General features: G+C 69.5%; 52 protein-coding genes and 2 pseudogenes (1 of these 54 cut by a window edge). 24 read left to right on the top strand and 30 right to left on the bottom strand.

All coding sequences use genetic code 11. The annotated features are described in order from the left end of the window. The 5 genes in view from ACFYE1_RS12165 to ACFYE1_RS12145 are tightly spaced (at most 59 nt apart) and all read left to right on the top strand, a layout consistent with a single transcriptional unit that may run on beyond the window. Nucleotides 1–413, top strand: the 3' portion of a protein-coding gene (locus ACFYE1_RS12165; RefSeq protein ID WP_387743087.1) for a 5-oxoprolinase subunit PxpA. 352 nt of this gene lie to the left of the window's left edge; 413 of the gene's 765 nt are visible here — the last part of the coding sequence; its start codon lies off the left edge, out of view; it ends in the stop codon at nt 411–413. A 59-nt stretch (nt 414–472) separates the two neighbouring features. After that, a complete protein-coding gene (locus tag ACFYE1_RS12160) occupies nt 473–712 on the top strand; it encodes an acetyl-CoA carboxylase (protein WP_387743085.1) in 240 nt (79 codons plus the stop codon). A 3-nt stretch (nt 713–715) separates the two neighbouring features. Next, entirely contained in the window at nt 716–2,092 is a 1,377-nt protein-coding gene (locus tag ACFYE1_RS12155) for an acetyl-CoA carboxylase biotin carboxylase subunit (RefSeq protein ID WP_387743083.1), read from the top strand. Nucleotides 2,093–2,136: 44 nt separating this feature from the next. Next, nucleotides 2,137–3,045 carry a 5-oxoprolinase subunit B family protein gene (locus tag ACFYE1_RS12150; RefSeq protein ID WP_387743082.1) on the top strand — a complete coding sequence of 303 codons (909 nt, stop codon included), beginning with the start codon at nt 2,137–2,139 and terminating at the stop codon, nt 3,043–3,045. Then, nucleotides 3,029–3,994 carry a 5-oxoprolinase subunit C family protein gene (locus tag ACFYE1_RS12145; protein WP_387743080.1) on the top strand — a complete coding sequence of 322 codons (966 nt, stop codon included), beginning with the start codon at nt 3,029–3,031 and terminating at the stop codon, nt 3,992–3,994. The genes ACFYE1_RS12150 and ACFYE1_RS12145 overlap by 17 nt, the downstream gene beginning before the upstream one ends. Before the next feature lie 126 nt (nt 3,995–4,120). Here ACFYE1_RS12145 and ACFYE1_RS12140 read toward each other — a convergent pair whose 3' ends face one another. From ACFYE1_RS12140 to ACFYE1_RS12110, 7 genes are all read right to left on the bottom strand, one after another. Beyond that, nucleotides 4,121–5,221: an oxidoreductase gene (locus ACFYE1_RS12140; RefSeq protein ID WP_387743078.1), complete on the bottom strand. Its 1,101-nt coding sequence runs from the start codon at nt 5,219–5,221 to the stop codon at nt 4,121–4,123. 120 nt (nt 5,222–5,341) lie between these two features. Beyond that, entirely contained in the window at nt 5,342–5,665 is a 324-nt protein-coding gene (locus tag ACFYE1_RS12135; RefSeq protein WP_387743076.1) for a hypothetical protein, read from the bottom strand. Between the two features lie 63 nt (nt 5,666–5,728). After that, nucleotides 5,729–6,481: an SDR family NAD(P)-dependent oxidoreductase gene (locus ACFYE1_RS12130; RefSeq protein WP_387743074.1), complete on the bottom strand. Its 753-nt coding sequence runs from the start codon at nt 6,479–6,481 to the stop codon at nt 5,729–5,731. Between the two features lie 20 nt (nt 6,482–6,501). After that, the gene (locus ACFYE1_RS12125) at nt 6,502–7,281 is read right to left on the bottom strand and encodes an SDR family NAD(P)-dependent oxidoreductase (protein WP_387743072.1); all 780 of its coding nucleotides are present in this window, start codon (nt 7,279–7,281) and stop codon (nt 6,502–6,504) included. Further along, nucleotides 7,278–8,618 (bottom strand): MFS transporter, encoded by a 1,341-nt coding sequence (locus ACFYE1_RS12120; protein ID WP_387743070.1) that lies wholly within the window; start codon nt 8,616–8,618, stop codon nt 7,278–7,280. The genes ACFYE1_RS12125 and ACFYE1_RS12120 overlap by 4 nt, the downstream gene beginning before the upstream one ends. A 27-nt stretch (nt 8,619–8,645) precedes the next feature. Next, on the bottom strand, nt 8,646–9,533 hold the full coding sequence (locus ACFYE1_RS12115) for a polysaccharide deacetylase family protein (RefSeq protein ID WP_387743068.1): 888 nt from the start codon (nt 9,531–9,533) through the stop codon (nt 8,646–8,648). Between the two features lie 29 nt (nt 9,534–9,562). Beyond that, nucleotides 9,563–10,531: an asparaginase gene (locus tag ACFYE1_RS12110; RefSeq protein ID WP_387743066.1), complete on the bottom strand. Its 969-nt coding sequence runs from the start codon at nt 10,529–10,531 to the stop codon at nt 9,563–9,565. 184 nt (nt 10,532–10,715) lie between these two features. Here ACFYE1_RS12110 and ACFYE1_RS12105 point away from each other — a divergent pair, with 184 nt between their 5' ends. Continuing rightward, nucleotides 10,716–11,717, top strand: a complete 1,002-nt coding sequence (locus tag ACFYE1_RS12105; protein WP_387743065.1) for a LacI family DNA-binding transcriptional regulator — start codon at nt 10,716–10,718, stop codon at nt 11,715–11,717. Between the two features lie 195 nt (nt 11,718–11,912). Continuing rightward, nucleotides 11,913–13,232 carry an ATP-binding protein gene (locus tag ACFYE1_RS12100; RefSeq protein ID WP_387743063.1) on the top strand — a complete coding sequence of 440 codons (1,320 nt, stop codon included), beginning with the start codon at nt 11,913–11,915 and terminating at the stop codon, nt 13,230–13,232. A 533-nt stretch (nt 13,233–13,765) separates the two neighbouring features. On the opposite strand, the gene ACFYE1_RS12095 is transcribed toward ACFYE1_RS12100, so the two are convergent. Further along, nucleotides 13,766–15,124 (bottom strand): permease prefix domain 1-containing protein, encoded by a 1,359-nt coding sequence (locus ACFYE1_RS12095; RefSeq protein WP_387743062.1) that lies wholly within the window; start codon nt 15,122–15,124, stop codon nt 13,766–13,768. After that, nucleotides 15,115–15,477 carry a PadR family transcriptional regulator gene (locus ACFYE1_RS12090; RefSeq protein ID WP_387743060.1) on the bottom strand — a complete coding sequence of 121 codons (363 nt, stop codon included), beginning with the start codon at nt 15,475–15,477 and terminating at the stop codon, nt 15,115–15,117. Before ACFYE1_RS12090 ends, ACFYE1_RS12095 begins: the two co-directional genes overlap by 10 nt. A gap of 170 nt (nt 15,478–15,647) precedes the next feature. Here ACFYE1_RS12090 and ACFYE1_RS12085 point away from each other — a divergent pair, with 170 nt between their 5' ends. The 3 genes from ACFYE1_RS12085 (at nt 15,648) to ACFYE1_RS12075 (ending at nt 18,750) form a co-directional block, all read left to right on the top strand. Next, complete coding sequence (locus ACFYE1_RS12085; RefSeq protein WP_387743058.1) at nt 15,648–16,220, top strand: GIY-YIG nuclease family protein; 573 nt, start codon at nt 15,648–15,650, stop codon at nt 16,218–16,220. Nucleotides 16,221–16,568: 348 nt separating this feature from the next. Continuing rightward, nucleotides 16,569–17,798 (top strand): FG-GAP repeat domain-containing protein, encoded by a 1,230-nt coding sequence (locus ACFYE1_RS12080; RefSeq protein WP_387743056.1) that lies wholly within the window; start codon nt 16,569–16,571, stop codon nt 17,796–17,798. Nucleotides 17,799–17,934: 136 nt separating this feature from the next. Next, complete coding sequence (locus tag ACFYE1_RS12075) at nt 17,935–18,750, top strand: hypothetical protein (RefSeq protein ID WP_387743054.1); 816 nt, start codon at nt 17,935–17,937, stop codon at nt 18,748–18,750. 37 nt (nt 18,751–18,787) lie between these two features. Here the strand turns inward: ACFYE1_RS12075 and ACFYE1_RS12070 are convergent, their stop codons facing one another. From ACFYE1_RS12070 to ACFYE1_RS12050, 5 genes are all read right to left on the bottom strand, one after another. Beyond that, on the bottom strand, nt 18,788–19,033 hold the full coding sequence (locus ACFYE1_RS12070) for a hypothetical protein (RefSeq protein ID WP_387743053.1): 246 nt from the start codon (nt 19,031–19,033) through the stop codon (nt 18,788–18,790). Nucleotides 19,034–19,073: 40 nt separating this feature from the next. Next, nucleotides 19,074–19,673 (bottom strand): excalibur calcium-binding domain-containing protein, encoded by a 600-nt coding sequence (locus ACFYE1_RS12065; protein WP_387743051.1) that lies wholly within the window; start codon nt 19,671–19,673, stop codon nt 19,074–19,076. A gap of 221 nt (nt 19,674–19,894) precedes the next feature. Further along, the gene (locus ACFYE1_RS12060) at nt 19,895–20,989 is read right to left on the bottom strand and encodes an AAA family ATPase (RefSeq protein ID WP_387743049.1); all 1,095 of its coding nucleotides are present in this window, start codon (nt 20,987–20,989) and stop codon (nt 19,895–19,897) included. Nucleotides 20,990–21,075: 86 nt separating this feature from the next. Next, on the bottom strand, nt 21,076–21,714 hold the full coding sequence (locus ACFYE1_RS12055) for an HD domain-containing protein (RefSeq protein ID WP_387743047.1): 639 nt from the start codon (nt 21,712–21,714) through the stop codon (nt 21,076–21,078). A gap of 68 nt (nt 21,715–21,782) precedes the next feature. After that, nucleotides 21,783–22,427: a maleylpyruvate isomerase family mycothiol-dependent enzyme gene (locus ACFYE1_RS12050; protein ID WP_387743046.1), complete on the bottom strand. Its 645-nt coding sequence runs from the start codon at nt 22,425–22,427 to the stop codon at nt 21,783–21,785. A 233-nt stretch (nt 22,428–22,660) separates the two neighbouring features. Here ACFYE1_RS12050 and ACFYE1_RS12045 point away from each other — a divergent pair, with 233 nt between their 5' ends. The 3 genes from ACFYE1_RS12045 (at nt 22,661) to ACFYE1_RS12035 (ending at nt 27,148) form a co-directional block, all read left to right on the top strand. Then, nucleotides 22,661–23,800: a metallophosphoesterase family protein gene (locus ACFYE1_RS12045; RefSeq protein WP_387743044.1), complete on the top strand. Its 1,140-nt coding sequence runs from the start codon at nt 22,661–22,663 to the stop codon at nt 23,798–23,800. Continuing rightward, a complete protein-coding gene (locus ACFYE1_RS12040; protein ID WP_387743042.1) occupies nt 23,797–26,433 on the top strand; it encodes an AAA family ATPase in 2,637 nt (878 codons plus the stop codon). Before ACFYE1_RS12045 ends, ACFYE1_RS12040 begins: the two co-directional genes overlap by 4 nt. 166 nt (nt 26,434–26,599) lie before the next feature. Continuing rightward, nucleotides 26,600–27,148: a hypothetical protein gene (locus ACFYE1_RS12035; RefSeq protein ID WP_387743041.1), complete on the top strand. Its 549-nt coding sequence runs from the start codon at nt 26,600–26,602 to the stop codon at nt 27,146–27,148. A gap of 134 nt (nt 27,149–27,282) precedes the next feature. Here ACFYE1_RS12035 and ACFYE1_RS12030 read toward each other — a convergent pair whose 3' ends face one another. The 3 genes from ACFYE1_RS12030 to ACFYE1_RS12020 all read right to left on the bottom strand — a co-directional run bounded on the left by ACFYE1_RS12030 (nt 27,283) and on the right by ACFYE1_RS12020 (nt 29,647). Beyond that, nucleotides 27,283–27,963, bottom strand: coding sequence for a DNA alkylation repair protein (locus ACFYE1_RS12030; protein ID WP_387743039.1), 681 nt, complete (start codon nt 27,961–27,963; stop codon nt 27,283–27,285). Between the two features lie 296 nt (nt 27,964–28,259). Next, nucleotides 28,260–29,450, bottom strand: a complete 1,191-nt coding sequence (locus tag ACFYE1_RS12025) for a type II toxin-antitoxin system HipA family toxin (protein ID WP_387743037.1) — start codon at nt 29,448–29,450, stop codon at nt 28,260–28,262. Then, entirely contained in the window at nt 29,447–29,647 is a 201-nt protein-coding gene (locus ACFYE1_RS12020; RefSeq protein WP_387743035.1) for a helix-turn-helix transcriptional regulator, read from the bottom strand. The genes ACFYE1_RS12025 and ACFYE1_RS12020 overlap by 4 nt, the downstream gene beginning before the upstream one ends. 552 nt (nt 29,648–30,199) lie before the next feature. Here ACFYE1_RS12020 and ACFYE1_RS12015 point away from each other — a divergent pair. Further along, a complete protein-coding gene (locus tag ACFYE1_RS12015) occupies nt 30,200–31,132 on the top strand; it encodes a CPBP family glutamic-type intramembrane protease (protein WP_387743033.1) in 933 nt (310 codons plus the stop codon). Beyond that, nucleotides 31,129–32,022 carry a CPBP family intramembrane glutamic endopeptidase gene (locus ACFYE1_RS12010; protein WP_387743032.1) on the top strand — a complete coding sequence of 298 codons (894 nt, stop codon included), beginning with the start codon at nt 31,129–31,131 and terminating at the stop codon, nt 32,020–32,022. The genes ACFYE1_RS12015 and ACFYE1_RS12010 overlap by 4 nt, the downstream gene beginning before the upstream one ends. Before the next feature lie 191 nt (nt 32,023–32,213). Here ACFYE1_RS12010 and ACFYE1_RS12005 read toward each other — a convergent pair whose 3' ends face one another. From ACFYE1_RS12005 to ACFYE1_RS11985, 5 genes and pseudogenes are all read right to left on the bottom strand, one after another. After that, entirely contained in the window at nt 32,214–32,783 is a 570-nt protein-coding gene (locus ACFYE1_RS12005) for a dihydrofolate reductase family protein (RefSeq protein WP_387743031.1), read from the bottom strand. Beyond that, entirely contained in the window at nt 32,780–33,712 is a 933-nt protein-coding gene (locus tag ACFYE1_RS12000) for a helix-turn-helix domain-containing protein (protein ID WP_387743029.1), read from the bottom strand. Before ACFYE1_RS12000 ends, ACFYE1_RS12005 begins: the two co-directional genes overlap by 4 nt. 177 nt (nt 33,713–33,889) lie before the next feature. After that, the gene (locus tag ACFYE1_RS11995; protein WP_387743027.1) at nt 33,890–34,975 is read right to left on the bottom strand and encodes a glutamate--cysteine ligase; all 1,086 of its coding nucleotides are present in this window, start codon (nt 34,973–34,975) and stop codon (nt 33,890–33,892) included. Nucleotides 34,976–35,129: 154 nt separating this feature from the next. Then, nucleotides 35,130–35,372, bottom strand: coding sequence for a hypothetical protein (locus ACFYE1_RS11990; RefSeq protein WP_387743026.1), 243 nt, complete (start codon nt 35,370–35,372; stop codon nt 35,130–35,132). A gap of 355 nt (nt 35,373–35,727) precedes the next feature. Further along, nucleotides 35,728–36,915, bottom strand: a pseudogene (locus ACFYE1_RS11985) (DEAD/DEAH box helicase); the annotation flags it as partial. Between the two features lie 403 nt (nt 36,916–37,318). On the opposite strand from ACFYE1_RS11985, the gene ACFYE1_RS11980 reads away from it, so the two are divergent. The 4 genes and pseudogenes from ACFYE1_RS11980 (at nt 37,319) to ACFYE1_RS11965 (ending at nt 42,001) form a co-directional block, all read left to right on the top strand. Beyond that, complete coding sequence (locus tag ACFYE1_RS11980; RefSeq protein ID WP_387743024.1) at nt 37,319–38,404, top strand: ATP-binding protein; 1,086 nt, start codon at nt 37,319–37,321, stop codon at nt 38,402–38,404. A 166-nt stretch (nt 38,405–38,570) separates the two neighbouring features. Beyond that, nucleotides 38,571–39,260 (top strand): maleylpyruvate isomerase family mycothiol-dependent enzyme, encoded by a 690-nt coding sequence (locus ACFYE1_RS11975; protein WP_387743022.1) that lies wholly within the window; start codon nt 38,571–38,573, stop codon nt 39,258–39,260. A gap of 840 nt (nt 39,261–40,100) precedes the next feature. Further along, nucleotides 40,101–40,466 (top strand): annotated as a pseudogene (locus ACFYE1_RS11970) (transposase); the annotation flags it as partial. 260 nt (nt 40,467–40,726) lie between these two features. After that, complete coding sequence (locus ACFYE1_RS11965; RefSeq protein WP_387743020.1) at nt 40,727–42,001, top strand: IS110 family transposase; 1,275 nt, start codon at nt 40,727–40,729, stop codon at nt 41,999–42,001. A gap of 57 nt (nt 42,002–42,058) precedes the next feature. Here the strand turns inward: ACFYE1_RS11965 and ACFYE1_RS11960 are convergent, their stop codons facing one another. From ACFYE1_RS11960 to ACFYE1_RS11925, 8 genes are read right to left on the bottom strand one after another with little or no spacing between them, the layout of a single operon-like run. Beyond that, nucleotides 42,059–42,763, bottom strand: coding sequence for a GntR family transcriptional regulator (locus tag ACFYE1_RS11960; RefSeq protein WP_387743018.1), 705 nt, complete (start codon nt 42,761–42,763; stop codon nt 42,059–42,061). Between the two features lie 5 nt (nt 42,764–42,768). Beyond that, the gene (locus tag ACFYE1_RS11955; RefSeq protein WP_387743016.1) at nt 42,769–44,007 is read right to left on the bottom strand and encodes a fumarylacetoacetate hydrolase family protein; all 1,239 of its coding nucleotides are present in this window, start codon (nt 44,005–44,007) and stop codon (nt 42,769–42,771) included. After that, nucleotides 44,004–45,494: an aldehyde dehydrogenase (NADP(+)) gene (locus ACFYE1_RS11950; RefSeq protein WP_387743014.1), complete on the bottom strand. Its 1,491-nt coding sequence runs from the start codon at nt 45,492–45,494 to the stop codon at nt 44,004–44,006. The genes ACFYE1_RS11955 and ACFYE1_RS11950 overlap by 4 nt, the downstream gene beginning before the upstream one ends. Before the next feature lie 25 nt (nt 45,495–45,519). After that, the gene (locus ACFYE1_RS11945; RefSeq protein ID WP_387743012.1) at nt 45,520–46,824 is read right to left on the bottom strand and encodes an enolase C-terminal domain-like protein; all 1,305 of its coding nucleotides are present in this window, start codon (nt 46,822–46,824) and stop codon (nt 45,520–45,522) included. A gap of 36 nt (nt 46,825–46,860) precedes the next feature. Then, the gene (locus ACFYE1_RS11940) at nt 46,861–48,141 is read right to left on the bottom strand and encodes a TRAP transporter large permease (protein ID WP_387743010.1); all 1,281 of its coding nucleotides are present in this window, start codon (nt 48,139–48,141) and stop codon (nt 46,861–46,863) included. 9 nt (nt 48,142–48,150) lie between these two features. Continuing rightward, nucleotides 48,151–48,765, bottom strand: coding sequence for a TRAP transporter small permease (locus tag ACFYE1_RS11935; RefSeq protein WP_387743009.1), 615 nt, complete (start codon nt 48,763–48,765; stop codon nt 48,151–48,153). Further along, complete coding sequence (locus ACFYE1_RS11930; RefSeq protein WP_387743007.1) at nt 48,762–49,808, bottom strand: DctP family TRAP transporter solute-binding subunit; 1,047 nt, start codon at nt 49,806–49,808, stop codon at nt 48,762–48,764. Before ACFYE1_RS11930 ends, ACFYE1_RS11935 begins: the two co-directional genes overlap by 4 nt. Before the next feature lie 22 nt (nt 49,809–49,830). After that, entirely contained in the window at nt 49,831–50,892 is a 1,062-nt protein-coding gene (locus ACFYE1_RS11925) for an Ldh family oxidoreductase (protein ID WP_387743005.1), read from the bottom strand. 423 nt (nt 50,893–51,315) lie between these two features. Between ACFYE1_RS11925 and ACFYE1_RS11920 the strand changes: the two genes are divergently transcribed. The 5 genes from ACFYE1_RS11920 to ACFYE1_RS11900 all read left to right on the top strand — a co-directional run bounded on the left by ACFYE1_RS11920 (nt 51,316) and on the right by ACFYE1_RS11900 (nt 56,275). Next, complete coding sequence (locus tag ACFYE1_RS11920) at nt 51,316–52,632, top strand: L-fuconate dehydratase (RefSeq protein WP_387743003.1); 1,317 nt, start codon at nt 51,316–51,318, stop codon at nt 52,630–52,632. Between the two features lie 30 nt (nt 52,633–52,662). Next, nucleotides 52,663–53,685 carry a zinc-dependent alcohol dehydrogenase gene (locus ACFYE1_RS11915; RefSeq protein WP_387743001.1) on the top strand — a complete coding sequence of 341 codons (1,023 nt, stop codon included), beginning with the start codon at nt 52,663–52,665 and terminating at the stop codon, nt 53,683–53,685. Then, complete coding sequence (locus ACFYE1_RS11910) at nt 53,685–54,452, top strand: SDR family NAD(P)-dependent oxidoreductase (protein ID WP_387742999.1); 768 nt, start codon at nt 53,685–53,687, stop codon at nt 54,450–54,452. The genes ACFYE1_RS11915 and ACFYE1_RS11910 overlap by 1 nt, the downstream gene beginning before the upstream one ends. A 186-nt stretch (nt 54,453–54,638) precedes the next feature. Beyond that, nucleotides 54,639–55,313: a bifunctional 4-hydroxy-2-oxoglutarate aldolase/2-dehydro-3-deoxy-phosphogluconate aldolase gene (locus ACFYE1_RS11905; protein ID WP_387742997.1), complete on the top strand. Its 675-nt coding sequence runs from the start codon at nt 54,639–54,641 to the stop codon at nt 55,311–55,313. Then, nucleotides 55,310–56,275, top strand: a complete 966-nt coding sequence (locus ACFYE1_RS11900; RefSeq protein WP_387742995.1) for a sugar kinase — start codon at nt 55,310–55,312, stop codon at nt 56,273–56,275. The genes ACFYE1_RS11905 and ACFYE1_RS11900 overlap by 4 nt, the downstream gene beginning before the upstream one ends. Nucleotides 56,276–56,476 lie beyond the last annotated feature (201 nt).

Below are 56,476 nucleotides of genomic sequence, written 5' to 3'. Positions count from 1 at the left end.
ACGGTTCGCTCTACGGGATGGTCGCCAAGGACCCGGCGCTCATGGAGGCGGTGGCGGCGGTGGCCGCCGACCACCGCGTCCCCGTGCTGGGGATGGCCGGCACCGCCCACGAGTCCGTGTGCGCCGAGCGTGGCGTGCCGTTCGTGGCCGAGCTCTACGTGGATCTCGACTACAACCCCGAGGGCGGGCTGATCATCCAGCGCACGCCCCACGCCACCGACCCGCACGCCGCCGCCGAACGGGTGACGCAGGCGCTGGCCGAGGGGGTCGTGCGGGCCGTGGACGGCACGGAGCTGCCGATGCGCTTCGAGTCCGTCTGTGTGCACTCCGACGCCCCGGGGGCGCCCGCGGTGGCCCGCGCCGTCCGCGAGGCGGTCGACGCCCAGGCGGCCGCTGCCGACCGACCTGACTGATTGAATGACGACACGAAGGACCACCGAACAGCCCAGCAGCACCGATGGAAAGGACCGTCATGGCCGAGATCCAGTCCCCGCTCCCCGGCGTCTTCTACCGCCGCCCCTCCCCCGACAAGGACCCCTTCGTGCAGGACGGCGACCGGGTCGAGACCGGCCAGGTCATCGGCCTCGTCGAGGTGATGAAGCAGTTCTCCGAGGTACAGACCGAGACCGCCGGCACCCTCCAGGAGTTCCGGCTGCAGGACGGGGACATGGTCCACCCCGGGGACGTCATCGCCGTCGTCACGGAGAGTTGAGCCGTGCCGGTCTCCGCGCTCCTGGTGGCCAACAGGGGCGAGATCGCGGTCCGGATCCTGCGCTCGGCACGGGAGAGGGGCCTGCGCACGGTTCTGGCCGTGAGCGAAGTGGACCGGGAGTCGATGGCGGCGGAGCTCGCCGACGCCGTGGCCGTGGTGGGGCCCGCCCCGGCCCAGAAGTCCTATCTGAACGCGGAGGCGCTCGTGGCCGCGGCCCTGGAGCACGGATGCGACGCGGTGCACCCCGGCTACGGCTTCCTCTCCGAGAACGCCGCGTTCGCCCGGCGCGTGCAGGAGGCGGGCTTGACGTGGGTGGGGCCCTCCCCCGACGTCATCGACCTCATGGGCCACAAGACCCGGGCGCTGGAGGCCGCGATCGCGGCCGGGGTGCCCGTCCTCGCCGGCTCGAACGGCCCCCTGGAGGGCGACGACGACGCCGTCCTGGCGCTGGCCCGGGAGGTCGGCTACCCGCTCGTGGTCAAGGCCTCGGCCGGTGGCGGCGGGCGCGGAATCCGCCTGGTCCGCGCCGAGGAGGACCTGCTGCGAACCGTCGACACCGCCCGGTCCGAGGCCGGCGCGAGCTTCGGGGACCCCACGGTGTACCTGGAGCGGTTCGTGGAGCGAGCCCGGCACGTGGAGGTCCAGGTCCTGGGCGACGGGCAGACGTTCCTGCACCTGGGAGACCGCGACTGCTCCCTGCAGCGCCGCTCCCAGAAGATCGTGGAGGAGGCCCCCGCCCCGGACCTGCCGGACGAGGTCCGCGAGCGCATCCGGGACTCCGCCGTGAACCTGGCCCGGCTGTGCTCCTACACCGGGGTGGGCACGGTCGAGTACCTCTACGACCCCGTCCGGCACGAGGCGGCGTTCATCGAGATGAACACCCGCCTGCAGGTGGAGCACCCGGTCACGGAGTTCGTCACGGGCGTGGACCTGGTCGCCGAGCAGCTCACGATCGCCTCGACCGGGCGGACGGAGCTGCGGCAGGAGGACATCTCCTTCGACGGGCACTCCGTCGAGTGCCGGATCAACGCCGAGGACCCGGAGCAGAAGTTCATGCCGAGCCCGGGCACCATCAGCCGCCTCGACTGGCCGGAGGGGCCCGAGTACCGCGTGGACACCGGAGTGCGCAGCGGAGACACCGTGGCCCCGTACTACGACTCGCTGCTGGCCAAGCTGATCGTGCACGCCGAGGACCGGCGAACGGCCGTGCAGCGGATGGGCGCGGCCCTGGCCGCCACGCACGTGGAGGGGATCAGGACCACGGTGCCGCTGCTGCGGCGGCTCGTGCTGGACCCGGAGTTCGCGGCCGTGGCGCACCACACCACCTGGATCGAGACCGAGCTGCTGGACGACCGGCCCAGCGACGCACCCGGCGAGTAGGCCAGTGACATTCCCAGTGACATTCCCAGTGAGGGGAGCGCACCATGACCGAGACCCTGTACCTGCCCACCGCCCGGTACACGTGGGGCGGTGACGAGTTCCTGTTCGTGGAGTTCGACGAGGCCATGAACCTCACCGCCAACTACCTGGCCACCACCGTGGCGCAGGGGCTCACCGCACTGGACCTGTCCGGCGTGGTGGACGTCTGCCCGGCCAACGCGTCCCTGCTGGTGCGCTTCGACCCGGACGTCCTCAAGGCCGAGGACCTGAAGCGCCGCACCCAGGAGCTCGAGGGCCAGGCCCGCGAGTCCACGCAGTACACCGCCGAGACCCGGATCATCGAGGTCCCGGTCTGGTACCAGGACCCCTACACCGCCGAGGTCGTGGCCCGCTTCCGCGAGGGCTACCACCAGGACCCCTCCGGCACCGACCTCGACTACGCCGCGAAGGTCAACGGCCTCGCGGACGCCGCCGAGTTCGTCAGGCGCCACCACGAGTCCCCGTGGCTGGTGTCCATGGTCGGCTTCGTGGCCGGGCTGCCGTTCATGTACCAGCTGGTTCCCCGGGAACGGCAGCTGGAGGTGCCCAAGTACCTCAGCCCCCGCACCGACACTCCCCCGCTGACCGTGGGCCACGGCGGGTGCTTCGCCTGCATCTACTCGGTGCGCGGCGCCGGCGGCTACCAGATGTTCGGCATCGCCGCCGCACCGATCTACGACCCTGAGCAGCACCTGCGCGACTTCCGGGACTTCCTGATCCTGTTCCGGCCCGGGGACCTCGTGAAGTTCCGGCCCGTGGACGAGGCCGAGTACCGCTCCATCCAGCAGCAGGTCGGGGACGGCACCTGGCGGTACAAGCAGGCACCCGTGACCCTGGACGTCGAAGCCGCGCTCGCCGATCCCGACACCTACAACCGCACCCTCCTGGAGGCCCTCGATGGCGCTGACGATTGAGCAGCCCGGACTGCTGACCACCGTCCAGGACCAGGGACGGATCGGGTACTACCACGTGGGCATCCCGCAGGGCGGGGCCATGGACCAGGAGTCCGCGCAGGCGGCGAACAAGCTGGTCGGCAACACCACCGCCCAGGCCGTGCTCGAGTGCACCTACACGGGGCCGGCCTTCACCGTGGACGCCCCGACGACGATCGCCGTGGCCGGCGCGAACCTCCCCGTGCTGGTCAACGGCGAGGAGCGCCCGGCGTGGCAGCGGCTCGAGCTGGTCGCGGGGGACGCCGTGAAGTTCGGCGTGCTCCGGGGCGGCGCCCGGTTCTACCTTGCGGTCCGCGGCGGGATCGCCGTGCCGGAGGTCCTCGGCTCGCGCTCCACCTACGCGATCGGGCGGCTGGGCGGACTGGACGGACGGAAGCTGGCGTCCGGGGACGTGGTGCCCGTGGGCGAGCCCACGGGTCTGCTGCCCGCGGTCGAGGAGATCCCCGAGCGTCTCCGTCCCGCCTTCGGGAAGTCGCTGGAGCTGCGCATCATGTGGGGTCTCTACGACCACCTGCTCACCGACGAGGGCCGGCGCCGGCTGGTCGAGGAGGAGTGGAAGCTCACCCCCGTGGCCGACCGCATGGGGCTGCGCTTCGAGGGCCCCGGCGTGGAGTGGATCGAGCGCGAGCAGCCGTTCGGGGCGGGTTCGGACCCCTCCAACATCGTGGACGCCGGCTACGCCGTGGGCTCCGTCCAGGTCCCCGGCGGCACCCAGCCGATCGTGCTGCACCGGGACGCGGTCTCGGGCGGGGGCTACGCCATGGTGGGCACCGTGGTCTCCGCGGACATGGACCTGCTCGCCCGGGCGGCCCCGGGCTCGACCACCCGGTTCCGCGCGGTGTCCATGGAGGAGGCGCTGCAGACGCGCCGGGAGCGGGCCGAGCGGCTGGAGGAGATCTGGGCACTGTGACTGCCTTCCGGTCTCGGACGCCGCGGGTCGGTGCCACGACGGCACCGACCCGCCACAGTGCCGGCCGTCCAGGCTCAGGCCGGGGCCGGGCGGTCCTCACCCGGCCGCGGCCTCCGCAACGCCGTCCTAGGAGAGTTCCAACTCCCAGTCCTTGACGTCGGCCAGGGGCTCGAGCAGGTTGCCGTCTAGTTCGGCCAGCGGTTCACTGCGGCGCACCCGTTGCGGCCAGTCCCGGTTGGCCAGGGCCGCCTTGCCCAGGGCGACGACGTCGGCCGCGCCGTCCTCCAGCATGGACGCGGCCGTCTCAGGGTCGTCCAGGTGACCGTTGGCAATCACCGGCACGCCCGAGTACTGCTTGGCCAGCGCCGCGAGCGACGGCCCCTCGTCGCCGAACGCCGGGGCGGTCGCCCGGTACTCGGTGGTGTGGACGAAATCGATCCCGGTGGCGCCCAGGGCCGTGAAGATTACCTCCGCCTCGCCGGGTCCACCGCTCCACCGGTGGTCGTGGTCGCTGACCTTGGCCTGGGAGATCCGGATGCCCACCGCCATGCCCGGCCCCACTGCGTCGCGCACGGCCCGGCAGATCTCGGCCGCGAACCGCACCCGGTTCTCCGGCGATCCTCCGTACTCGTCGGTCCGAAGATTGAGGTAGTCGGTGAGGAACTGGTCGAGCAGGTATCCGTTGGCACCGTGGATCTCGACGCCGTCGAACCCGGCATCCTGGGCACGCAGCGCGGCATCCACGAAAGCCTGACCGACCTCCGCCATCTGCTCCGTCGTGATCTCCGCAGGCACGGGGTACGGGCCTTCACCGCGGTAGAACCCCAGTTGCTCGCCCTTGGGGGCCACCGCGGAGGGACCGATCGTGGAGTCGACGAAGCGGTTGCCCTGGGCCTGGGACCCCGCGTGCATGAGCTGGGCGAAGATCTTCGCGCCGGCCGCGTGGACGGCTTCGACCACCTCAACCCACGCCTGCGCCTGTTCATCGGTGGCGATCCCGGGCTGGAACAGGTATCCCTGCCCGTGGGCGGCGTCTGGGTAGATCCCCTCGGTGATCAGCAGCCCGAAGCCTCCGCGGGCGAAGGCCTCGTAGTAGTCGACCATGCGCTCGGTGGCGTGGCCCTCCTCCGTGGCGCTGATCCGGGTCATCGGAGCCAGCGCGATGCGGTTCTCCAGTTGGGTGGAACCGATCTGCAGTGGGGACCAGAGCGGGGCGAGATCCGTCATGAGCATCTCCTTCGACAATCGTTCAGGGGCATGGGGGCGGCTCCCGGAGCGGCGCTCTCAGGGAGCCGCTCCGAGGTGGTGGTCGTGGGCCCACACTGTCGGCGAGAGCTCACGACAGGGTCACATGGTGTCGGCACTGATGAGCAACGCCCGCACGAGCGCCACTGCGTCCGTGGGCGGAGCGCCGTGGTGGGTCATGTCCTCCAGAATTCGCTTGTGCTCGGCGCCGCAGTCCTCCGGCGAGGCACTCCGGTCGACGAGGCGCCGGCCGACCAGGGCGCCGACCAATGCCTCGACGTCGGGAAAGACCTGCTGGACTCCCGTCCGGGAGGACAGCGCCCACTGGTCGCCGAGCACGGTGATCCTCGCGCGGCGCCCCACGCGGCGCCGCAGCTCCGCCAGGACGGCCGGCTTCATGCCGTTGAGGTTGATGCAGGCCGTCACTCTGGAGACCGCACGCCCTCCGGGGCATCCTGCACACATCGTGACCGTCTCCTCCCGGGTGGGTTACGGCATCACGTCGCCGCTGTTGGGGCCCAGCGTCTGTCCGGTGTAGAGGTCACCGCCGGGTGAGGAGGCCAGCAGCAGCGCGGTGGGCGCCACCTCGTGGGCCTGACCGAAGCGGCCGATGGGCAGCTCTGCCTGCTTGGCGGCCTTCCAGTCCTCGGACAGTCCCTCGATCAGTGGCGTCACGATGGGTCCGGGCGCAATCGAGTTGACGAGGACGTTGTGCTCGGCGAGCTCCAGCGCCATGGCCTTCGTCATGCCGATCACCCCGGCCTTGGCCGCCACGTAGTGCGTCAGGCCGGTGCCGCCCTTGATGCCCAGCTGCGAGGCGATGTTGATGATCCGCCCGCCGCCGCGCTCCACCATGTGGGGCGCGGCCCAGCGCGCGGCCAGGAAGACGCCCTTGAGATCCACGGCCAGGACTTTGTCGAACGTCGCCTCGGTCATCTCCAGCAACGGCGTCTCGTCGAGGATGCCGGCGGCGCTGACGAGGATGTCGATCCCACCGAGCTCCTCGACGACCCGTCTCATCGCCTTCTGCACCGCCTCGCCGTCGGTGACGTCCACGGCGAGTGCCGTGGTGCGCCCGCCGAAGCTGCCGCTCTCCTCCGCGACGGCCGTCGCGTGCTGACTGTCGCGATCCAGCACGGCGATGTCCGCGCCCTCCCGGGCGAAGAGCACGGCGATCGCCGCTCCGATGCCGCTGCCGCCACCGGTGACGACGGCGACCTTTCCGGTCAGTAGCTGTTTCATGTCTGCCTTTCCTGGAGAGCTCAGCTCGGCCATCGGACGGTGAGCCCGCCGTCGACGATGAGCTGCTGCCCCGTGACGTAGGCCGAGTCGTCGCTGGTGAGGAAGCGGATGGTGCGTGCGGCCTCGTCGACGTTGCCGACTCTCCCCCACGGGATGATCGAGCCCGCGGCGTCGAGGCCCTCGCGACCCAGTGAGTTCACCGGGTCCAGGGACTGCGGGCTCTCGATCAGCCCCGGAATGACGGCGTTGACCCGGATCTTCCGGGGCGCGAGTTCGACGGCCAGCGAGCGGCACAGACCGATGAGCCCGGACTTCGCCGCGGCGTAGTGGCTGTGCTCCTCCCACCCGTAGACGCCACCGGCGATCGACGACGTCGCGACCATGGCTCCGCCGTGGGTCATCCGCGTGCTGCAGGAGCGGAAGACGCGCATCACCCCGGAGAGATCGACGGCCATCATGTCGTCCCACGCCTGGTCGGTCATGTCCGCGAGTGCGGCACGGCGCAGGATGCCAGCCGCAGCCACTGAGATGTCCAGCCGGTCGAACTTGTCGAGCGCGGTCTGCGCCAGCGTCTCGGTGTCCTCGAAGCTGCGCACGTCCATCGGGACGGCCGCACTGCGCCCGCCCGCGGCCTCCACGGCGCGGACGGTGTCCGTCGCATCGTGGGGGTCGGAGGGGAGGTAGCCGATGACGGTGTGGGCTCCGGCCCGGGCGTAGGCGACCGCCAGGGCCCTGCCGATCCCGCTGCCGCCGCCGGAGATGACGGCGACCTTTCCCTCGAGTCCGTCGTCGCGCATCATGCGATCACCGTCGTCTTCTTGCCGGCGTCGTCGATGGTCCGGGTGCCGGCCATGCACAGCGCCGAGACGAGCAGTCCGCCGGTGCCCGAGACGATCGCGGCCCACTGCATATCCACCTCGAGGAAGAGCAGGAGGCTGAGCACTCCGGAGCCCGCGATGCCGCCGAGCGGCGCCATGACGTGGGCGACGTTGGTGCCCATGCCGCGCACGTGGGCGGGGAAGGACTCGCCCATGTAGAACAGCAGGGCCGCGTAGGGACCGGTGAGGAAGAAGAGGGTGAGCGCGTACATGGGGAAGACGAACCAGGGCGTGCCCGGACCCAGCAGCATGGCCAGGCTGACGATGCCGCCCGCCAGCCAGCCCATGACGACGGTGCGCTTGCGCGTGATGCGGTCGCCCAGCCATCCGTGGAAGACGTAGCCGACGAAGCCCACGGCGTTGGCCAGCACGAGGACGATCAGCGCGTTCTCGAACGTCACGCCCTTGGCCTCCACCAGCACAGTGGTGCCCAGCACGGAGAAGACCTGGATGGCGAACCAGTTGAAGAACCATGCCAAAGCCAGGAGGGTGGTGTGCTTGCGCAGTTCCGGCGTGAAGACGTCCTTGAATCCGGTCTTGTGGTGGCTGCCCTCCTCGAGGTCGTGCTCGGCGGCCAGCCGGTGGGCGCCCTCGACGTCCCCGGCCGCCCGGCGCCGCTGCACCTCCTGGATGGCGGCGAAGGTCGGGGACTCGGGCAGACGCGAAGCCATCAGCGCGACGAGCAGGGCCAGCACCGCGGCGACGACGAAGCTCCACCGCCAACCGATGATCGGCAGGAGCAGGGCCGAGAGACCGGCCGAGACCAGTGCTCCCACGGGCCAGCCGCCCTGCACCAGGGAGTACATGAGGCCGCGGTTCTTGGCCTCCTTGTACATCTCATTGAGGTAGACCGCGTTGACGACCTCCTCGGACATCGAGAAGCCGGAGAAGGATCGGATGATGATCAAGCTCACGGCACCCGCAGCGAGGCCGGTGAACCCGGCGGCGGCCGCGCCGCCCAGCATGAGGACCACGAGCGCGTTCTTGCGGCCCATGCGGTCGATGATCGTGCCCACGGCGAGGGCCACGAGGAAGATGCCCACGTGGGCGATGGTGTTGACCGCGGTGGCCTCGGCCGTGGTCCACCCGAAGTCCTCCGCGATGACGGGCAGCAGCGTGCCGAACAGGGTGAAGTCGTAGACGGACACGACCCAGGCGATGAAGCAGACGATGGAGACCTTCCGCACCATCTGTGGCGTGACCTTGACGTTCCAGGGCTCGACGCCGGAGGGCGTCGGGTTCGAGCGCAGAGAGGACATGGCTGTGGATCCTTCGAACGTGCCGGCTCAGCCGGCGGTGCGGGGATTACGGTTCGCGAAATCGCGGGCGACGTCCTCCATGAAGGCGAACTCCACGCCGTCGTGGTCCTGGATGTGGTCGAAGAGCCGCTCGAGCATGAGCAGGTTCTGCGGCCGCCCGCAGACGTCGGGGTGGATGGTGAGCGGGAAGACGGCGTAGTCCATCTCCCGGTGGACCCAGTCGAACTGGTCCTTCCACAGCTGCTCGACGTCCCGCGGGGACACGAAACCGTGGCTGTTGGGGCTGGACTTGATGAACATCATCGGCGGGAGGTCGTCGAGGTACCACGAGGCGGGGATCTCGATGAGATCGGTCTCCTCGCCGCGCACCAGCGGCTTCATCCACTCCTTCGCCGAGGCGGCGTCGTAGTCGATCTTGGTCCAGCTGTCCCCGACCCGGACGTAGTACGGGGTGTGGTCGTCGTGCATGAGCGAGTGGTCGTAGAGGAAGCCGCGCTCGAGCAGGATCTCGTTGGTCACCCCGGAGAACTCCCACCAGGGCGCCACGTAGCCGACCGGCTTCTTGCCGGCGCGCCGTTCGATGAGGTCGGTGCAGTAGTCGAGGATCTCGGTCTCCTGCTCGCGGGTCATCGCGATGGGGTTCTCGTGGCTGTAGCCGTGGACGCCGATCTCGTGACCGGCGGCGACGACCGCGTCGAACTGCTCCGGGAACGTCTCGATGGAGTGGCCGGGCCAGAACCAGGTCACGGGCATCTCGCGGCGCTCGGCGAGCTGCAGGAGTCGCGGCACACCGACCTCACCCGCGAAGAGACCGCGGGAGATGTCCCCCGGGGAGTCCTCGCCGCCGTAGGACCCGAGCCAGCCCCCGACGGCGTCGACGTCGATCCCGACCGATACATAGATCTTCTTGGACATGCTGTCTCCTCTGGTGGCGGATGAGTGTTCTACAGGTGAGCGGTGAATGCCCCGGGGAACTCGGTGGTCGAGGTGCCCAGGGAGATCAGGAGGGCGGCGAGGACGCGCGCCTGGAGCGGGTTGAGGTCCTGGGACGGGACCGCGCCGGCCGCCACGAGGTCGGTGCCCCCGCCGTTGCCGTAGATGGGGACGACCGGTCCCCACGGAGCACGGGTGCTGAGCACCACGGCGCAACCGGTGCCGACCGCCCGGCGCACGGCTTCGGCGAAGCCGGGGCCGGCGTTGCCGACGCCTGATCCGGCGAGGACCACGGCCTGAGCACCGGAGTCCACGGCGAAGTCGAACAGTTCCGGGGTGGCGCCAGTGTGGGCCGTGATGATCTCGACCCGAGTGCTGTCGAAGGCCTCCGGCGGCAGCGGTAGGGCGGGGCGTCGGACCGGCTTGGCCGTCACGACCAACCGGGCCCCCGCCATGTGCGCGACCTCGGCGCCGCCCTGAAAGGGGCTGCTCGCGGTGGTGTGCGCCTTGCGGGCACCACGGGCGGACCGGACCGTCCCGTCGAAGGAGATCAGCACGCCGCTGCCCCGCAGTTCGGGAGACGCCGCGGCGAGCACCGCCTCCTCGACGTTGCGCGGACCGTCCGGGGCCGGGCTGTCGGCCGGTTGCTGGGCACCGGTGAGCACCACGCTCTTCGGGGAGCTGTGCACCAGGTCCAACAGGTACGCCGTCTCCTCCAGGGTGTCGGTCCCGTGGGTGACCACGACGCCGTCGTTGCCGCGGTCGGCCAGCGCGTCCCGGGCAGCCTCGGTGATCGCCCGCAGCTCTCCCAGGGTGAGCCGGTAGCTGCCCGTGGTGAGGACGTCCCGGGCCGAGACGGTGAGCTCGCCGTACTGATTCCGGGACAGGTCGGCCGCCGTGTCCGTGGCCACGGACCCCGTGGATCCGCCGCCGCGGGACGCAATGGTGCCCCCCGTGCCGAGCAGCTGGATGTGCGTCACACGCCGCCTCCTGTCCGTGGGGTCGTCCCGCTCCGGCGTGGAGCGGACCTCTATGCAAACGAATGCCGCAATCGATTGCGTAAGGTACTGGTACCGACCTTAGGGCGAATCTGAAGTGATGCGCAACACGTTTACCAAGGTTTAACGTCCATTACTGTGTGGGTACAGCGGCGAGGAGGTGGACATGGGCGCGCGGCCGGCGGTCACGCTGAAGGCCCTGGCGGGCGAGCTGGGACTCAATCCCTCCACGGTCTCCCGGGTGCTCAACGACCCCAAGGGCCTGGACTCCAAATGGGCGTCACAGGACACCACGGAGCGCATCTTCGCGCTCGCGGAGGAGCGTGGTTACCGCAAGAACCCCTACGCCGCCTCGCTGCGCACGGCCAAGTCGCACATGATCGGGGTCGTCGTGCCCCGCCTGCAGGACTACGTCCTGGCCACGATGTACGAGGGCATCGACGAGGCCGCCTCCGAGCACGGCTACTTTACCGTGGTCTCCAATTCCCTGGACAACCCCGCGGCCCACCGCGCCAAGGCGGAGAAGCTGCTGGACCGCCGCGCCGACGGGCTGATCTTCGGCGACGCCCTGGTCGAGGACCCCTTCCTGGACGAGCTCGCCGAGCGCGGAGTGGCCTTCACGCTGGTGAGCCGACGCTCCCCCGGACACCGGTCCGTGACCTGCGACGACTACGCCGGCGGGCGCATGGTCGCAGAGCACCTCGTCGCCTCCGGCCGGAGGACCTTCGGCCTCATTGCGGGCGATCCACGGACCTCGACCTCGATCGACCGTTGCGCAGGCTTCCTGGACTCGCTCACTGAGCACGGCTTGGGCGTGGATCCGGCCCAGGTGATCCCCGGCGGCTTCGACGCCCCGGCCGGCAGCTTGGCCGCCGCCAAGATCCTCGCCGCAGGCCCCCTGCCCGAAGCCGTCTTCGCGGTCAACGACTTCGCCGCGATCGGCGCACTGGGCGTATTCGCCCGGGAAGGGATCACGGTGCCGGCGGACATGGCCCTCGTCGGCTTCAACGACACGCCGCTGGCCGGCAGCGTGGGACTCACCACCGTGCGCTCCCCCATGCACAGCATCGGCCGGCAGGGCTTCGAGATGCTGATGGACGTCCTGAACGGCAAGGACGTCGAGAGCGTCCGGCTTCCCCCCGAACTCGTCACACGCACGAGCGCTTAGCCATCCAGCGCTCTCGATCGCAGTGCCCGGAGGATCTGCCGCTCCACCACGAAGGGCGTCGACAGCCGCCAGCAATGCTTCCAAGCTACTCTAAAAATTTTGGAGTAGATGCATGTCCTCCCATGCCGTCGATGCTGCCCTGAGCCTTCCGCCGGACCAGGTGGTCGCCGCGCTGTCCGCGCTTCCCGAGGACCAGTGGTTCGATCGGAATTCCGCCCGCATCAAGGCAAGGACCTCGCCATCACGCTGGTGGCGATGGGCAATGCGGAGGGCGGGACGATCGTCGTCGGACTGCACGACGGCCGAGTGGAGACCCCTGCACCCCGAGCCCTCGACGAGCTGCGCCAGGCACCGCTGGACTTCACCGCGCCGCCGGTGCGCACCTGGTTCTCCGAGGTCGCCCATCCGGACGGCACACTGCTCGTTGCCCGGGTGGACCCCGGCGGCTCGGTCCACGAGCACGTCAACGGCGAGTGCTATCTGCGGGTGGGCGACGAGTCCCGGAAGCTGACCTTCGCCCAGCGGCAGGAGCTGCACTACGACCGGGGTGAGAGCCATTTCGACGGCAGACCGCTTCCGGGACTGACGGTGCAGGACCTGGGCGCCGGGCAGGTGGAGGCCTTCCGCGAGGCCGCGGGTGCTCGTACGAGCGGAGAGCACGTGCTGCGGGCCCGCGGGCTCCTCGGGCGCCACGGGGAGGTCACCGTGGCCGCGTGGCTCCTGTTCGCGCGGAGTCCCCAGACCGAGCTGCCGCACGCCCACGTGCGAGTGCTCCGGTACACCGAGAACCAGCGGGGCAGCGGCACAGGTCTGACCCTCGACGACGAGGGCGACCGCCGCGTCGAGGGCTCCGTTCCCCGGATGATCCAGGAGGCCGCCGAGACCGTCGACCGGTGGGTGCCCAAGCGCCGTGCGCTGGGTCCGGACGGGAAGTTCACGGGGGTGCCCCTGGTCCCTCGGGACGCCTGGCTGGAGGGGCTGGTCAACGCGGTGGTCCACCGCTCCTACAGCATGGCCGGCGACCACATCCGGGTGGAGATCTTCCCGAACCGGATCGAGATCACCAGTCCGGGACGGTTCCCCGGGCTGGTGGACACGGCTCGCCCCCTGGACATCAGCCGCTACGCCCGCAATCCCCGCATCGCCCGCACCTGCGCCGACCTCCGCATCGGGCAGGAGCTCGGCGAGGGAATCCGCCGCATGTTCCACGAGATGTCCTCCCGAGGCCTGCAGCCCCCTGCGTACCGGCAGAGTTCCGGAGCGGTGCACCTCACGCTGTCCGCCCTGAAGATCATCGACGACGACGTCCTGACTGCCCTTCCCCGGGGCGCGGAGACCCTGCTGGGCGTGCTCCGCGAGGCCTGCCGCCCGCTGAGCACCGGAGAGGTCATGGACGTGGTGGGGAGCAGCCGGCCGACCGTGACCAAGCAGCTGGCGGCCCTGCGCGAACACGGGCTCGTGGAGTGGAGCGGGAAGTCGGCGCGGGACCCGCGTGCGACCTGGTCGCTCCCCTGACGCCCCGCGCGGCCCGGCCATCCGCGGCGCGACGTCTCCGGGCGGGGTGATGGCCTCTCCTGCGGTGGTCCCGTGACTGTCCGGCGTGGTGGAGGTCGGGACAGCCGACCGTCCAGGCTCTCGACGACGAGCTCCTGCCGGGCTGGTCCGACCCCGTCCCCCGGCACCGCCGGCGCGCCCACCGGATCACGTCCCGGCCGTGGGGTGCCCCCCGAACCGAGGCAGGGAGCCGAGGCCGGTCGGTACAACGGTGGACAGAATGCGAATCGATCAAGTACTAACCCAGTGTTAGTGTTGATGCATCACGCAGGTGGTCAGCCGGGGGGCTGAGCCGCCGCGTGAGGATCACGTCGGAGCGACCGGCCGGAAGGCCGCCCGCACGACGTAGATCATGACGCCGCCGTCCTGGTGGCAGCGGGCCTTGGACCGTCTGGTCAGTCGTCGGGGGGCGGCTCCCCTGCCACCGGGACGCGCAGGCCCCCGCCCGCCGCAACCGCTCGGGGACCCCACGGCCCGGCCGGAGAACCCGTCGATCACACGAAGGCGAAGACGAGCGGGAAGACCACCACCACGATCGCGGCCCACACGCCGTAGACCGGGAGGTAGCGCGTCTGCCAGCGCTCGAGCTCGGCGAACGGCCGCCGTCCCCGCAGGCACCCGGCGCTCAGCCAGGCCGCCCGCACCAGGTGCACCAGCAGCAGCAGGTTCAGCCCGAGCGCGGCGATCTTGTTGGGGCTGGAGCCGAACTCGGCGATCCGGGTCAGCATCGCGGTCAGCATCACCGCGTCCACCGCCAGCGCCGCGACGACGAGCACCAGCTGCAGTCCGTCGAAGAGACCGGGCGGCTCGAGCGGGTCCCGGGCGGAGATCGCGTAGAGCAGCAGCGCCAGGACGAGCACGAGGATCGCGTCCATCAGGATCAGCAGCCCCCGGTCGACGTCGACGAGCCCGCCGGCCGCCGTGAGCACGGCCAGCAGCGCCACCAGCATCACGATCGTCAGGGGCGTGAAGACGCGCGTGAGGACCGGGGCGATGTTCTCGACGACGTTCTGCTTGGCCTCGACCAGCCACGCGGCCACCACGAGCGCCCCGGGCACGGCGAACGGCAGGATCCAGTCCTCCAGCACCGGCTCCAGGTCGGTGCCGACGACCTGCAGGGCCCCGAAGGTGAGCCCCACCAGCACCGCCCCGCCCAGGGCCAGGAGCGTGTAGTAGATCACGAGCTCACCGGTGAAGCGGACGAAGTCCATGCGCCGGCCGTCGGAGCGCCACCTCCCGCCCACGTAGGCGATACCGGCCAGCAGCCACAGGACCACCGGGGCGTGCAGGACCGCGAGCAGCTCGGTGGACCCGCCGGAGACGAACGGATACCCGTTGAGCACGACCGCCAGCACCGCGAAGGGCACTAGCAGCCCCACCACCACGCGCGCGGTGAGCCGGCGCTTCCACGCGAAGTACGCGGCGAGGAAGGGCAGGACGAGCAGGCCGAGGTTGCGCGCCAGCACTGCCTCGTCGCCGAGCCAGGCGATGCCGGCCTTGACCGCCACCCCCGCCCCGACGGCGAGGGCCAGGACGACGCCCAGCTCCCGCCACGGCGGCGCGCCGGCGTCCTCGGCGTCCTCCGGGACGAGCACGAGCTGCCTCCACAGCCGCTCGGAGTGCTCGCGGGCGAACTCGTGCGAGACGGCGTCGAGATTGCCCATGCGCTTGATCGCGACGAGGAAGGCCTCGTCGTCGTCGAGCCCGGTGGCCCTCAGGTCGGAGACCTGTTCGCGCAGGTGGTCCTCGAGCTCGTCGACGTCGGCCGGGGAGATCGCCTGGCGGCGCTGGACCCAGCCGCGCCACCTCCCGATCTGGGCCTCCTGCTCCGCGCGCAGCTCCATCACGCCCACCGCTCGGTCGCGGCAGGGGGCTGCAGCGCGGCCTGCCACACCTGCCGCAGCGCGTCGGCCACGACGGCCCACTGCTCCTGCCGGTCGGCGAGCGCCGATCGGCCCGCCGGCGTGATCGCGTAGTGCTTGCGCCGGCGCCCGGCCTCGGACGTGCCCCACGAGGACGACACGTAGCCGAGCCGCTCGAGCCGGTGCAGCAGCGGGTAGAGCATGCCGTCGGTCCACTGCATGGAGCCGCCGGAGAGCTCGCTGACGCGCTTGAGGATCGCGTAGCCGTACAGGTCGCCGTCCGCCAGGATCCCCAGCACGAGGGGGGTGGCCGAGGCGGCGACCAGGTCCTTGTCGATGCGCACCGCGCCTCCTATACCTTGTGGTGCTATGCATTGAACCCTAGCAGTGCTAGGTATGGCAAGAGGGGCACCGCGGACGACGGCGCGGGCCGGGCGGACTGGGCACCGCCGCGTGCTGCGCCTACAGTCGAAGCAGAGTTGCAGTTGAGAACGACTGTGGAAGGTGGTGACCCGTGAGCACGCAGCCCGCAGAGCCTCGCCTGGCCGAGCTGCCGCTCAGCACGCCGCTGGAGGCCGAGGTCCACCACTCCCGCGGTGTCTACTCCTGGTGGCTGGACACCACCCGCTCCCCCACGCCGGAAGCGGCGGGGCTGCAGCTGCCCGCGGTGCGGAGGCTCCGCCACAGCTGGGGGACGGCCGAGCTGCTCTACGTGGGCCGCGCCCGGCGCGACCTCCACGGGCGGATCTCCGGCCAGCACCTGCGGCGCACCCGCTCCTCGGCGCTGCGGCGGACCCTGCTGGCCGTGCTCCTGCCCGGGGACCCGTCGTGGCGGGACGGCGCCACCCTGGACGGACGGAACCGGGTGGTCCTCGACGAGGCGCACGAGCAGCGGCTCACGGCATGGATGCAGGAGCACCTGCTCCTCGGCTGGGCGGGGTGCGGGACGAAGGACGACGTCGACGCCCTCGAGCAGCGGTGGGTCGCCGCGCACCAGCCGGTGCTCAACACCGAGAGCACCGCGCACGGCCAGGAGCTGACCGAGCTCAAGCGGGCCTACCGCGAGGGCCTGCCCGTCCGGTGCTGAACTCCCCCGGTCGAAGAACCCAGGGCAGCTCCTCGGAACAGGACGGGGCCTCGTCGGTCGTCGAGTGACTCGAGGCCCGCGGCGGTCCACCCGTGCATCACATCCTCGGCATACCTGTGGGCAGCTTCGAGCGGGGCCTGGAGCAGCCGCAGTTGCGGACGTAAACTGGGGTGGCCAGCCGCTGCCGACCGCCCGTGCGGCGCCCTTCCGGGTGGGATCTCGTTCCGATCGAGGCAGCGGGAGCTGGAGTTCGTCCGACGGCCGAGGGGGATCGGCCGGATCCTCCGGCCGGCACGTCCGCCCTGGTCCCCGGACGACGCTCCGTCTTCGGAAATGGGGGTACCCGAAGTGCAGCATCCACTGGTTTCCCGTGTCGTCACCGGCGCGTCGGTCGTGGCGCTGGCCGTCGCCGGGCTCAGCGGGGGCGGGGCGGCCCACGCGGCGTCCTCGCAACCGATGTTCTCCTACGCCCAGGGCTGGCGGGTCGACGAGCACGTGCGGCTGCTCGGGGACGTCGACGGCGATCTCCGGGCGGACATCGTCGGCTTCGGTGATCCGGGCGTCTTCGTCGCCTACGGCCGGCCCGACGGGACCTTCAGCGCACCGGTGCTCACGGTGCGCGACTTCGGCCGCCGGCAGGGCTGGCGGGTCGACCGGCATCCCCGTGACGTGGTCGACGTCGACGGCGACGGTCGCTCCGATCTCGTCGGCTTCGGCAACGCGGGCACCTACATCTCCTACGCCCAGGCCGACGGATCCTTCACCACCCCGGTCCTCACGGTCCGCGACTTCGGCTACGACCAGGGCTGGCGCGTGGACCGGCACCCGCGGGAGGTCGGTCCCGTCGTCAGGACCTCCCGGTCCGGGGACATCGTCGGCTTCGGTGACTCCGGCGTCCTCATGGCCCGCGGCCGGGCCGACCGGACCTTTACGCGCGCGACCACGGTCAGCGACAGCTACGGGCACGACCGCGGCTGGAGGGCCGAGAAGCACCCCCGGATGCTCACCGACCTGGTGGGCGGGGTCCAGGAGGCCGTCCTCGGCTTCGGCGACGCCGGCACCTACGTCTCCCACTGGTCGACGTCGGAACCCTTCTTCGACCCAGCCACGCTCACGGTGCCCGACTTCGGCTACCAGCAGGGGTGGCGCGTCGACCAGCACCCCCGGGAAGCGGGTGACGTCAACGGCGACCGGCACGCGGACGTCGTCGGCTTCGGCAGCGCAGGAGTCCACGTCTCCTACGCGCGCGCCGACCGGACCTTCGCGGCGCCCGCCCTGAAGGCGGACGACTTCGGTGCACGCCAGGGATGGCGTAGTGACCGGCACCTGCGCACCCTCGCGGACGTCGACGGGGACCGGGTCCAGGATCTCGTCGGCTTCGGCGATGCGGGGATGTACGTCGCCCACGGCCGGGCCGACAGCACCTTCGGGCCCGTGGTCCTCAAGGTCGCCGGCTACGGGTCCGACGACGGCTGGACCCAGGACCGCTATCCCCGTCTGCTCGGCGACGTGAACGGTGACGGGCGGGAGGACGTCGTCGGCTTCGGGCACTCGGCCACCTCCGTGACCCTCTCCTGATGCCCGGACCGCCCGGGCTCCGACCATCCACGGGGAGGCCACCGGAGCGGGCCCCGGGTGCCCGGCGCTCACGGAGAACTCGCATGGACGGAGACTACAATCGGTGCTCAGGAACCACGGTCTGCGGGGGCCCACCATGAAGAACACGGAGAGCAACAACGGCGCCATCATCTGGGTGGCAGTGATCGGCGCGGTGGTCTTCGTCGGCCTGTTCCGGTTCCTGCTCCTCGGCGGCGTGGCCCTCCTCGGCCTGGCCCTGCTCGGACTCCTGGTCTGGCTCAGCGCCGGCTTCATCACGAACCAGACCCGCACCGCCCGGGAGACTGCGTCCCCGGACGACGACGAGCAGCCGCTCCCCGCCCCGCGGTCCGGGCAGACGTCCGCTGACGAGGCCCGGGCGGCCGGGGCTTCCAACATGCGCACGGCCTGGATCTCGTGGCACCTCCGCTCCCTGCCCCCGCCGGAGGACAGCAGGGATCCCCGGCTACTCACGGGCACCCTGTCCGTGGTCCCCCAGGCGGACTGGGACGTGGAGCGGCTCCGCACGCACGGACGGGCGCTGTGGTCCCTGCGCAGCAGTGCCCGGCGGCACGAGCTGCTCGATCAGCTGGACGCCCGCCTGGACCGCGTGGTCGCCATGATCACCGACCTGACGGACACCGAGTTCGACACCGGCCTCGGCCAGGTCAACGACCAGTACCTGTACCACCCGGACCGGCAGGTCCGCACCGCCTACCTGGAGGGCGGCGCGCTGGGCGTGGAGCTCATCATGGACGCCGTCACCGCCGCCCGGGCCCAGGCCCGCGAGGACGCCGCCACGAAGGCCGCCGCCGAGGCCCTGGCGCAGCAGCGCAACGCCGCGCTCCGCGCCCTGCGGGAGACCCACCACCCCACCGAGGGCCGGGACGCCCACACCTCCTGGGACGAGCAGGCCCGGCGGATCGACGAGTGACGCGCCCGCGCAACCCCTCGGAACCCCGGGCTGCGGTTCAGCTGACGAGCGTCGCGAACATCACGTAGTTGTCGTCGGGCTCCCCCGTCAAGGGGTTGTAGCCGTCGCAGGGGATCAGCAGCAGCTCGGATGCTGTGCCCAGGGCGGGCAGGCGCACGGACACCGGCGCCGACTCGGCCATCGGCGCCGGGTTGCTGTCCGGCGTGCTCGTCTGCTCAGGAGTTGGCTCGACCGTCGGAGCGGCGAGGAAGCCGTCGCGGCGGTCGTGAAGCAAGACCAGCACGGGCACGAATCTATCCCCTGGTCGCGGACCTGCCCGGAGCTCAGCCCTGGGTGGCGCGACGGCGGACCAGGACAGTCGCACCAGCCGCGGCCGTGAGGGTCAGGCCGCCCGCGAGCGCGAGGTCCGGCACGGCGGGCTCGCCCTCGACGCCGGTGTCGGCGCCGCCGACGGGCACCTGGCCGACCTGGTCGTAGCCCTGGCCGCTGTTGGCCCACCCCTCGGGCACCCAGTCGATGATCTCCTGGTGCTGCACGCCGTCGTCGCTGCCGTCGGCGTCGCAGCCGAATCCGTCACGGTCGGCGTCGAGGTGCAGACCGTACGCGGGGTCGCCAGCGGGGATGTTCACCCGGCCGGCAGCGCGGGCCTCGGTGCAGTTGCCGAACACGGCGGTGTTCTTCACGACAGGAGTGTCGACCGTCGGAGAAATGTACACGGACGTGCCGCCACCCTCGCAGGCGACCCCGTCGTCGTTGCCGTCGAGGTCGGAGCTGTAGGCCGGCGACGAGGTCGGGATGTTGTAGTAGCCGGCGTTGTTGGCCGCCGTACAGTTCTGGAACATCTGAGCCGAGGCCGGCGCCGTCGACAGTCCGGTGAACCCGGCGGCGGCCAGTGCCGCCAGTGCCGCTGCGGTCTTCTTCATCGCGAACCTTCCAGACGTGTGCAAATGTGACTTGTTGCACATTCATCATAAATGGAAAGGGTGTTTGTCAATGCAATTGGGGACAAGAAGTCCAGATTCGTCCACCAGCCACTGACAACGCCGGTTGCAGGACGGCTATCGGCGCCGCAGTCGTCGCTCGGTTGTCCATGCCCATCCCCTTGTTGGAGGACAGGGGTTCGCTTCCCTCGACGCCCGGGCACCTACTGCGGGCGCTGCCGCAGATGTTCGCGCAGTCCCGGGATCGCGAATCGGACCAGCCCGTAGCCGGCCGGCTCGATCAGTCCGGCGTCGATCAGCCGGGTCCTGTAGTTGCCGACGGTGTTCGGCCTGGCTCCCATCCGGGCGCCGATGTCCCCGGCGGCGGACGGTCCCTCATCCTCAGCCATGGCCCTGAGGAAGTCGAGATCGCGTCGGGAGGCGGTCGAGAGTGCTGCTTCGATGACCACGCGCTCGTTCCGGCGGTGAGCAGCGGCGACCGCCTGGTCCACCACCTCGCCCGCGAGCACAGAGGGAAACCTTTCCGCCTCCTGCCACAGGAAGTACCCCACCAGCTGGATCAGGAAGGGATAGCCACCGGTGGCCTCGGCGGCGCGGCGAGCCTGGTCCTCCACGAGGGTGAAGCCGCCCGCCGCGAAGGTCTCCACGTAGGACCGCTGGACCTCGCCGATCGCGGCCGCGTGCAGGTCGATCCGGTCGGCGCGGCGGAGGAACGTGGCCACTCCCTCGTTCAGCAGGTCCGACACGGCCGCCGGCAGGCCGGCAAAGAGCAGACCGATGGGGAGATCCGCCCGGATGAAGTGCTGCACGTCCGCGGCCAGCTGGGCGATCTCCTGCCGGTCCGCGGCATGGATCTCGTCCACGGTGATGAGCAGTCCGGTCTGCTGCTCCTCCAGCAGGTGCAGGAGCCGTAGACCCTCTTCGCGCCACTGCAGCTGTTGATCGGGCGGCAGCTGAGTGGTGAAGCCGAAGCCCGCCGCCGCGACTGCCGTGAGCCGCCGGCCTTGGGGGCCGTTGCCAAGCTCGTCGGCCAGTCGACGCATGCCGTTGCCGATGCGGCCCATGAAACCTCGTGTCGCCGTTTCGGACACGACGGCCCAGCCCTGAGCACGGGCCAGGTCCTCGGCGGCGCCCAGCATCACGGTCTTGCCCACGCCCCGGGCCCCCGTGAAGATGCTGAGCAGCCCGGGCGCTCCGGACCGAAGGCGCAGCCCGTAGGCGAACTCGTCAAGGACGCCCGCTCGGCCGAGGATCTCCGGCGGGGAGGCCCCTGCGGTAGGACGGAAGGGGTTCTCCACGTCTCTCCTGTGAACGTCGGTGAATCTTGTGAATCTTGTGAATCTGACGTCTCCAGCGTATTGCTCCGGGCGCCAGGATGCTCAGCTCACTCGGGCCAGGCGTTCTCCTGGATGATGCGCACGAAGTCCTCCCGGTGGAAGCCGGGGTCGAAGTGGGCGAGCACGTCGTCGTTCATGGTGCCGAAGGTGGTCTCCGGGCGGTCGGCCATGCCGTCGTAGAACGCGCGGAGGATCTGGTTCTTGAAGTCCGGCCGCGGGTGCGCGGCGACGACAGCGGCGCGGTGCTCCTCGGAGATCTCGTCCAGGTCGAGGCCCAGCACGTCGGTCTCGACGCCCAGCGTGACCACGGCGACCTCGGGCGCCAGGCGCAGGGGGATCTCCGGGGTGGTGTGCAGGGCGATCGCCAGCCACACGGCGCGTGCCTCCTCCGCGGAACGGCCGTGGTCGCGCAGGAACGCCTGCGCCGCCTCGGCGCCGTCGATCTCGAAGCGCTGGAGCTTCGTGCGGTGCTCCTCCGTGAGGCCGAGGTCGTGGAACATCGCCCCGACGTAGGCGAGCTCCGGGTCCACCTCGAGCCCTCGCGCGGCGGACTTGAGCATGCCGAAGAGGAAGACCCGACGGGAGTGGTGGAACAGGCTCTCGTCGGCGGCCCGCTGGACCAGCTCGGTGGTCTCGCGGACCAGCGCGGAGTCCGGGACGGTGATCCCGGCGATCGTCTCGGGCATGGTGTCTCCTCTGCTCGGATACGTGGTGGCGTGCGGGACCGGCCCGTGGCCGGTCCTCCCCCAGCCTCTCAGATGGGGGCGCAGCGGGACCGCAGGATCGGGACGCCCTCACCCGTCAGGTCGTCGCAGCAGGTCTCGCGGCCGGCCAGCGCCATGGTGAGCGCCAGCGTCGTTCCGCTGACCAGGGGGCCGGAGCCGGACTCGAAGGGACCGTCCGTCGCCACCAGGCGGAGGCCCTGGGCGGCGCTGCGGCTGGGCACCGCGAAGTCCCGCCCGACGAAGAACCTCGCCACCGCGGTCACCGCCTCGACCGGAGGCGTGCGCGGCAGCCCGAGCGGGCGGCGGACGTCCTGGCCGTGGACGACGACCTCCCCCAGCCACGCGGCGGTGTCCTTGGAGGGCGCCACGCTGCTTCCGACCACGGCGCGGAACCGCTGGAGCGTCTCGGCCGGGGTGGCGCCCCGGTGCTCCTCGAGGCGGCGCTGGTTGTGCAGGTCGAAGTCGAAGCGGGCGCCCAGCACGCTCCGGAGCCAGCGCAGCCGCCCGATGCTCGCGGCCGCGGTCAGGTGGGCGACGACGTCCTCGACGGTCCACCGCCCGCACAGGGACTGCTCCACCCACTGCGCGTCCTCCAGACCGGCCAGGTCCTCGGCCAGTCCGGCCCGCTCGGCGTGGACGGCTGCCCACAGGTCCTTCGTGCTGGTCGGCTCCATGCGTCCACTCAAGCACACGCCGGCGGAGGACGCCCCCCTTGCGCCAACTCACCCCGTCCGCCCCCGGGCGCACAGAGAGCAACCTCTCGGGCGCCAGCGGTGAGTTCGGCGAAAGGGAGGGTCCGGACGAGGCGGTTCGGGGCGCCGGAACCTCCGGTGTCCGCCGATCCCGATACCGTGGCAGATGACCCGCACCCCCGGGCCGGAACCCCCCGACCGCACGAGGAGCCTCGATGACGAGCATCCGATTCCTCCACACGAGCGACTGGCAGCTGGGCATGACCCGGCACTACCTCGAGGGCGAGGCCCAGTCCCGGTACACGGGCGACCGGGTCGAGACGATCCGCCGCATCGGGGAGCTGGCCCGCGCCCGGGAATGCGCGTTCGTGGTGGTGGCCGGCGACGTCTTCGAGCACGCCAACCTGAGCCGCCGGGACGTCGGGCGCGCCCTGGACGCCATGGGCTCCGTGCAGCTGCCGGTGTACCTGCTGCCCGGCAACCACGACCCCCTCGGCCCGGGGTCCATCTACGCCCAGGACGCGTTCCTCGGCTCGACGCCGGACAACGTCGTGCTCCTGGACGCGGTGGGCCCGTGGCCCGCCGCCGACGGCGTGCAGCTGGTGGCCGCGCCGTGGCGCAGCAAGCGGCCCGACGCGGACCCGGTCGCCCCTGCCCTGGAGGGGCTGGAGCCGGACGGGACGCTGCGCGTCGTCGTCGGCCACGGGATGCTCGACGAGCTGGACCCCGACCGCACGTCCCAGGTCACCGTGCGCCGCGCGCCCCTGGAGGACGCGCTGGCCCGCGGGGCGATCCACTACGTGGCGCTGGGCGACCGGCACATCCGCTGGCCCGAGGACGACCGCGGCGCGATCCACTACTCCGGAACCCACGAGTCCACGAGCTTTCGTGAGCCCGGCCGCGGGCACGTCCTCGAGGTGTCCCTGGACGGCTCCGGCGCGCAGGTCACCTCCCACGAGGTGGGGCAGTGGGAGCACCTGCGGATCCGGCGACAGCTCGACGGGCCCGACGACGTCGACGCCCTGGCCGCTGAGCTCGCAGCCCTCACGCCGAAGGAGCGGATCATCCTGCAGACCGTCTTCACCGGCACCCTGAACCTCTCGGCGTCCGCGCGGCTGGAGGCGCTGCTCGAGCAGCAGGCCGAGGTCTTCGCGAGCCTCAACGCCTGGGAGCGGCACACCGACCTCGCGGTCGTCCCGGACCAGCACGAGTTCGAGGACCTCCACGTCGGCGGGTACGCCGCCGACGCCGTGACCGAACTGCGTGAACGGGCCGCCTCCGACGGCGAGGACGCACCCACCGCCGGGGACGCGCTCCGGCTCCTGTACCGCCTCGTGGGAGGACCGACCCGATGAAGCTGCACCGTCTCAAGCTGGAGAACTTCCGCGGCGTGGCCGCGCGCGAGGTCGAGTTCCCCGACTCGGGGGTCGTCGTGCTGACCGGCCGCAACGAGATCGGCAAGACCTCGATGATCGACGCCCTGGACGCGCTGATCGAGCTGCCGGACAGCAGCAGGCACAAGAAGATCTCCGAGGCCAAGCCCGCCGGCCGGGACGTGCCCGTCCTCGTGGAGGCGGAGTTCTCGATCGGGCCCGCCCGGGTCGTCTACGCCAAGCAGTGGCTGAAGAGGCCGTCCACGATCCTCCGTCACGTCGGTGGGCCCGGGGACGGCCGGACGCTCACCGGGCGTGAGGCCCACGACGCCGCCGAGCAGCTGTGGGCCGGGGCCGACACCGCTCTGTGGAAGGCCCTGCGCTTCATGCAGGCCGGCGGGCTGACGCAGAACTCCCTCACCGACAGCGCGGCGCTGCGCCGGGCCCTGGAGTGCCACGCCGGCCAGACCCAGGGCGACGACCGCGAGGTCGCCTCGCTCCTGGAGCGCGTGCGCGCCGAGTGCGACAAGTACTGGACCTCCACGCGGAAGAAGAACGCCAAGTACGTCCAGGCCGAGACGGACCGCCTCCAGGCCGAGACCGCGGCCGCGGAGGCCGCCGAGGAGCTGCGGGTCATCACGGTGGTCGAGGAGGAACTGGCGGAGCTCACGGAGCAGATCGCCACCTCCGGCCGGAAGCTCGGCGCTGCCCGCGCGGAGAAGGCGGAGCTGGACCGTGCGGCCGGGGAGATCGAGGGCGTCCAGCGGCAGCGGCAGGAGGCGCAGCGCCGCCGGGACTCCGCCCAGGGCGAGCTGGACCGCGCCCGGGAGCGCACGTCCCGCCGCGCGGAGCTCGTGGCCGCACTCGCCGCCGACGAGGAGCGCAGCGCGGCGCTCGCCGAGGACCTGCGGTCCTGCGAGCAGGAGGTGGCCCCGGTGCGCCGGCACGCCGCGGAGGCCGAGGAGCGCCGGGGCGCGGCCCAGACCGCGGTGCAGGAGGCCCGGGCGGCCCACCGGTCCGCCCGGGAAGACCGGACACACCTCGACGACGTCGAGCGCCACCGCCGCGTGCTCGAGATCCTGGGCTCGCTCGAGGCGGTCCGGGCGCAGCTGGCGGAGCTGCGCTCCCGTCCCGCCACGGAGCTCGACGAGGACGTCCTCGACGAGCTCGAGCGCGCCGAGCGGGCGGCGGAGAAGGCCGAGGCGGAGCTGGCGGCCGGCAGCGCCCGGGTGGAGCTGACCGCGCTGGACCGCGCCCGCTCGATCGTGCGCGGCGGCATCGCCGAGGAGGTCGGCCCGGACGAGCCGTGGTCTGTCCCGGTGACGAGCGAGGTCGAGCTCGAGATCCCCGGCGAGTGGCGGGTGCGGATCTCCCCGGAGCAGGGCATCGAGACCCGCCGGGACGCCGCCCGCACGGCGCGTGAGAGGTTCACCGCGCTGCTGTCGCGGCACGGGGTCGGCTCGGTCGCCGAGGCCCGCGCCGCGTGGCGCGAGGCCCAGGAGCTGGCGCAGCAGGTGCGCGAGGCCGTGGCCCAGCGCGACCGTCTGCTGGACGGCGAGGACGAGAGCGGGCTGCGCGACGACCGGGACCGCCTCGCCGCCGCGATCGAGCAGTACGGCGGCCGGCGGAACGACGACGTGCCGCTGCCTGAGACCGTCGGCGTCGCCCAGGAGAGGGTGGAGGCCACCGAGGCCGCTCTCACCGACGCCGAGGACGCCGTGCGCCGCGCCGAGGCCGCCGCCGAGGCCGCCAGGTCCGCCCTGCAGTCCGCCCAGACGGCACTGCACTCCCTCCAGGGCGCCGCGCTGGAGCAGGAGCGCGCCCTCACCGGCAGCAGGGCCCGGCTCGAGGAGGCCCGTCGCGAGGTGCCGGACGAGGACCTCGACCGTGCCGCCGCCGCGGCGGCCGAGGCGCTGGCCGCGGTCCAGGAGGAGATCGACGGGCACGAGGCGGCCCTGGCCGGCCTGGACGCCGAACGGGTGCTCGCCGACCAGCAGCACGTCGCGGACGAGATCGAGGGGCTCGAGACACTGCTGGCCGAGCGGCGGAGTCGCCACAATTCCTTGGAGGGCCGGCTCGACGGCATGGGCCGCGATCGGGTGCAGCTGGCCCACGACCAGGCCGAGACGCGGCTCGAGGCGGCCCGGCGACACCTCGCCGGGATCGAGCGGCGGGCCGGGGCCGCCCTGCTCCTGGAGCGGACGCTGCTGGAGCACCGCGAGCGCGCCCACGCCCAGTACGTCCAGCCGTTCCGCGCGGAGGTCGAGCTTCTGGGCCGGGCGGTCTACGGCCAGGACTTCGAGGTCCACGTGAGCGGGTCCCTGGAGGTGGAGCAGCGCAAGCTCGACGGCGACTGGTTGCCCTTCCACGCTCTCTCGACCGGCGCCAAGGAGCAGCTGGTGATCCTCATCCGGCTCGCCACCGCCCTGCTCGTGGACCCGGAGGACGGCGTGCCGGTGCTGCTCGACGACGCCCTGGGACACTCCGACCCGCAGCGGCTCCGCCGGCTCGGCTCGGCCATCACCACCGCCGGGCAGCGGACCCAGGTGATCGTGCTGACCTCGAACCCCGAGCGCTTCGCGAACCTGCGGGAGGCCCACCGGATCGAGATGTGACCCACGCCGATGCTCCGGACGGGACGGGCCCGGACGGTCCGACTTCCACGGTCCACCGATGACGCCCGGGCGCTTCTCGACCGGCCACCCGTGTCTCCGCCCCGTCGACCCGGCTCCGAGTGAGGTGGGACACATACAATCGTGGCCACCGAGGCAAGGAGCTGGCATGAGCATCGAGGACGAACGGCGTTCGCGGGCTGCCGCCACGGGAGCGAACCAGCAGGACTCGAGCCGCCGAGCCACGCACGATCGCGATGCTCGGGAGGCCGGTCTGGAACGGGCCCTGGAGGACGTCCGGCAGGTCGGGGTCGAGGCGAGCGAGCTGCTGCGCAGAGAGGGACTGAAACCGGCCAAGCTCGTGCACGTTCCCCGCGGCGCCAGGTCCTATCCCCTGGTCGGCCACGCGTTCTCCAGAGTCGCGTGCGGCTACGGGTGGCACGTGGTGCGCGGCGTGGTCGTCGGCACGGACGGTCGGCTGTGGGCGCGCAAGGCGATTCCCGAGCCCACGCCGCGGATGGACCTGGATGCGTGGCGCCTGGAGGTGGAGCCTCCCAGCGGTCGGTTGGACCTGCCCCATCCCGTGCAGTACGACGGGTTCTCGCTGTACACCATGCGCAGGATCTCTGCGGACGAATGTCTGAAGGTCGACCTCATCGAGCGCCTCACGGACGGCTACGCGCGGCTGCTCATCCTCCATCATCACCGGAAGTCATGAGGGGACGAGCGTCGAGAACGGTTCGACGAGGTCCCGGAGCGGGCCGCTGTCGGAGGTGCCTTCGGCCACCGGGGCCGTCCCCGACAGCCCCACCGGCAGAGGGACCAGCAGCACGGCCACGAGCGTGACTCGTCCTACCGGTCGTGCTGTCGGCGCACCATCTCGGTGATCCAGGCGGGGGCGAACGGAGACGTGCAGTTCGGCGGAGTCGGGTAGTCCTTCAGCACCTCCAGGCGCTCACCGATGTCGATGGCCCGGGCCCGGTGCCCGGGGTGCTCGATGCCGATCTGCGCCAGGCAGTGGTTCATCGCCCACTGCAGGCGCTCCGGGGCGTCCTTCATCTGCGCCTCGATGACGTCGAGCAGGCCGGCGAGGTCGAGGCCCTCGGGCTTCTTGGCCACGCGTTCGGTGGTCAGCGCCCAGCCGGCGCTCGCGACGACGGGATCCGGATCGGCGGACCAGGCCACGCGCAGATCCTCGGCGTGCGGGCACTTCTTCACCACGTAGTTCACGAGCCAGTCCTGCACCTTGGGGGTGCGCGCCTGGCGCACCATGACGTCCAGCTCCTCGCGCCCGAACGCCTTGGGGCGGCAGACGAGGAGCGCCAGCAGTCTCGCCGCGGTGTCCTCCGTCTGCCAGAGCCGGAGTGCGAGGTCCTGCTGCGTCTTCAGCCGTTTCGCGATTCCGCGCAGCTTGCCGAGGTTCACCCCGTGGTCGTCACCGTGCCTCGCGTTCACCTCGCGCACCCTCGGGTCCTCGAGCGCGGCCAGCTCGGCCATCACCTCGTCCACCGTTGTCTCGGTCACCTCGGCCATGTCGGCCTCCTCTGCCCATCTCGTGTGCGACCCAGCCTACGAGGACAATGACCCCGAGAGCGGACCCGACGTCGTCCGCAGCCTGTGGCGTGGCACCGGACCAGCGGGCAGTGGAGCCCGTGGGCGGGCTCCCGCAGCGGCTTCGGCGACGAGCTCCTCGAGGGCGGACACGGCGTCGTCGACGGCCCCCGTCTCGAGCGGACCGGGGTGCTGGTGCCGGACCCGAACCCGGATCGCTCCGAGAACCTGCGGCAGGCGCGCCGACCCGACATGCGGACGAGACCGTGCTGCAGGCATCACGCCTCCAGTTGGCCGCGGCGGTAGCGCAGTTCTCGCTCCGTGTGTGTCAGCGGCGAGCCTTCGAACGGCAGCGCCTTCAGGTCCACGGCCGAGGCAGCCCTCAGGGCCAGGACGTTGGCGGCCAGGGCGGCGCGTTCAGGCAGCCCGATCGCCTGGCCGAAGGCGGCCCAGTGCCTGGTCCGCAGATTCCTCATCTTCCCGTCCACCGGCAGGGCCTGGCTGTCGTCGCCGTACAACAACGTGCAGGGCACGTCGTAGACCGGCGCGACGACGAACCCGCCGTGCCGGCCGCCCAGGACGGAGGCGTTCTTGGCGTGCAGGTCGCCGTTGCCGGTCAGCCAGGCGAAGACGAACTGCAGGTACAGGTTCCGCGCTGCGACCACTGGGGCCTTGCACACGGCGGCCAGGGCTTTCACCACGTCCTCGGAAACCACGTTGTACTTGGCGGCCGGGGAGAGACCCATGACCTGGGCCGCGTCCTCCAGAGGCAGCCGCACCCACTCGCCCCCATCCCGGACCCGGTCGAAGCGTTCCACCAGCAGCCCGCGCCGCCCGTGGCGGTCGATGACCACGGCTCCCTCGGCCACCGGGATCCTCAGCCCCTTGGCTGCGGTCAAGTGCACGGCCTCGTTCTCCACCAGATGCGGATGCCGGGGCGGATCCAGCTTCAGGATCAGCCGGCTGCCCCGGGTGGCCAGGGGCGCGGTCAGCATGGAAGCGCTGGCCTTGTCCTGCACCCCCGGCAGAGCGTGCAGGTCCACCGCTGCGGCCAGCACCGTGAAGTCCAGCTCCTGCGGCCTCGCGGAGTCGACCAGCGGCTCGGGCTCGACCGGGGCCTCCCCGATGGGAACGATCTGGACGTCCCCGGGGGCGTCGGCTCCGACGGCCAGCAGCAACGAGAGCTCGTCGTCCAGGCTGGTCTTCACCGCGTCCTTCAGAACGGTCAGGCGGTGGCCCTCGGGCAGCAGCCCGGCAAAGAACGGCGGCACTCCGCCCGAGGGGGATGTGACAGGGACGCCGGTGAGGGGCAACGTCACGGCCACCGGAGGGTGGCCTGCCTCCAGGTAGGCCTGGTCGTAGGTGAATGCGGTGCCCGCGTCCCCGGTGCGCTCGAGCCGGCCGGCCAGCCGGCCGGCCTTGTAGACGTCGGCCACGGCCACGAACCGCAGCCGCTGCAGGTCGGTCACTGCTCGGCCACCAGGCGCAGTCCGAGCACGCCGGCCGCGGCGGCCACAGCGGTCAGCGCAGGATTGCCGGTGCCGGTCTCGATCGCCCGGACCGTCCGCTCGGAGATGCCGGCCAGCTCGGCCAGGTCCTTCTGGGTCAGCCGAGCCTCCTTGCGGGCAGCGCGGATGGCCCTGCCCACCTCCTCGACGTCGCTCACGACCCTCCTCTTTCGGCAGGATCCTGCCGATGTCCTTCAATTTCATCCTCATTGTGCGCGAGAACTACGACGATCGGCAATATGCTGCTGATTTCCTTCCCGTGGTTCTCCAGGGGGCCCGAAAGTGGGAGAAGCGGCATGATGCTGCCGGTTCGATCCGATGGGGCCGGAGGGCTCGGCAGTGCTCGGCGTCCCTGTCCCGTCCGACGACGTCGCCCGCTCCCGTACGCCGCTCACCTCGATGGTCCAGCATGCGGGCAGGTCCGGGGCGTCGCGTCCTGGCCGGCCGACATCTTGAGGCGACCACGGACCGCCGGCACTCAGCTCTCGGGGGAGCCCGGTACGGCGACGGCTCGGTCTCCCAGAGCTGGTGCGCGACGTCCTGCTGTGTCTTCAGGCGCTTCGCGCCTGCGAGCGGCCGCCGGTGACACACAGTCGTTCCCCGGCCGGTCGGCCTTGTGTCCACCTGGCCGGGCGAGCACTCTGGGAGGCACGCACGAGGGCGCGCAACGACAGGTCAGGTCCTGGAAGCAGGCCGGAGGAGATCAGTCCATGGCCCACCATTCCGATCCGCCCCATGGGCCACCCAGAGCCCGGAGGGAATCCGAGGCGGAGTCCGGTGCCCTGCGCCGCTGGACCAGCCGGCACGGACTGCTGGCCTTCACCCTGCTCGCCTACGGGATCAGCTGGAGCATGCTGATCGGCGGCTTCCTCGGGGCCCGGGCCAGCGTCCTGGACCTCGACGGAGCCCTGGTGACGGTGATGATCCAGGTCGCCGCCGGCGGGCCGCTGATCGCGGCCGTGGTGGTCCTCGCCCTGACCCAGGGCCGGCCGGGCCTGGCCGGACTGGTCCGCAGCATCGTCCGGTGGCGGATCCACCCCCTGTGGTACGCGTTCGTCTTTCTCGCCGTACCGCTGCTCGGGCTCGCCGCCACCTGGATCTTCCATCCCGGGGCGATGGCGGTGGCCCTGGCGCAGAACTGGTCACTGCTCTACACCCAGTTGCCGCTGGGCGTGCTGAGCATCGCCCTCTTCACCGGACTGGCCGAGGAACCCGGGTGGCGCGGCTACGCCCAGCCCATGGCCAACCGGCGCCACCCGCCCTTGACGTCCGCGCTGATCGTGTCGGTGATCTGGGCGCTCTGGCACCTCCCGAACGCCTTGTTCGGTCAGGGCCCGGCCGAGACGCTCGCCCATCTGCTGGCCACGGTGGTCAACGGTTTCGTCCTGGCCTGGGTCTACAACTCCACCGGCGGCAGCGTGCTGATCGTGATGCTGCTCCACGGCGCCCAGAACGCCACCGGCGGACTGGTCTTCCTGCTGTTCGACGGTTCCGCCGACGGGCCGACACGGACTGTGTACTACTTGATCTCGGCGCTGGTCTTCGGCGCGCTGATGATCGTCGTGGCAGTCCGCACCCGGGGACGGCTGGGCCTCCCGTCCACGGGTGCGGACGGTATGCACCGGCCGGGAGGAACACCATGACCACGCCCACCCCACGGCCCCGGGACACCGACCACCGTCCCCGGAGCGGTTCCCTGGCCCGGCGCCGGCCCGTGACGGTCTTCCTCCTCCTGGCCCTGGGCCTGGGGTGGGCATCGCTGACGGTCCCGGTGCTCACGGGCCTGCCGGGGGAGCCGTTTCTGCTGTTCCTGACCTTCGTGGGGCTGCTGGGCTCAGCGTTGTCGGTCACCCGCCTGACGGGCGGTCCGGGCGGGATCCGCCGGCTGCTGGGGCGCGCCTTCGCCTGGCGCTTCGGCGCAGGACGCTGGGCCGTGGTACTGCTGGGCATGCCGGTCCTCACCCTGGCGCTGGCCGCGGCCACCGGCTCCCTGCGGAGCCCGCCGACCGGCTGGGCGGCCGAGGCCGGGTGGTACCTGTTCAACACCCTCGTCTACGGGGCGCTGGTGCTCAACCTGTGGGAGGAGACCGCGTGGGGCGGGTTCCTCCAGTCCCGGCTCACCGCCCGCCACGGTCTGCTGGTCGCCGCACTGCTCACCGGGCTGCCCTTCGCCGCGATCCACCTGCCGCTGTACCTGGCCGAGGGCTGGAACGGGGAGACCGCCAGGAACCTCGCGCTGCTCGTCCTGCTGGCGCCCGTCTACCGGTACCTGCTGGGCATGCACCTGCTGGACACGGGCGGCAGTGTGCTGGCCATCGGGATCCAGCACGCCTCCTGGAACGCCGCCGTGAGCCTCGGGACGGTGGAGGGCGAGTGGCAGGTGATGGTGGCGGTGGTCCTGCTCACGGTCCTCGTGGCGCTGGAGCGGCGCGTCCGGGGCCGGGGAACCCGTCCCCTGGGCCGGGACGCCGAGCGACGGGCGGCCGCCGAGTGGACGGGACCCCGCCACCCCGGCCCGCCCGCCGACCGCTGACGTCGGCGGAGGGGGGGCACGGTCGGGCGGACGCCGCCCAGGTGCCATCGGAGCACCAGGAGGCCGGTGGGGACCAGGCCCCGCGAAGCACGACTGCCGGGGCTCACACAGACCGACCAGACGGCGGTGGCGGGTCGATACCGGGGTCAGGTCGAGCAGGGGGGTGCACGACGACGCCGGTCTGGTGGGGTTCAGAACGCCCGGCTCGCACCTTGTGCTGGGAGCGGGCCCACCACGTCGTACGTCGCGCAGATGAACGCCCGATTGCGCGCCACGTCCTGGAGCTTCAGATCGAACCGGCGGGGAAACAGGGGGCGGCCCGCCCCGAGGGTGACCGGCGCGATGGAGACCATCAGCTGGTCCAGCAGTCCGGCCTCGGCGAACTGGGCCGCCAGATCCCCGCCGCCGACGACCCAGATGTCCTTCCCACCGGCGGCGTCCGCGAGGGCGGCGTGGATCGGCGCCACCTCCCCCTGGGCGAAGCGGATGTCGGCCCCGGTGATCCCCGGCAGCTCCGCGTGGGAGACCACCCAGGCGGGCATCTCGTAGGGCCACCCCTCGCCGGAGGACTGCAGGTGTTCTCGAACCCACTCGTAGGTGGTCCGTCCCATCACGACCGCCCCGACCCCAGCGATGAACTCGTCGTAGCGGTGCGGGCCCTCGGGGTCGGAGTCCTGCACGAACAGCCACTCCAGGGAGTCCTGTTCGTCGGCGAGGTAGCCGTCCAGGGTGGTGGCGGTGTAGAAGACGGTGCGGGTCATCGGAGACCTCCTGTACGTCGTTGCAACCATTCGATCGGGTCCCCGGAACCGGGGGCGGCTCCGGCCTGGCGCAGCATCAGCCGGGCCAGCTGGCGCCGGTGTGCGGAGAACGTGAGCACATGGGCGATCACGCTGCTGATGACGAAACTCTCGGGCGGCTCGCACAGCGCGTCGATGATCCGGTCGTTCCACGCGCCCCGCCGGTCGATGTCCCGGACCATGGCCAGCCAACGGGGTGCGACCTCCTCGTGCCGATCCGCCAGTGCTGCAGGATCATCATCGCGACCGGTGTCCGGGGCGTCGTGTCCTTCGATGGCCGCCAGCCAGATCTCCTTGGTGAGCACCAGGTGGGCCATCACCTGCGCGATCGACTCGTCGGGCCCGTCCCAGCCCAGGGGTGCGCTGCCCGGCACGCGCACCCTGCGGCACTCCTCCGCGGACAGCCCTTGTGCCAGCGTCAGCAGGTCGCCGACGTCCTCGACGTCGTGGTGCAGCATCAGCTCCGCCACGTCGGCCGCCGGCCGGACCGTTGCGGCCTCGTGGGTGTCGACCCACAGTGAGGTCGGAGGGTGGAAGTGGATGCCGTTCGGAGCCGGCAACCAGTGGCTCGTGTCCCGGCCAGCGGTGGTGCTGGGGGGATGGCCGAACGCCCTGGTGAAGGCGCGCGTGAAACCGTCGACGGACTCGTATCCCGCCGCCCACGCCGCCTCGGTCACCGGTCGGCCCGTCCCCAGTTCCCACGCCGCCCGCTCCAGCAGGACCCGGCGCCGCATCGACACCGGCGGCTCCCCCGCCCCGCGTGAGAGCTGACGGCTGAAGTGGTACGGCGAGGAATAGGCGCCACCGGCCATGTCCTCGAGGGTGCGATTGTTCTCGTCGAGCACCGCGTCGAGCAGCTCACGCAGTCGGTCCCGGTGCTGATCCGCCATGTCCCCAGTCTGACCGGACCCAGCCCGGGAGCGCCCGACCGTCCTTGCTCATCCGAGCGGTGTGATGTTTGACGGGCCGTGATCAGGAGTGCAGTGCTGGCTCACCGGCGACCTCAGCGAGAGTCGGGAAGCCGGCCTGCCTCCATGGCCCGGATGATTCAGACCGGCGGGTGTTCCTCAGGGGGTGGTCTGCAGTGCTGCCGTGATGATCCCGGCCAGGTCCTTCTCGGCGCCGTGTGCTTCGCGTTGGTGGTGGGCTCCGGTGCCCTCTCGAAGGATGGTGGCCAGCACGGTCTCCACCGCGTCCAGCTCGTCGTACTCGGTGAGCACCGGGTGCAGGTGCTCCAGGAGGTGGGTCACCACGTCGCCGGCGGGGGCGGTGGTGCCGGTGTGCGGGTTGACGAGGTAGCTCTCGACGCCGCAGCGGCTCGCCTGCCACATCCAGGCCCGCAGCACATTGGCGGACACCGGGGCCGGCGGGTGTCCGGCCTGCCAGCGGCGGGCGCTGGTTTCGGCCAGGGCCCGCACCAGGGTCGCCAGGACCGCGGCGTGCTCGGGGGCCCAGCAGACATCGGCCACCCGGATCTCCGCGGTGGGGTGGCGCTCGCTCAGCCGGGCATCGAAGTAGAACATGCCGGCGTCCAGGGGCGCTCGGGACGCCAGCAGGTGTTCGCAGTAGAGGTCGTAGGCAGCAGCGCTGCCGAACACGTCGATGGGCCCGGACGCGGGCCACCGGTTCAGGAGCTGGTACCGGTAGCTGCGGAAGCCGGTGTCGGTGCCGTCCCAGAACGGGGAGTTGCTGCTCAGCGCCAGGAGGACCGGAAACCAGATCCGCACCCGGTCCAGGATCGCCACGCCTTCCTCGCGGGAGTCGATCTGCACGTGGACGTGGAAACCCCCGGTCAGCTGCTGGCGGGCGGTGATCCCGCCCCACGCGGCGATCTGCTCGAATCGGTGCTCGGGCACCAGGTGGGTGGTGGTCGGGGCCGGCGCGGTGGCCAGGGCCACCGCCCGTCCGCCCGCCTCACCGGCCGCGGCATCAGCCAGTGCACGCCCGGCCCGGATGGTCGCCAGTTGCTCACCCAGGGTGGTGCACGGCGGGTTGATGACTTCCAGTTGTTCCTGCTGGAACTCCACGCTGAGCCGGTGCCCGGTGGGGACGGGCCCGCGGGAGTGGTCGACGAGGTGCTGCCCGATCGGCATCGGCTGCAGAGAGGACGCATCGATCAGCAGGAGCTCTTCTTCTACACCGAAACTGCGCACGACATCGATGCTCTCACCTCACGGGGCCGCGGCGACACCGGCGGGTGCGGTGACCGCCCCGTGGTGCGGGCCGGCGCCTCGGGTGTGCGTCAGGCGATGGCGCCGCGCCCTGCCATGCCCGGGCCCGAGGACGTGCGGGCAGGATGACGAGGCATTACTCCGGATTGTCCACGGTTACCGGGTTGTCCTCGTCCGGTTCCTCTTCGGCCGCCTGCCCCTCCACGCCGGGGTCCTCAGGTGTCGGCTCGCGCAGGCGGTGCTCGACGGCTTGATTGAACTGGTCAGCGGTGTCCGGATCGGCCAGTCCGCCCGAGGTGTCTGCGGCTGAGTTCGGTCGGTCCTCCGCGTTCCCGTCTTCTGGGGTGGAGGGTCGGGGGTCATTGGGGGTCGAGTTCATCGATTGCCTTTCGTCTCGGTCGGCCGCTCCACGCCTTTTCGACCGGACCCTATGAGAGACCATGGGCACTCGGGGGTCTCCTGGTGTCGGGGCTCCGCGGTGGGGTGCGGCGCCCACCGTGAACGACCCGGATCGCCGGTCCGGGTCTGGCGGACCGTGGAACTTTCCCTGCAGGATGCTCACCGTGGATCATCCCTCCTGTCGTTCCTACCGCGATCTGACCTGCGGTGACAAGGGAAACGCCCGCACCGTCTCGAGCCCCGGACGTGCTTGAGGCGAGAGACCCGACGAGTTGAGCCGGCGAGGTGCCCGCCCCGGGCCGTTCGGGCGCGCCCAGGGCAGCCGGCCGCGCCCGCTATGGCGCAAGCAGCTCTTTGATGTCTGCTGCGCTCAGCGGCGCGGAGAGTTCTCCGCCTTCGTCGACGACCTTGTCGAACAGGTCGCGCTTGCGGTTCTGCAGCTCAACGACCTTCTCCTCGATGGTCTCGTCGGCCACGAGCCGGTAGACCATGACGTTCTTGTCCTGCCCGATCCGGTGCGTCCGGTCCACCGCCTGCGCCTCCGCGGCCGGGTTCCACCACGGATCGAGGATGAAGCAGTAGTCCGCCTCGGTGAGGTTCAGCCCGAACCCGCCCGCCTTGAGGCTGATGAGGAACACCGGGGCCGTGCCGGTCTTGAACTCCTCGATGCGCCGGGGGCGGTTGCGGGTGCGCCCGTCGAGGTAGACGTAGGCGATCCCCTCGGCGTCGAGCCGGTCGCGGGCGGCCCTGAGGAAGCCGGTGAACTGGCTGAACACCAGCGCCCGGTGCCCGCCGCCGACGACGTCCTGCAGCTGCTCCAGGAGGACGTCGAGCTTGCTCGAGCGCACCGCGGCGTACTGCTCGTCCACCAGCGCCGGGTCGAGGTCGAGCTGGCGCAGCAGGGTCAGGGACCTCAGGATCGTGAACCGGTTCTTGTCCACGTCCTCGAGCAGGCTCAGGACCTTCCGGCGCTCGCGCTGCAGGTGGGTCTGGTAGAGCTTCGCGTGCCGCGGGTTGAGCTGGACGCTGAGCACCTGCTCCTGCTTGGGCGGCAGGTCGGCGGTGACCTGCTCCTTGGTGCGCCGGCGGAGGAACGGGCGGATCCGGCGGCGCAGCGTGCCGAGCAGCTCCGGTGCCTCGCCACGTTCGATGGGCTTGCGGTAGGTCTCGGTGAAGGCCTTCGGGTCCGGGTACACGCCGGGCGCGGTGATCGACAGCAGCGACCACAGGTCCATGAGGCTGTTCTCCAGCGGCGTGCCGGTGATCGCGAGCTTGAACGGTGCGGCGAGCCGCCGCGCGCACTGGTAGGTCTTGGCCTGGTGGTTCTCGACGAACTGGGCTTCGTCGAGCACGAGTCCGCTCCAGGTCAGCCCCTGGTAGGCGGCGAGGGTCTGGACGGTCTTGCCCAGGCCCATGTCGTCGGCGAGGATCCCGCCGAGCCCGGCGTCCCAGAGGCAGGCGAGCCACCGGTAGCCCTCGAGCTGGTAGGGCCGGAGGGTGGCGACCAGCCCGGCGGGCGGCGGGTCCCGCAAGAGGTGGAAACGGCATGATGCTGCTGGTCTGATCGGACGGCGGCGGCAAGGACCTGCTGCGCGGCGTCACCGCCGAGGGCCAGATCTTCGACGTGGCGGAGCTGGACTCCCCCGGCACCAGCGAGCTGGCCGGTGTCACGTTCAGCCCGGACGGCCGGATCCTGCTCTTCAAGGTGCAGAGCCCGGGCGGCACCCGGCCCATGGCGCTGGACTGCGCGGACGGAGGACATGGGTTCTCTTGTACGCTTTTATGTCGGACTATATTTTCTCGTTGTACACGGACATAGATCAACACAAGGGCGGCCATGGACCCTGTGCTCAACCCTACGCCCCCGGCGCGGGACGTCGTCCTGCCGCCCTGGTGGGACGCGGCACACAGCTCAGAGCCTGAGATGTGGCCCTGAGGCGGGTCGAGGCCGGTCGAGACGCCCAGTCGATGGTCCTGTACGGCTTGCGAGGCGTGGGGAAGACGGTGCTTCTCTCCCGGTTCGCTCAGCTCGCACGCGAACGCGGCTGGCTGGTAGCCCAGATCGAAGCCAGATCCGGGGTGACGATGCGGGACATGATCGGCGCTGCCTTCCACGACGACCTTGTCGATTTGGCCAGGCCGGGCATCGGCGCACGGGCGCTCAAAGCGCTCAGAACGACGCTGAGTTACAAGGCATCCTACGATTCGTCCGGCACCTGGAACTTCGGGCTCGATCTGGACCAGGCCGCAGGCGGTGGTGCCGACATCGGCAGCCTCGAGGCCGACGTCAGCAAGCTCTTGCGCGACCTCGCCGGTGCGGCCGAGGAACGGGACGTGGGAGTTGCGGTGCTGATCGATGAAGCCCAGGACCTACCGCACGACGAGCTCATCGCCCTGTGCTCGGTGGTGCACTCCGCCAACCAACGGGGGAGCCGGATCGTCGTCGCACTGACCGGCCTGCCGAGTCTTCCGCGCAAACTGGCCGAGGCGAAGTCCTATGCCGAGCGCCTCTTCGACTGCTCCTCGATCGGGGCGCTCGACGACGATGCCGCTCGCCAAGCCATCGTGGAACCGTCGCAGATCGAGGACGTCCATTGGGACGACGCTGCGGTCGACCATCTCGTCGACCAGGCCCGCGGCTATCCCTACTTCCTCCAGCAGTACGGTCAGGACACCTGGAACGCCTGTGACCATCAGCCGATCACCCTCCTCGACGCCAAGGTCGGTCACACCCGCGGACAGCTCGCCCTGGACACCGGCTTCTATCGCATCCGCTGGGACCGAGCCACGAGCGCCGAGAAGGACTACCTGCGAGCCATGGCCGTGGATGGCGACGAGGGCAGCGCATCCGGAGAGGTTGCCGCCCGCCTCGGCAAGAAGATCACCGCGCTGGGCCCGATTCGTGCCAAGCTCATCGACAAGGGCCTGATCTACGCACCGGACCACGGCGTGGTCGCCTACACCGTCCCGGCCATGTCCAGCTTCATCGAGCGGCAGGTGACGGATCGGTGAGGCCGCCCCCTGGCCAGGACCACCATTGTCGTGCCGACGCCGGCACCATGGTGCACGCTCTCCACCTGACCCGCTGCAGGCGACCGACGCGCAGGCCTGTTCCTATACTCGCCTGATGACCCCGATCTATCCTTACGCACTGCCTCTCGGCCGGTTCCGGGAGCTGATGGCCCAGGACCACGCCCGTATGCGCGCACTCGCGGGCCCGGGCCGCACGGCCGCCGTCCCCGCGTGTCCGGACTGGAACGGTGACGAGCTCATGCGCCATACCGCCCTCGTCTATCTGCAGAAGGCCGAGACCGTTCGGACCGGCACGAAACCCCGAGGACAGTGGTTGCCGGAGGAACTGAGGCGGATGAACTCGGCTGAGCTGCTCGGCGTCGGCTATGACCGGCTGATCGAACAGTTCGACGCGCATGATCCTGCCGATCCTGCGGAGTCCTGGGTACCGGGAGACCAGACGGTGGGCTTCTGGATACGCCGTCTGGCGCACGAGACCGCCATCCACCGCTACGACCTCGAGGCGGCCCTGGGAGCGGGCGCCCCGATCGATGCGGAGCTGGCGGTCGACGGGATCGACGAGGTCCTGACGGTGATGCTCGGCCGGGGCGCGGCGGACGAAACCGCCAGCGGTGCGGCTGTGGCCGTGGAGACCGACGGAAAGGCCTGGTGCGCAACGCTCGAGCAACGTGCGGTCCGGATCACGCGGGAGCGCTGTGCCTCGCCGGCAGGCAAGGTCACCGGCAGCGCCAGCGACGTTCTCCTGTGGCTGTGGGGCCGCGGTCCGCTTCCGGAGGGCTCCGCGGACAGCAGCGCCCTGGCCGAACTCCGCAGACGTCTGGCCGCGGCCACCTGAACCGCCGGACTCCGGCGACGGTTAAGTCACCAGCCCGCTGACTCCAGCGCGGCGTCCTGGCTCGCGCGTCCGGAGCGTGGGATTTGCCCGTTGCATCGGAGCAATTGGCAGCCCTGAGCGTGCCGGCGAGACGGATGGTGTTGCTGACGTCATCCGCCGGTGGAGGGCGGCTCGGGCCGGTCCCAGACCCGTGCGAATTCTTCGGCGACCAGAGGCCAGACCAGCAGTAGACCGTCCTGAGCCGAGTCGATCTCTTCGGCCAAGGGCCCGGAGGCGACGAACTCGTGGGGGATGACTCTGCCGGCCGCGTCTCTTCGGCCCAGGGGATCTGAAAATCGCAGAGCCACCGTCTTGAGGAGACGGCGACAAACTTCCGGCTCATCCTCGACGCCCGAGAAGGCGTCGTCGTAGACCGGGAGCGGATCTGCGGATCCTCCGCTTCGGAGAAACCGGAAGCCCCAGGTCCGCCTACGAGTGGCCCAGATGAAGCTCATCTAGGCGCAGCTGGGTGTGGGTAGCGATGACCAGACCTCGGCGCGGCCGCCTGCGCGATCAAGGCCGCACGAGTTGCCACGGCGCACGATGGAACCGAGACCGCGGATCGACTGGAATGCCGATGGCGGCGTGCACAGCTCCTGGAAGCGAAAAGTGACCTCGTGCATGAGGACCAACGCATGCGCAACGACGTGCGCTGGCCGGTCCACACCTGCTGAGCGCGTACCGGCAGAGACGGCGCCGATGGCGTAGACCCCTTTGTCCGTGGCCGAAATCCGGCCATATGTAAAGTGGAAGGGGACGAAGGCACGATCCTCGTCACCGGTCCGTGCATCAGCCCCCCGACCGACCGCGGCGGCCGCCGCGTCCGCCTTGAGCACGCTTGAGGACAAGTGGGGCGCCTGCTACCCGGCGATCAGCCGCCTGTGGCGCGGGGCCTGGACCAATTTCATCCCGTTCTTGGACTCCGTCGTGGAGATTCGCTGGGTCATCTGCTCCACGAATGCGATCGAGTCCCTCAACGCCCGGTTTCGCCGGGCCGTGAGGGCCCGGGATTATTTCCCTAACGAGCAGTCCGCGATGAAGAACCTATATTTCGTCGTGCGGTCCCTGGACCCGAAGGACACCGGGCAGACACGATGGGGCACCCGGTGGAAGCCGGTGCTGAACGCCTTTGCCATCATCTTCGCTGATCGCATGTCGGCGGCGGAGAATTACCAACCATGGAACCGCTTCTTACACAGAGATGATGGATGCAGGTTCTGGCGGTGGTGTGACTCGCCCTTACACCGACGCCCGCAGGGGCTGTCTTCTAATGGATCTGTCCACCCCGCCGGGGCCGTGAACCGTACGGACAGACGGAGCATGACTTGATAGGAGCCTGACCGGGAAGTCGCCTCACCTCTGTGCTGTCTGCCCCATCTGCCCGACGGTGACCAGCTGCTCTTCCAGCACGGAAAGGATCACCGGTCATGACGATGATGACAGCGCCACCGGCGGCGGCCAACCCCTCTGAGCGCACAACCCTGGGACGGTATGCCGGGGTCGACACCCACCGCGACACCCACCACGTAGCGGTGGTCGACGAGCTGGGCCGGGCCGTGGCCGACCGGCAGTTCGCAGCCACCGGCGCCGGGTACCGACAGATCGTGGACTTCCTGCGCACCCACGGGCCCGTCCTTGCCATCGGGGTCGAGGGCACCGGATCCTACGGGGCCGAGCTGGCTCGCGTCTTGGCGGCCGCGGAGATGGCCGTGATCGAGGTGATGCGCACCAACCGCCAGCACCGGCGATTGCGAGGCAAATCGGATCCGCTGGATGCGCACCAGGCTGCGCTCACCGTGGCCGCCGGTCGGGCCACAGTGGTCCCGAAGCCGCGCGACGGGCAAGTGGAGTCCTTGCGGATCCTGCTGGCCGAGCGCACCTCGGCGACCAAGGCCCGCACCGCGGTCCTCAACCAGGTCCACGCCCTGCTGATCACCGCCGACGGCGCCGTGCGCAGCGACTTCCATCGCTATCACGGTCAGGAACTGATGGACGTACTCGCTCGCACCCGTCCTGGCCCCGGCGACGATCCCGACCAGGTCGCCCGTGCGTCGCTGAAACGCCTGGCGGCCCGCCACCGGGTCCTGACCGAGGAGATCACCGTTCTGGACGACCAGCTCGAGCAGATTGCCCGCCGGCTCAACCCCGCCCTGCTGGCCACCCAGGGGGTCGGGCCCGTGGTGGCCGCGAGTCTGCTGGCCACCGTCGGGGACAACCCGCACCGGATCGCCACCCAGGCGCAGTTCGCCGCCCTGTGCGGGGTCGCCCCGATCCCGGCCTCCTCCGGCAAGACGAACCGGCACCGGCTGTCTCGGGGCGGAGACCGCCAAGCCAACCGCGCCCTGCACCGGATCGTGCTGATCCGCATGCGCTTCCGCGAACCCCGCACCATGGCCTACTTCGCCCGCCGCCGGGCCGAGGGACTGGCCGACCGCGACATCATCCGGTGCCTGAAGCGCCACATCGTCAACGAGGTCTTCGCCCTCCTCACGCACCCATCAACCGAACCTCTGCCAGGGCCATCGCTGCGCCGGCAGCGCCAAGCACTGGGCATCCGCCTGACCGACGCCGCCGCCGCCTTGGGCGTGCCCTACCAGCGGCTCCGACGCCTGGAGCTCGGCACCCGCACCGACCCCGACCTCGTCCACCGCTGCCAATACTGGCTCGACGAGACCGACCATCAACGCCTCAAAACCGCTTGACGCCAATAGGAGCATCCATTAAAGCGACAGTCCCGCATTCAGCATCGAGACATCCACTCAGCACAGGCGCACGGCAGTCGAGGGGCGGGGGCCGTGATCATGCTCCTGGGCGAATGCTCCGGCGAAGCGGTGGTAGGCGCCCATAAGGTGGTCGTGCATGGCTTTCTCTGCCGCATCGGGGTCGCAGTCGCGGACGGCTTCTACGATCGCGGCGTGTTCTTCGATGGTCTGCTCACTAGACCAGTCGGCCGGGTAGAGACGGAAAAGGTGGAGGTGGCAGTGCGTGGCCCGGATCGCCTGGTGGGCGAACTCGTTGTGGCTGGCGCTGAGGATCTGGTCGTGGAACTGCATGTCGTGGGACACCAGTAGATGACGTGCGTTGATGTTGATCGCGCTGTCGGCAATGTAGTTCTTCAACCCCGACTCCAGAGCACGGCCCGGATTGCTCAACCGATTGACGGCTGCGGCCCGGGCGCCCCATGGCTCGATGAGCAGACGCAGCTCGAACATCTCCCGCAACTGTTCGAATCTCAAGAGGGGGGTGGTTCGGTAGCCCCTGCCTGGAGTTTTGACGATGAGGTTGTCGCCTTCCAGCTGGTGCAATGCTTCACGGATGGGGGTCTGAGAAACACCCAGTTCCCGTCCCAATGCATCGATGTTGACCTTGCTGTCCGGAGGTATCCCGAGGTCCAGTATTTGTGCGCGCAGATAGGCGTAGACCTCAGCACTGCCCCGGCGGGCAAGAGTCTCGGTCGCAGTCATGCTGGTTACTCACTTCTCTTCGGCACCGGACTGTGCCGGTGCGCACCATCGATAGGAGATGCGTGGGCGAGTACGTAGTCGAGGAGACGCCCAATGCCGAAGGTCCACGGCTGTAGTTTCTCGGTCGGCGCCACAATGTTACCCAATGTTCCCAGGTGGGGGCTGCTGATCTCGACCACGTCGCCGTGCTTGTGCGTGAACCCCTTCCCAGGCTCGTCGCGGTCCTCGGCGGGGGCGAAGAGGGTGCCGGTGAACAGCACGAAGCCGTCCGGGTACTGGTGGTGGGCCCCATGGGCGGCCCCGACCAGTTCCTCGAAGGGCCGGCTGAGGCGGGAGACGCTGTTGGTGCCTTGGAGGACGTAGCCGTCCGTGCCTCGCACCGTGAGCTCGATGGTCTCGGTGCGGGCCTCGTCAAGGGTGTAGGACTCGTCGAACAACCGGACGAACGGGCCGATCGCGGCCGAGGCGTTGTTGTCCTTGGCCATGCCCAGCAACAGGGCGCTGCGACCCTCCACGTCCCGCAGATTCACGTCGTTGCCCAGGGTGCACCCCCGCACGGCGCCCCGGCTGTCCACCACGAGCACCAGTTCCGGCTCGGGGTTGTTCCAGGCGGAAAAGGAAGGAATACCAATATGGGCTCCGTAACCGACGGCCGAGAGCACCGGGGCCTTGGTGAAGACCTCCGGGTCCGGACCGATGCCCACCTCCAGGTACTGGGACCAGAACCCCTCCCGGATCAGCACCTCCTTGACGCGAGCCGCCTCCGCCGAACCCGGCTTTAGTCCCGCCAAGTTGCCGCCCAGGGCCTCCAGGACCTGGGCACGGATCTGCTGGGCCTGGGCGAAGTCCCCGCCGCAGCGCTCCTCAATGACGCGTTCGATCATTGAGTCCACGAACGTCACCCCGCACGCCTTCACCGCCTGCAGGTCCACCGGTGCCAGCAGGGTCGCCGCCGCGCCCGACGCCTCGACGGTCGCGCGTAGGACGTCGGTCAGGTCCCACGTGCGGGCCGTCCCGGTGGCCGCCGTCTCGAGCACGGCCGCGGGGTCTGCGGAGTCCAGCAGTTCCGAGACCGTCCGGGTCCAGGGGAACAGGTCCACCAGCCGATCCCCGGTCACCAGTACCGGGCGCGGGCCACCAGTCTCGGGGTCCCAGATCCGGCCCACCAGCAGCGCTTGACCGTGGTCCTCGGGCAGCACGCTGGCGGGGTCGAGGTGGTGCACCGGGGTGGCGTCGGGGCTCATCGCGTAGATCTTTCCGTCGTGGCGGATTCGAGCCGCCCGTCCACGCGGCGGGCGATCCCCCAGGGGTTGGCCTCCTGCAGGGCCGGCGGCAGCGCGGTGTCGGGCAGGTCCTGGTAGGACACCGGACGCAGGAACCGCCCGATCGCGGCCGTGCCCACCGAGGTGGTGTTCGACGTCGTCGCCGGGTAGGGGCCGCCGTGGTGCTGAGCGTAGGAGACGGTGACGCCGGTGGGCCAGCCGTTCCACAGCACCCGGCCGGCCTTCCCGGCCAGGGTGTCCACCAGCGCGGTGCTGTCGTCGTCCTCGTCCCCGTGGATGGTGGCCGTTAGCTGCCCCTCCATCAGCTCCGCGAGGGCGGGCAGCTGCGCGGCGTCCCGGTAGCGGACCACGACCGTGGCTGGGCCGAACATCTCCCGGTGCAGCACCTCCGGAGTTTTCCGGACCTGGTCGGCGTCGACGGCCAGCACGGTCGGGGCGGGCACCTCCTCGTCGGAACCGGCAACGAGCGTCTCGACGCCCTCGAGGGCGGCGAGCTCGTCGCGGGACTGGCCGAAGGACTCGCGCAGCCCCGGGGTGAGCAGCTTCGCCAGCGGGGTCTCGGCGAGGGCTTCGGTCAGGGTGGTGCGGAGCTGCTCCGCCTTGCCTTCGTCCGGGACGAAAAGCACTCCGGGTTTGGTGCAGAACTGGCCCATGCCCATGGTGAAGGACCCGGCGTAGCCTTGGAGGATCTCCTTGGAGCGGTGCGCCCAGGCTGCGGGGAGCACGAACACCGGATTGATGCTGCCCAGCTCCCCGTAGAACGGAATGGGCTCGGGCCGGGCAGCTGCCCGGTCGAAGAGGGCCCGGCCGCCGGCGGTGGAGCCGGTGAAGCCGATGGCCTTCACCAGGGGGTGGTCGACCAGTGCGGTGGCAGCCTCCCGGCCCTCGAGCACGGCGAACAGTCCCTGCGGGGCACCCGCCGTCTCCAGCGCTTCGACGACGATCTGCCCGGTGCGCAGGCCGAGCTTCTGGTGCCCGGGATGGATCTTGTGCAGCACGGCGCACCCGGCGGCCAGGGCCGAGGCGCTGTCCCCGCCCATGACGCTGAAGGCGAAGGGGAAGTTGGAGGCGCCGAAGACGCCCACCACGCCCAGGGGGACGTTGACGCGGCGGATGTCCGGGCGCGGGCCCATTCCCCAGTCCGGGTCGGCGTGGTCGATGACGGCGTCCAGGGCCACCCCGGTGCGGACCTCCTCGGCGAAGAGGTCGAGCTGGAAGGCGCTGCGCGTGAGTTCCCCGCGCAGACGTGCCTCGGCGAGGTTGGTCTCCTGGGCGGCGATGCCCACGAGCTCGTCGGCCTCGCCGCGGAGGGCCTCGGCCAGGGCGGTGAGCCAGGAGGCTCTGGTGGCGGGGGTCTGGGACGCGGAGACCAGGTAGGCCTCGTGGGCGACCCGGGCGACCCGGTCCACCTCCTCGGCGGTCGTGGCGGGGCTGAGGGCGGTGTTCATGATGGCTCCTTGAGAGGGTTCGGGATCAGCGGGCTAGGACGTCCTGCCATCCGGCACCGGAGGAGAAGGTCCAGCGCTCGACCGAGGGCTGCAGCATCTGCGCGCCGTTGCCGGGCAGCTCCGGTGCCTGGTAGTGGCCGTTGGAGATTAGGACCGGCTCGGCGAAGTGCTCGTGCAGGTGGTCCACGTACTCGATGACCCGGTTCTCCATGGACCCCGTGACGGCGGCGTAGTCGAAGAAGGAGAAGTGCTGAACGAGCTCGCACAGCCCGACTCCCCCGGCGTGCGGGCAAACCGGGATCTCGAACTGGGCAGCCAGCAGCAGGTTGGCGATGTTCTCGTTGACCCCGGCCACGCGGGTGGAGTCGATCTGCATGACGTCGATCGCCCCGGCCTGCAGCAGCTGCTTGAAGATGATGCGGTTGTGCACGGCCTCGCCGGTGGCGACCTTGACCGGGTGGACGCCCTTGCGGATGGCGGCGTGGGCCAGGATGTCGTCGGTGCTGGTCGGCTCCTCGATCCAGTAGGGCTGGAAGTCCTGCAGCTGGTTGACCCAGTCGATCGCCTCCTGCTCCTCCCAGCGCTGGTTGGCGTCAATGGCGATGCGCACGTCCGGGCCCACGGCCTCACGCGCGAGACCCAGGCGGCGGCGGTCGTCCTCGATGTTGCCGGCCACTTTGAGCTTGATCATCCCAAAGCCGGCCTCGACGGCCTCCTTGGACCGGCGCACGAGCTTCTCGTCGCTGTAGCCGAGCCATCCGGGGGTGGTGGTGTAGGCCGGGTAGCCGTTCTGCTGGAGCTCGGCGATGCGCTCCGCCTTGCCCTTCTGACCTCGCGCCAGGATCGCCGCGGCGTCCTCGGGGGTGAGGGCGTTGCGGATGTGGGTGAAGTCCACCGCGCTGATCAGCTCTTCGGGGGACATCTCGCTCAGCAGCAGCCACAGCGGCTTCTGCTCCCGTCGGGCCCGGATATCCCACAGCGCGTTTATCAGTCCGCCGCAGGCCATGTGGGAAACGCCCTTCTCCGGGCCGAGCCAGCGCAACTGCGAGTCGTGGACCAGCCGGCGGGAAGCCCCACCCAGGTTGTTGACGAGCTCGTTGGTGTCCCGCCCGACGAGCAGCTCCCCGTAGCTGTCCATGGCGGCGGTGATCAGCTCGTTGCCGCGGCCACAGGTGAAGACCAGGCCGTAACCGGTCTCACCCTCGTCCGTGCTCACTTCGACGTAGGCGGCGGAGTAGTCGGGGTCCACGTTGACGGCGTCCGAGCCGTCGAGCTCGAGGGAGGTGGGAAAACGGACGTCGGTGGCGCGGACGGAGGAGATCTTGGACATAAGAGTTTCCTTATGAAGTCGATGAGAGAAAGCGGCTTACATGAAGCCCAGGACCGTTGGCAGGCCCAGAGTCATCACGGGCAGGAACGTGATGATCAGCAGGGTGACAACCATGGGGACGAAGAAGGGCAGGATGCCCTTGATCACCGTAGGCACCGGGATCCGGGTGACGCTGGAGAGAACAAACAGCACCAGTCCCACCGGCGGGGTGATCAGCCCGATTAGCAGGTTGAAGATCACCATGATGCCGAGGTGGATGGGGTCGATCCCGAAGGTCTCGGCGACCGGGGCGAGGACCGGAACCAGAATCAGGATCGCGGCAGTGGGCTCGAGCACGGCCCCGACCACGAGCAGCAGGACGTTGACGAGGATCAAGAAGACGATCGGCTGGTTGGTCAGCTCCAGGATCAGGTTCGCGGCCACCTGGGGGGCTTGCTCCCGGGCCAGGACCCAGCCGAAGAGGGCGGCCGCGGCCACGATCAACAGCACAGACCCGGTGGTCTCCACGCTGGTGAGGAGGGTGCGGTACATCTTGCGCCATGTGAGGGTTTTGTAGGCTAGGGCGAGAACCAGAATGTAGATGACTCCGATGCCGCTGGCCTCGGTGGGGGTGAAGACACCGCTGAGGATCCCGCCAAGGATCACGATGGCGGAGCCTGCGGCCGGCAGTGCCGCAACCGCCGTCCGGCCGCGGGTTTTCCAAGTCGATCGGGGCAGGCGCAACTCTTCCTGCTTACGAGTCAGGAACCACACCGTGAGGCACAAGGCCGCGACCAATACGAGCGCGGGAACAACACCTGCCATGAACAGGGCTCCGACCGAGACGCCGGCCGTCACCGCGTAAATGATTGCGGGGATGCTCGGCGGGATCATCGGAGCGATGAGACTCGAGGCCCCGGTCACCCCGAGGGCGAACTCCGGCTTGTAACCACGCTGGACCATGGCCGGCACCTGCACGCGACCCATGGCCGCGGCGTCGGCGATGGCCGCGCCGCTCATCCAGGAGAAGCCAAAGCTGGTCGCCACGTTGACGTAGCCGAGACTGCCACGAAGGTGGCCGATCGCAGCGACGGCGAAGTCGTACAACTTGTCCGTGACACCGGAGACATTGGCGAGGTTGCCCAGCAGGATGAACATCGGTACAGCAAGGATTGCGAAGCTGTCCACGCCCGAGACCGTCTGCTGGAAGGCCGTGCCGATTGTGAGGTTGCGGTCGGTCAGTACGTAGACGAGCGAGGGGATGAGAAGCGCAAAGGAGACGGGTACACGCAGTGCCAGCAACAGGAGCAACCCGATCAGCATCAAAAGAAGTGTCATTGTTAGTTCCTAGGCTGCTTCCCGTTCGAGGTTCTCCATGGCTTCCGGCACCAGCTCCGGGTGACGGATGTTGAGATAGACGTGCAGCACGGCATGCAGGCAGATCAACCCGAAGCCCACCACCGCCGAGGCATAGACCAGACTCATGGGCAATGAGGTCGCCGGGGCCGCGAGCCGGGATGCACCGGCCGCGAAACCGGCACCGGCCCAGGCCATGATTCCCGACGTGGCCACCACCGTGATCAGAGCACATGTGTCCACCACAAGGGCGCCGGTTCGGCCGAGCTTGCTCACCAACAGGTCCACCGCGATGTGGATGCGGCGGGCCATCACGAATCCTGCGGACACGAATGCCAGCCACAGCAGAGCGAAGCGGGCCAGCTCCTCGGTCCAGGCGATCGGGGTGTTGAAGACGTACCGGCTGACCACCTGCAAGATGATTAGCCCGAGCGTGGCGACGAGGAAGGCGCATGCGGCGATCCGCTCGGACACCACGAGCACCCGGTACACGCGGCTGCGCTGCTCCAGGTAGTCCGGCTCATCCGGTTCTTGCGGGACGTGTGCTCCCGTGGCGATGTTGTTCTCGTTCTGCGGGACCGACCCCGCCCCTGTCGAGTCGCTCACTGCTGGCCCTTGATTTCCTGGTAGAGGTCGCCCCAGGGCTGCTGGGACATGGCTTCCTCGGCCGCGGCGGCGAAGGACTCACGATCGACATTCTCGTTGACCTGAATGCCATTGCCGGTCTTCCACTCGTCGAGGATCGACTGCTCCTGCTCCTCGATGCACTGGCGGGTCGCATCGGCGGCGGCCTGCAAGGCGGAGTCCAGGGCCGTGCGCTCCTCCTCGGACAGGCCCTCATATGTGGAGCGGCCCGTGGTGATCTGCACGCCCTGAACCACGTGCCCCGTGAGGTTGATGTAGTCCTGGACCTCGTTCAACTTGGCCGTCGCAATAGTGGGGACCGGGTTTTCCTGCGCGTCGATGACTCCCTGCTGCAGGGCGAGGTACACCTCGTCCAGGGCCATGGGGGTGGCAGTGCCCCCCATGGCCTGGATGTTCTCGAGATACAGCGGGGCATTCGGAGTGCGGATTTTCAAGCCCTGGAAGTCCTCGGCGCTGCTGATCTCCTTATCGGCGGTGGTGTGGCGGGTGCCGTAGTACCAGCTGGAGAGAACCCTGATGTCGGAGGACTCGTAGAGTTCGTCGAAGACGGACCCCATCGTCTCGCCCTCCACCGTCTCCACGTAGTGGTCGACGTCCTCGATGAGGTAGGCCGCGTCCAGGACCTCGACCGGCTTATGCCACACGCCCAGGAAGGACGGACCGGCGATGGCCATGTCGAGGCTGCCATTCTGCACCTGCTCGAGGGACTCGGCCTCGCTGCCCAGCTGGGCGGCGGGGAAGCTGTCGACCCGCAGGCCGCTACCCTGCAGCTCCTCGTTGAGCGTGGTCACGCCACACTCCTCGACCGGGTGGCCGGCGTCGTAGACGTGTGCGAGCCGGAGGGCGCGGGCATCTGCGTCCCCGCCTCCCTGCGCCTCTCTGTCCACCGGGGTGCCTACTCCGCAGCCGGTCAGGAGGAGGGACGCGGTGGCGGCGGCGCCGAGTGCGGTCATCCCGGCACGGCGGGCTGAGGTGGAGATGGTGAAAGAGGTGTTGCGGGTCATGGCTGGGTCCTTTCGGAGAGGGTTATTGCTGAGGTTGGGAGGGTGCGACCGGATCAAGTCCTAACCGCGCGGCAAGTTCTGTCAGTTGGTCACCAGTGGACGAGGGAAGGGCAACCGTTTCAGTGTGCTCTTGTTCGCGAAGGCGTTCAGGATCTCCCGGAGCAAGGACGAGACGTCCTCCGGGCCCCGAGTGCCGGACACGCTCCTGCAGGGTCTGCACCCGGGACTCGGTGTGTTCCCGTCCGTTGAAGGCCGCGGCGTCGAGGCCGATCACCAGGTGCCCGTTGTTCATACGCGAGGCCGGAGTGGACCAGATGTCCACGGTCTCAAAGGCGTACGTGGCGTCCGTCAACGAGGCGGAGAACGCCTCGAGCAGCACAGATACGGCAGATCCCTTGTGCCCACCAAAGGGAATCATGGAACCTTCGGTGGCGGCGTTGGGATCCGTGGTGGGCCGGCCCTGGGAGTCGACTGCCCAGCCCTCGGGCAACTGCTTGCCCTCGTTGCGGGCAGCGATCACCTTCCCGTACGCCCCGTTGCTGGTGGCGAGGTCCGCCGTGAGAGGCCATCCCCCCGCACTGGGAGCTCCAAGGGTCAGCGGGTTGGTGCCGAGGACCTTTTCGAGTCCCCCGTACGGGGCGACAACAGGGCCGGTCGTCGAAGTGATCACTGAGAGGAACCCCGCGGTTGCCAGCTGGTCGCTCCAGAACGCGCCGGCACCGTAGTGACTGCTGTTGGTCACAGCCACCGCTGCGATCCCGTACCGAGAGCCGCGCTCCAGCACCCGGTCCACGGCCGCTTGCAGGGCGACCTGCCCCAGGGCGGCATCAGCGTCCAGCACGGAGACCCCCTCGGAGTCCCGCGTCCAGGTCATGGAAGGCGTGGCGTTGATCCCGCCCAGCCGTAGCGCCTCCGCGTAGAGCGGAAGCCGGAGCAGACCGTGGGAGTGGATGCCTCGTTGATCGGCCTGCACCAGTGACCGTGCGGTCAGGTCGGCATCGGCCCGGGCAACACCATGTGCAGTCAGGACTTCAGAGGCCATGCGTGTGAGGTCCTGCACATCGAAGAGTCCAACAGCGGACATCACCACCACCTTTCTCTATATGGATTACGAGGATCCTATATGTGACCAGGGTCATAGGCAAGGCTTCCATAAGAGCGGATTCGTTCGGCGTTCATCCTGAGTCATCCAGGCGCGGACAGTCGGGGAGGGTTGACCATCTCATCCCATGTATATAGGATTCATCACATTCCTACAGCATACGTGTTGAGGGTCACACACCGATGGAAGTTGATGTTCTGGGCGGCCCACTGCCCGTCATCAGGTACGTGACCTTTCCAAGGGGGTGTTGAACTGCATCGTCGTCCCGGGTATGCCGGGCCGATCCGCATGCGGAGCACCAACGGTGACATCAGCCGATGCCCGACACCGCTCCCCGTTCACGCTCCCGCCACGATCTTCCGCACCACCCGCGCCCTAAACGCCCACACCGCAGAGGAACTTTTCATGACTGTCATCACCGGCGTCGAGGTCTTCGACGTCCGTTTCCCCACCTCTCTGACAGCAGACGGCTCGGATGCCATGAACAAGGACGGCGACTACTCCGCCGCATACGTGGTCCTCCACACTGATGACCCGGACCTGTCCGGGTACGGGTTTACCTTCACCATCGGCCGGGGCAATGATCTGTGCGCGGCTGCCGCCGAACAGCGCGCGCAGCCGTTGATCGGTCGAGAAGTCGAAGAACTGACGACTGATCTTGGTGCCATCTACCGCGAGCTGCAGTCCGACTCCCAGCTGCGGTGGCTGGGTCCTGAGAAAGGGGTCATCCACCTGGCCCTAGCAGCGGTGATGAACGCTGTATGGGACATGGCTGCTCGCCGAGCGGGCAAGCCCCTGTGGAAGCTGCTGGCGGAAATGACGCCGGAGAAGCTGGTCGATGCCGCCGACATGCGCTACCTCTCCGACGCCCTCACTCGCGAGGAAGCCGTGTCGATCCTCCGCAATCTCGAGGGAACCCGCTCGGAGCGGATCGCCCGGCTGGAGGAGACGGGCTACCCCTCCTACACCACCTCTGCAGGATGGCTGGGGTACTCCGATGACAAGCTGCGCACCCTGTGCCAGGAAGCCGTCGATGCCGGCTACCAGCACATCAAGCTGAAGGTGGGGGCGAACCTCCAGGACGACATCCGTCGTTGCTCCATCGCCCGGGAGGTCATCGGCGATGAAGCACACCTGATGATCGACGCGAACCAGGTGTGGGACGTACCCGAGGCCATCACCTGGGTCAACGCCCTGGCTGACTTCAAGCCACTGTGGATCGAGGAGCCCACCAGTCCCGATGATGTCCTCGGCCACGCTGCCGTCCGCAAGGCGGTGGCCCCCATCGGCGTGGCCAGCGGTGAGCACGGGATGAACCGCGTCCTGTTCAAGCAGATGTTCCAGGCCGGCGCCCTGGACTACTGCCAGCTCGACTCCTGCCGACTGGGCAGCGTGAACGAGATCCTGGCCGTGCTTCTGCTCGCTGCCAAATTCGACGTGCCGGTGTGCCCGCATGCCGGCGGCGTGGGGCTGTGCGAACTCGTCCAGCACCTGTCGATCTTCGATTACGTCGCCGTCTCCGGAAGCCTGGAAGGCCGCGTCACTGAATTCGTCGATCACTTGCATGAGCACTTTGTGGATCCCTGCCTCGTCCGCGACGGCGCATATGTCCTGCCCGCACAGCCCGGATACAGCGCGCAGATGTACTCGCAGACGCTGGTCGAATTCGCCTACCCGACCGGGTCCTACTGGGCCCGCAGCCACGACGCCGTTGGCTCCTGACCCCATCATTTCCTAGCGGAGGTACTCACCATGCACGCAGCCACCTACATTGGCAACAGCACCGTCGAGATCATCACCACCGACCAGCACGCACCGGGTGCAGGGGAAGTTCAGATCGAGGTCGCCTACACCGGCATCTGCGGCACCGATCTGCACATCCTGCACGGCAGCATGGACGCCCGGGTCGCACTTCCTGCAGTGATCGGCCATGAGATGTCCGGGCGCATCAGCGCGGTCGGTGAAGGGGTTCAGGACTGGAAGGTCGGAGACTCCGTCACCGTCATGCCCCTGGATTGGTGCGGAAAATGTCCTGCTTGCCAGGCAGGAAACCAGCACATCTGTCAGAACCTCAACTTCATCGGCATCGACTCCCCCGGCTCTCTCCAGGGGCGGTGGAACGTCCCCGCCCACGTTCTGGTCCGTCTTCCCGAGTCCCTGCGGCTGGATCACGCCGCCCTCGTCGAGCCGGTGGCGGTATCTGTCCACGACGTGCGACGTGCCGATCTGCGACCGGGTGAGAAAGCGGTGGTCATTGGCGGAGGGCCCATCGGGGTGCTCATCGCCACTACCGCCCGGCACATGGGCGCCGAGGTCGTGGTCATCGAGCTCGACGCCAGCAGGCGGCAGATGATCCAGAATCTCGGTTTCGAGGTACTCGACCCGTCGACCCAGGACCAGGTGGAGTGGGTCGAGCAGTGGACCGGAGGCGCCGGCGCCGATGTGGTCTTCGAGGTCTCCGGTGCGGCCCCTGCGGTCCTCGGCGCCACCGCCCTGGCGAAGGTCCGCGGACGGCTGGTGATCGTCGCCATTCACCCGCAGCCTCGCCCCCTGGATCTGCAGCGGGTCTTCTGGCGCGAGCTGTCCATCGTGGGGGCCCGAGTCTACGAACGGGCCGATTTCGAGACCGCCGTGGATATGCTCGCGGCCGGCGCCGTGCCGGCGGAGCAGTTGATCACCGCGATCGTCCCGCTGGCCGAGACCGCCGACGCCTTCGAGAAGCTCGGCTCGGGTCAGGCCATGAAGATTCTCATCGACTGCCAGGCAGGTGCGTGATGACCAAGAACATGTTCGATCTGACTGGCAAGCTCGCGGTTGTCACCGGAGCCAAACGCGGCATCGGTAAGGCCATGGCTGAGGCGCTGGCTGCCGCCGGGGCCGACATCATCGGCGTCAGCGCCACCCTGGAGCAGGAGGGCAGCGCTGTCTCCCAGGCCGTGGAGGCCCTGGGGCGATCCTTCACCGCCCGCACCGTGGACTTCGCCGACCGGGACAGCGTCACAGCCTTTGGGCGGGAACTGGCGACGATGGACCGGCCGGTGGACATCCTGGTGAACAACGCCGGAACAATTAAAAGAGCCCCCGCCGCCGAGCACGCCGACGACCTGTGGGACGAGGTCATCCAGGTGAATCTCTCATCCCAGTTCGTGCTCACCAGAGAAGTAGGCAAGGCAATGCTCGCCCGCGGTGCCGGCAAGGTCATCTTCACTGCTTCCTTGCTGAGCTTCCAGGGCGGCATCAAGGTCCCCGGCTACACCGCTTCGAAATCCGGCATCGCCGGACTGACGAAGGCCCTCGCGAATGAGTGGGCGGCCCACGGTGTCACCGTCAATGCCATCGCCCCGGGCTACATCGCCACGGATAACACCTTGGACCTGCGCAACGACCCCGATCGCTCCCAGGCCATTCTGGAGCGCATCCCGGCGGGGCGCTGGGGGCGCTCCGAGGACCTGGGCGGCGCCACCGTATTCCTCGCCAGCTCCGCCTCCGACTATGTTTCCGGCATCGTCTTGCCCGTAGACGGAGGCTGGCTCGGGCGATGAGCACTCCGCTCAGTTCCTTCCTGCCACCCTCGGAGCGGGCCGGTCGTATCGCATCCCTGGGTGCCTCACGACATGGTCATGACCTCCCCGACAAAACCTGATCATCTACCGGTGGGGCGTGGACCATCTGGCCTCGCCCCACCGCCACATCTCGGATTGGCGGCCCCTTCAGTGAAAGAGAAGCCCATGCCTTTTGCGAAAGGTCACGAAAACTCCGTGCGCACCTCCCCCTCAGCGACATTGCTGTCCACCCGGGTTGTGGCCGTCTTGCGGGCCCAAGATGCCCGCGACTACGCCCCTGTCATCGCCGCCCTGCAGCAAGGAGGTGTCCTCAGCATCGAACTGACCCTCAGCACCGCCGGGGTCTTTACCGAACTGCCCGTGCTGCAGAAACAGTTCGGATCCGATCTGGAAATCGGCGTCGGCACGGTTACCTCCGTCGAAGAAGCCGAAACGGCCCTCGCCCTGGGTGCTGCGTTCCTCGTCACCCCCACCACCGAACCCGATGTGATCACCGCCTGTACCCGTCGTGGAGTTCCTGTTTACCCCGGTGGGCTCACACCCACCGAACTGCACACCGGGTGGAAAACCGGGGCGACAGCAGTGAAGGTCTTTCCCGCCTCCACCGTCGGAGCTGGCTATATTTCTCAGCTGCGCGGACCGTTTCCCGACCTTGAAATCATTCCGTCCGGCGGGGTGAACATCGAGGATGTGCCCAGCTGGATCGAAGCAGGTGCTCTCGCAGTGAGCCTGGGCGGTCCGCTAATCGGAGACGCGTTCAAGGGAGGCGACCTGGCCCAGCTCACCGCCAGAGCCCGACGGGTCCGCGCCCTGGTGGAACAGACAGAGGCAAAGCAGTGACCACCTCCAGCGCAAGTATCCCGTACGTCATCACCTACGGGGAGACCATGGCCCTCATGCGCGCCAATCAGCCCGGCCCCCTCGCACACACCTCAAGCCTGAACCTGAGCATCGGGGGCTCCGAATCCAACGTGGCCATCGGGCTCCAGCGCATGGGTGTCAAAGCGATCTGGTGCGGCCGCATTGGCGCCGACTCCCTGGGACACCTGGTGGAACGGGAGATCCGCGCCGAGGGCGTGGAAACTCACGTCACGGTGGACGATGCCGCGCCTACTGGTCTGATGATCAAAGAAAGCCGCACCCCTTCGATTCAGCGCGTGACCTATTACCGTGCCAACAGCGCCGGATCACGGTTGGGCCCCCAAGACATCGATGAAGACCTCATTGCCGGGGCCCGACTGCTACACGTCAGCGGCATCACTCCCGCTCTCTCCCCCTCCTGCCAAGCCACCCTTCGCCACAGCATTGCGGTAGCTCAGTCCGCCGGAACACTCGTGTCCTTTGACCTCAATTACAGAAGCAACCTGTGGGACCGAGAGACGGCGGGAAAGCTCTACCGAGAAATCATCGCCCAGTCCGACATCATTTTTGCCGGAGACGACGAGGCCACGATCGCGGTGGGCGCCGGGACAGACCCAGAAGACCTGGCCCGTAAGATCGCCACCCACGGACCCAGCCAGGTCATCATCAAGTTGGGCGCCGATGGTGCCGTGGCCCAGATCGACGGGAAAATTTTCCGGCAGAATGCTGTTCCGGTCGAAGCTCTCGACACAGTAGGCGCCGGTGACGCCTTCGTCGCGGGGTACCTCTCTGAGTTGGTCCTGGGCCGTGGACCTAGCACAAGGCTCCAAACAGCCGCGAACACCGGAGCCTTCGCTTGCCTGGTACCCGGTGACTGGGAAGGATTTCCCCGCCGACACGAGTTGCAGCTGCTGAACGCTCACGAACCCGTCTTGCGCTGACGCCAGGCCCCAGCAGAGCCAGCCAACCTTATATCCCCATCGATCCCACGTTGACTCAAGGGGTCCACTCCCGAGAAAGCTTGGCCTACGATCAGGCGCCCCGGGACATCCCCAGCCCGACACTGCCCTAAGTACTGCAACAACAGATTGTGACCTACTGTCAGATCTGCTATTTGATGGTCTGTGCAGACTCAGATGGTG

Origin of the sequence: Kocuria nitroreducens, from assembly GCF_042879195.1 — a bacterium.
Lineage (GTDB): Bacteria > Actinomycetota > Actinomycetes > Actinomycetales > Micrococcaceae > Kocuria > Kocuria nitroreducens.
The sequence above is the reverse complement of the archived record's forward strand: the minus strand, read 5'-3'. Positions and strand labels throughout refer to the sequence as shown.

Coding starts and splice junctions, on each gene's coding strand:
- ACFYE1_RS12130 (WP_387743074.1), bottom strand. CDS start 6,481: ATGAAACAGCTACTGACCGGAAAGGTCGCCGTCGTCACCGGTGGCGGC.
- ACFYE1_RS12035 (WP_387743041.1), top strand. CDS start 26,600: ATGAGCATCGAGGACGAACGGCGTTCGCGGGCTGCCGCCACGGGAGCG.
- ACFYE1_RS11945 (WP_387743012.1), bottom strand. CDS start 46,824: ATGTCCAAGATCTCCTCCGTCCGCGCCACCGACGTCCGTTTTCCCACC.
- ACFYE1_RS11955 (WP_387743016.1), bottom strand. CDS start 44,007: ATGAGCCCCGACGCCACCCCGGTGCACCACCTCGACCCCGCCAGCGTG.
- ACFYE1_RS11975 (WP_387743022.1), top strand. CDS start 38,571: ATGGCCCAGGACCACGCCCGTATGCGCGCACTCGCGGGCCCGGGCCGC.
- ACFYE1_RS11950 (WP_387743014.1), bottom strand. CDS start 45,494: ATGAACACCGCCCTCAGCCCCGCCACGACCGCCGAGGAGGTGGACCGG.
- ACFYE1_RS11905 (WP_387742997.1), top strand. CDS start 54,639: ATGCCTTTTGCGAAAGGTCACGAAAACTCCGTGCGCACCTCCCCCTCA.
- ACFYE1_RS12040 (WP_387743042.1), top strand. CDS start 23,797: ATGAAGCTGCACCGTCTCAAGCTGGAGAACTTCCGCGGCGTGGCCGCG.
- ACFYE1_RS11990 (WP_387743026.1), bottom strand. CDS start 35,372: ATGAACTCGACCCCCAATGACCCCCGACCCTCCACCCCAGAAGACGGG.
- ACFYE1_RS11925 (WP_387743005.1), bottom strand. CDS start 50,892: ATGTCCGCTGTTGGACTCTTCGATGTGCAGGACCTCACACGCATGGCC.
- ACFYE1_RS12075 (WP_387743054.1), top strand. CDS start 17,935: ATGAAGAACACGGAGAGCAACAACGGCGCCATCATCTGGGTGGCAGTG.
- ACFYE1_RS11930 (WP_387743007.1), bottom strand. CDS start 49,808: ATGACCCGCAACACCTCTTTCACCATCTCCACCTCAGCCCGCCGTGCC.
- ACFYE1_RS11940 (WP_387743010.1), bottom strand. CDS start 48,141: ATGACACTTCTTTTGATGCTGATCGGGTTGCTCCTGTTGCTGGCACTG.
- ACFYE1_RS12160 (WP_387743085.1), top strand. CDS start 473: ATGGCCGAGATCCAGTCCCCGCTCCCCGGCGTCTTCTACCGCCGCCCC.
- ACFYE1_RS11960 (WP_387743018.1), bottom strand. CDS start 42,763: ATGACTGCGACCGAGACTCTTGCCCGCCGGGGCAGTGCTGAGGTCTAC.
- ACFYE1_RS12045 (WP_387743044.1), top strand. CDS start 22,661: ATGACGAGCATCCGATTCCTCCACACGAGCGACTGGCAGCTGGGCATG.
- ACFYE1_RS12015 (WP_387743033.1), top strand. CDS start 30,200: ATGGCCCACCATTCCGATCCGCCCCATGGGCCACCCAGAGCCCGGAGG.
- ACFYE1_RS12000 (WP_387743029.1), bottom strand. CDS start 33,712: ATGGCGGATCAGCACCGGGACCGACTGCGTGAGCTGCTCGACGCGGTG.
- ACFYE1_RS11965 (WP_387743020.1), top strand. CDS start 40,727: ATGACGATGATGACAGCGCCACCGGCGGCGGCCAACCCCTCTGAGCGC.
- ACFYE1_RS12145 (WP_387743080.1), top strand. CDS start 3,029: ATGGCGCTGACGATTGAGCAGCCCGGACTGCTGACCACCGTCCAGGAC.
- ACFYE1_RS12005 (WP_387743031.1), bottom strand. CDS start 32,783: ATGACCCGCACCGTCTTCTACACCGCCACCACCCTGGACGGCTACCTC.
- ACFYE1_RS12030 (WP_387743039.1), bottom strand. CDS start 27,963: ATGGCCGAGGTGACCGAGACAACGGTGGACGAGGTGATGGCCGAGCTG.
- ACFYE1_RS12065 (WP_387743051.1), bottom strand. CDS start 19,673: ATGAAGAAGACCGCAGCGGCACTGGCGGCACTGGCCGCCGCCGGGTTC.
- ACFYE1_RS11910 (WP_387742999.1), top strand. CDS start 53,685: ATGACCAAGAACATGTTCGATCTGACTGGCAAGCTCGCGGTTGTCACC.
- ACFYE1_RS12050 (WP_387743046.1), bottom strand. CDS start 22,427: ATGGAGCCGACCAGCACGAAGGACCTGTGGGCAGCCGTCCACGCCGAG.
- ACFYE1_RS12120 (WP_387743070.1), bottom strand. CDS start 8,618: ATGTCCTCTCTGCGCTCGAACCCGACGCCCTCCGGCGTCGAGCCCTGG.
- ACFYE1_RS12105 (WP_387743065.1), top strand. CDS start 10,716: ATGGGCGCGCGGCCGGCGGTCACGCTGAAGGCCCTGGCGGGCGAGCTG.
- ACFYE1_RS12115 (WP_387743068.1), bottom strand. CDS start 9,533: ATGTCCAAGAAGATCTATGTATCGGTCGGGATCGACGTCGACGCCGTC.
- ACFYE1_RS11915 (WP_387743001.1), top strand. CDS start 52,663: ATGCACGCAGCCACCTACATTGGCAACAGCACCGTCGAGATCATCACC.
- ACFYE1_RS12010 (WP_387743032.1), top strand. CDS start 31,129: ATGACCACGCCCACCCCACGGCCCCGGGACACCGACCACCGTCCCCGG.
- ACFYE1_RS11920 (WP_387743003.1), top strand. CDS start 51,316: ATGACTGTCATCACCGGCGTCGAGGTCTTCGACGTCCGTTTCCCCACC.
- ACFYE1_RS12150 (WP_387743082.1), top strand. CDS start 2,137: ATGACCGAGACCCTGTACCTGCCCACCGCCCGGTACACGTGGGGCGGT.
- ACFYE1_RS12125 (WP_387743072.1), bottom strand. CDS start 7,281: ATGATGCGCGACGACGGACTCGAGGGAAAGGTCGCCGTCATCTCCGGC.
- ACFYE1_RS12055 (WP_387743047.1), bottom strand. CDS start 21,714: ATGCCCGAGACGATCGCCGGGATCACCGTCCCGGACTCCGCGCTGGTC.
- ACFYE1_RS12140 (WP_387743078.1), bottom strand. CDS start 5,221: ATGACGGATCTCGCCCCGCTCTGGTCCCCACTGCAGATCGGTTCCACC.